The following is a 52,438-nucleotide window of genomic DNA, read 5'->3' as shown; positions in this document are numbered from 1 at the left end:
GTGCCGATCCCGGCACCCCGCTCCCGCGCGCCGGGATCTCGTTACCCGGATGTCGGTCCGGGCTGGCATGCTCGTACGCATGAACGACGACGCCTTCTGGGCTCTCATCGACGAGTTGGGCCGCCGCCCGGGTGACCGGGACGAGCGCCTCGAATGGCTGCGGACGGAGCTGGTACGGCGTCCGGCGGCCGAGAGCGTGGAGTTCCAGGTGCGCCTGGAGAGGGCGACCGAGCGCGCCGACACGCGCGCGGTGTGGGCGGCCGCCGACCGGATCGAGGGCGGCCACTGCACGGACGACGGCTTCCACTACTTCACGCTCTGGCTGGTGGGCCAGGGACGCAAGGTGTACGAGTCGGTCCTCGCCGACCCGGACGCGCTGGCCGACCTGCCCGGGGTGCGGGCCCTGGTGGGCCGGCACCACGACGAGTGGGACGACGACGAGTGGCCCGAGTGGGAGGAGCTCGACTACGTAGCCCAGGACGCCTGGGACGAGCTGACGGGCCAGGAGGGCGACGACGGCGAGGAGTTCCTCGACGCCGTCGAGGAGGCGGAGGACGCCGCGGAGGCGGCGGGGGAGTGGGAAGAGGACGAGGAGTCCCGGGAGCCTCGGCCGGAGGGGTCGGCGATCCCCCGGCTCACCGCCCTCTTCCCGTCCGCCGCCTCAGCCGCCTCCGCCGGCGCCTAGGCGGTGCCGCCCAGGGCCTGTCCGACCGTTCCCGCCGGGTCCGGCCTGTCCGGCGGATCGGGCCGGACAGGCCGCAGGACGCGGAGGAGTTGCGGCGACGGGGCCTGTCCGGCCGGTCGGGCCCGGACAGGCCCGGACGGGTCCTAGGAGGCGGAGGAGTTGCGGCGGCGGCCGAGCAGCAGGCTGCCCGCGGCGAAGACGGCGAGGGCGCCCGCGCCCGTGAGGGCCGCCGGGAGCGGCGAGGAGGGGGCCTCGGCGCTCTCGGCGGAGAGGGCCGGGGGCTGCTCGTCGCCGCCGTGGCCCGCGTGGCTCACGGTGGAGAGCGAGGCGCCCGCCGCGATCTTCGCCTCGGTCGGGGCCTGCGGCTGCGTCTGGGCGCTCGCCGTCGTCGCGGTGCCGCCGAAGGTGACGTCCGAGCAGCTGTAGAAGGCCTCGGGGCTGTCGTTGCGCTGCCAGATCTTGTAGACGATGTGGCGGCCGGTGCGGGCCGGCAGGTTGCCGGTGAAGTGGTAGAAGCCGTCGGTGGCGGTGCGGGTGGTGTTGTGGACGGCGACGGGGGTCGGGTCCAGGTCCGACCACTTCAGGGGCTGGGTCGGGTCGAAGCCCGCCTTGGTGATGTAGATCGTCATCGTGCCCGAGTGCGGGGCCGTCACCCGGACCTTGAAGTCGAAGGAGCCGGCGGCGACGGCGGTCGAGGGCCAGTCGGTGCGCGCCCAGTCGAGGGCCCGGTACTTCTCGCGGTTGGCCGAGCAGAGCTTGCCGTCCGGGATGAGGGCCTGGTGCTGCCCCGCGGCGTTGGCGATGTTGACCTCGTTCCAGTCGTAGAGCGGCTGGGTGCCGGAGTCGGCGACGAGGTCCTTGCACACCTGCGACTTGGGCGTCTCGGGACCCTCGGCGTAACAGGCCGCCACCCGGCTCACGGGGTTGAAGACGGCCCCGTGGGCACCGGCCGTGGCGGGGGTGAGGCCGACGAGGGCGGCGGCCGACAGGGCGGAGGCGGCGACGGCGGTGGTGCGGCGGGAGGACGGCATGCGGGGGCTCTCTCTCGTGCGTGGGGGAGTACGGAACGAGCAACGCGCGTGGGACGCACGGGAGTTGCTACCCGGGCGACCGCCGTAGAGCCTCGCATTGGTCCATACCAATGGGCAAGGGGGTGGGTGGAAAAAGCCGGAGCGGCCCCCCGGGGTGCCGCACACCCGGGAGGCCGCCGTGAGGGAGAGCGCGCCGGTCAGCCGTTCGCGAGGGCCTGTACGCGCGAGTAGTCCCCGTTGAAGTGGTTGTGGTCGCCGACCGTCGGGCCGGAGGACGTGTACTGCCAGATCGTGTAGTACGGCCAGCCGGCCGGGAGTTCGCCGACCTCGGAGGCGTACCGCGCGATCCACAGCGGGTTGGTGGAGGAGAAGGCCGCGGAGTTGCCGGTGCACTGCTTCCACCAGCTCGTCGCCGTGTAGATCACCGGGTCGCGGCCCGTCCGGTACTTGTACCGGTTCACGAAGTCCTGGATCCAGGCGACCATGCCGGACGCCGTCTTGCCGTAGCAGGTCGCGCCGTACGGGTTCCACTCGATGTCGAGCACGCCCGGCAGCGTCTTGCCGTCCCGGGACCAGCCGCCTCCGTTGTTGACGAAGTAGTCGGCCTGGGCGGCTCCGCTCGTCGTGTCCGGGGTGGCGAAGTGGTAGGTGCCGCGGATCATGCCGACGTTGTAGGAGCCGGTGTACTGCTGGGTGAAGTAGGTGTTCTTGTAGTAGGTGCCTTCCGTCGCCTTCACGTAGGCCCACTTGACTCCGCTGTTCCACAGCGTGGACCAGGCCACGTTGCCGTTGTGGCTGGAGACGTCCACGCCTTCCGTCCACGTGGCCAGGGTCGAGAAGCCGCCGGGCTTGGCGCCCTGGCCGTCGTGCGCGATCACGCCCATGCCCATGTAGGCGGAGCCGCGCGGGGGGACCGCCTGCCGGGCGCCGGGGTCCTGGGCCGCGGTGGCGGTGCCGGAGAGGCCGAGGGGGAGGAGGAGGGCCAGGGTCGCGAGGGCGGCGCCGGCGAGGGTCGTTCCGGATCTGTGCACACGCATTGCGTGCCTCCGAAAGGCTCGGTGGGGAGCGGTGGCGGCAGGCATGGCGACGAGTCCTGGAATGGACATGTCATTCAGAGCTGCCGGAGAAGACGCTACGCACGTAGACCCGTCCGGCGGAAGGGGGCCTGGTTGCCGCCGTTGGTCTACGCCTGCGAAATACTGAAGGAGCTGCGGCGATGGACGCTGCGGGAAGAAACTTTCAGCGACCGGAAAGCGCGCGGGAGGTGCTGACGTGCACGGAAGCAGTACGGGAAATGAAGGCCGGGTCACCGCAGGAGGTGGTGTGGACCAGGAATTCCTCGCGCTCGAACGGGAACTGGCGGTCTTCCTCCGCCGCGCCCGCGCCCAGTCCGGCGAGATGGCCCGCGAGGTCCACCCCGAACTGGAGCCCGCCGCCTACGGCCTCTTCGTACGCCTCGACGACGCCGGACCCCAGCGGGCCACCGAACTCGCCGGGTACTTCGGCGTCGGCAAGGCAACCATGAGCCGGCAGCTCCGCGCCCTGGAGGACCTCGGGCTCGTCGCCCGCGACCCCGACCCCGCCGACGGCCGCGCCTCGCTCGTCCGCCTCACCGAGGAGGGCCGCAGCCGCTTCCGCAGCGTCCGCGACGCCCGGCGCGAACGCTACGTCCGCAAACTCGCCGACTGGGACCGCGCCGAGGTCGCCGAACTCGCCCGCCTCCTGAACCACTTCAACGTCCGCTCGGAGGGCTGAGACCCGGGCGGATCAGCGGTCCGACAGCTCCGCGTACACCGCCGTCGCGTCGTCGTGGAGCTTCCAGCGGCGCGCCCCGCCGGCCCGCGCGTCCTCCCCCGGACTTCGTCCGGGGGCACCCCGATCGCTTCGCTCCTCCAGGGCCCGCACCCGGCGCAGCAGGCCCGCCGGGCCCTCCTTGCGCAGGACGTCGAAGCAGTCCGCCCAGTCGCCCTCGCCGAACAGCTCCACCCAGCGGCTCGCCCCGTCGGTGAGCGCCGCCAGGGCCCGTACCTCCGCCCGCGGGCTCGTACCGGCCACCGCCCGCTCCGCGACCGCCGGGTCCGCCGCGGCGGTGAAGAAGCCGCCCTCCCGGTTCCGCAGCCGGTCCGTGGCGGCCAGGGACCGCCGCACCTCGTCCGGCACCCGGTCGAGGCGGTCGTCGAGCACGGCCCGCACCGCCCCGTCCGGGGTCTCCAGGAGGAGGACGGAGTCGGAGAGGACGAGGTGCTCGACCGACTCCTCGTCCCAGCGGGCGAGCACCACGGTCGCCTGAGGCGTTCGCACGTGAGAAAGGTCACAGGTGTCGCGGTGGGCGTCCGCGGTGCGCCGGATTGCCAGCGAAAGGATCTCGGACAGGGGCATGTCCCGTCGGGAACCGGACAGTTCGGTCAAAGCCCCGCCCAGTCGCGCGGTGAACCACGGGACCGTGTGCACACAACCGTCATCACCGGCGGGCGGCGTGACGCCGTCGAGCAGCACGACCGTCCCCCCGCTCCCCGACGCGGGCAGAACTGCGGCCACCCAGTCCTCGTTGGGGCGTTCGGGGCTGCCGGGGAGGGAGGCGACTTCGCTGCGCATGCCCTCCAGTGTGCCCGCGACGGCGCAATTCCCGGGGAACTCCTTCACGGGACCTGCAAATGACCGGAAATGGCCTGTACCAACCCCGCAGAAGCGTCGAGAAAGGCGGAACGGCCACCTCCGGCGAGCTGCGGGCGGGCATCCTGCCAAAGCCCGCCCGGAAGATCCAACCGGCGCCCCGCGCGGGCCCCCGGCGGCCGCTGCCGGAAGTTGTTCGCCAACTACTGAGTGTTGTTCACTCGTTCGGGTGGCGGAGCGGCCGATGCCCGTCCCCTTGCCGTAAGCGCTGGAATGGTCGGAAGCCGTACCAGGGGTGGGGGCGCTCCATGTGACCGGCCGTCACCTCTGCTTCATCGGCGGACGAATCAAGAATGCGAGCACCGGTGCAGAAGAAGCGGCCTCGGAGCAAGAACGGCACGCAGAGCCAGACCCCCGGTGAGCCGCAGGCCCCCGCCGGCCGGCCCAAGCGCGTCCGCAACCGGCTGGTCGCCGGCGTCGCCCTCGTCGGCGTCACCGTCCTCGCCGCCGGAGCCCCCGCGATCCTCGCCGCCTCGACCGAGCTCACCGAGTCCCAGCGCCTCGTCACCCTCGCCGAACTCGACCGGCAGGCCGTCACCCTCGCGCACTCCCTCGCCGACGAGCGCGACGAGGTCGTCGCGTACATCGCCGCCGGACGCGAGACCCAGACCGGCGACGCCAAGCACAAGCGGCAGATCACCGACGCGCGTGCCACCCGGGTCGACCGCCAGATCGACGAGATCCGGCCCGCCGCCCCCACCGAACTCCGCCGCGACCTCGCCGGCGTCCCCTCCGTCCGCCGCGCCGCCCTGACCGGCAAGGGCACGGCCCTGGAGGCCCACAAGGCGTACTCGGACATCATCGGCAAACTCCAGGCCCTCGCCGACGAACTCGCCGACAAGACCCCGGCCCGCGCCTCCGACGCCGCCCTGACCGAGGCCACCCGCGCCCCCGCCGCCCTCGGCCGCGCCGTCGAACAGGCCTCCGCCACCCGCGGCCTGCTCCTCGCCGCGCTCTCCGTGCCGCAACCCGAACCCAGCGGGGACGTCCACTACGACGAACGGACCGGCACCTACGTCGCCGACGAACCCGCGGGCGCCGCCGAGGCGGAGCGGGCCCGCGACGGCCTGAGCTCCGCCGCCCAGCAGGCCCGCGTCCGCGAGCTCGCCGCCCTCGGCGACTTCGACCAGGCCGCCGGTGCCACCGCCCGCGACTCCCTCGCGGCCACCGTCACCGGCCCCGACGTCAAGACGGCCGAGCTCGCCCTCGGCTCGCTCACCGACCAGCCCAAGCTGACCGAGGCCGAGCGCGGCACCGACCCGAACGCCCTGGAGGCCGCCCTCTCCGCCCGCATCGAGCAGATGCGCGGCGTCGAGTCCGCCCTCGCCACCGAGCGCGTCGAACGCCTCGCCGCGCTCCGCGACGACGACGTCGAAGCCCTCGAACTCCGCATCGCCTTCCTCGGCGGCTGCCTCCTCGTCGCGATCGGCATCTCCACCTACGTCGCCCGCACCCTCACCCGGCCGCTCGCCGTGCTCCGCCTCGGCGCCGCCCGGCTCGCCGCCGCGCCGGAGCCGCACGCCGAGGAAGCGATCCGCTTCACCGGCCGCAACGACGAGTTCGCGCAGGTCGTCCGCTCGCTCAACGCCCTCCAGGGCAAGCTCGCCGGCCTCGCCGCGCAGACCGAGCGGCTCACCGACGAGCGCGCCGACCTGGCCGCCGCGAAGGAGGCCGTCGGCGCCGAACTCGCCGCCCAGCGCGCCGAGCTCCAGGGCCGGGTCGCGCTCCTGACCGCCGACCTCGAACGGCTCAGGAACTCCGTCCACCACACCTTCGTGAACCTCTCGCTGCGCAGCCTCGGGCTCGTCGAGCGACAGCTCGGCGTCATCGAGAAGCTGGAGGAGCGCGAGCAGGACCCGGACCGCCTCGCGACCCTCTTCAAGCTCGACCACATGGCGACCGTGATGCGCCGCCACAGCGAGAACCTCCTCGTCCTCGCCGGCCACGAGCACGTCCACGGCCACGCCGGACCCGTCCCGCTCGTCGACGTGCTGCGCGCCGCCGTCAGCGAGATCGAGCGGTACGAGCGGGTCACCATCCAGTCCCTGCCGCCGCACGCCCAGGTCGCCGGCTTCGCCGCGGACGACCTGAGCCACCTGGTCGCGGAACTCCTGGAGAACGCCACCTCCTTCTCGCCGCCCGACGCCGAGGTCCAGCTCGCCGGCTGGCTCCTGGAGAGCGGCGAGGTGATGCTCTCCGTGCAGGACTCGGGCATCGGCATGGCCCCCGCCCGGGCCGCCGAGCTCAACGCGCGCCTCGCCGAGGCCGACCCGGAGGCCTTCGAGGGCGAGGGCCTCGGCATGCGGGTCGTCGCCCTGCTCGCCGCCCGCCACGGGGTGCGCGTCGAACTGCGCGAGCAGAAGCCGGGCGGGACGGCGGCCGTCGTGGTCCTGCCGCTGCCCCTGCTGCCCACCACCCCGCCGTCGGCCGTGTCGGAGCCCGTACGGGTCGCGGGCGCCGCGCCCGTGCTCCAGCTGCCCGGCTCGGCCGCCGAGGCCAACTCCAACACCCTGCCGTCCCGGCACCGCGACCCGCTCGTGGAGGCGGCGGAGGCGGCGTTCCTGGCGGCGGAGTCGGAGCAGGAAGCGGCGGAGTCGGGCCCGGCGCAGGAGCCGGAGCCGGAACCGGCACAGGAGCAGGGCCCGGCGCAGGAGCAGGCTCCGGCACAGGAGCCCGCCCCCGAGCCGGTACTCGCAGCGGCCCCGCACGAGCCGGTACTCGCAGCGGCCCCGCACGAGCCCGCCCCCGAGTCCGAGCCCGCTGCGGCCCCGTACGAGTCCGTCTCCGAGACCACGCTCCAGGTCCGGCTGCCCGACCCGCCGCCGGAGCCGGACACCCACGAGCGCGCCGCCGACGGCGAGGAGACGGCTCACGCCGAGGCGCCCACCGCCGAAGTACCCGGACCGCGCCCCGCCCAGTCGGAGCGGGTCACCGACAAGGGCCTGCCCAAGCGGACCCCGCAGGTGGTCAAGCAGGCCGGCAGTCCCACCACGCCCCGCCGGGGCGCTGTGGACGCGGAGGCCCTGCGCCGTCGGCTCGGCGGCTTCCACCGGGGCGCCGAGGCCGGGCGCCGCGACGTGGAGGCGGAGCTGGACACGGCACGCATAGAAGCCGTGAGGACCGCACGTACAGAGGAGATGACGGGGGACACAGTCGAGGAGGCACGCAGTTGACCGCGACGGGAACGTTCGGACTGAGCACGGAAGCCCGCAACCTGCAATGGCTGCTGGGGAATCTGGTGGAGGAGGTCCCGGGTGTCCGCTCGGTGGCCGTCGTCTCCTCCGACGGCCTGATGCTGCTCTCGTCGGACCCTGCCACCCAGCAGGCCGCGACGGGCGCCGCCGAAGCCCCCAGGACCGGCGGACCGCGCGGCTCCAGCGCCGACTTGGCGACCATCGTCTCCGGCATCGGCAGCCTCACCGTCGGCGCCGCCCGGCTGATGGACGGCGGCGGGGTCAAGCAGACGATGGTGGCCATGGAGGAGGGCAGCGTCTTCGTCATGTCGATCAGCGACGGCTCGCTGCTCGGCGTGCACGCCACGCCCGACTGCGACATGAGCGTCGTGGCGTACCACATGGCGCTCTTCGTGGGCCGCGCCGGTCACGTCCTCACTCCCGAAGTCCGCAGTGAGCTGCGCAAGTCGATGGAGAGCACCCAGTGACGTCGATGTCATCGGCTCATCACGCCTTCAAGCTGCCGGTACGCGGAGAGGGACGCCGCCCCGCGCGCGTGCGCCCGTACTCGCTGACCGGCGGCCGCACCCGCTTCGGGCACATCCTGCTCGTCGAGACCTTCGTGGCCGCGCTCGAAGCGCCCGCCGCCCGCAAGGTCCTGACGGACGGCGGCCCGGCCGCCCGCGGGCTGATGCCGGAGATGCGGGCCATCGTCGAGATCTGCCGCCGGATGCGGACGGTCGCGGAGATCTCGGCGCTTCTCAAGATGCCGTTGGGGGTCGTCCGGGTGCTGCTCAGCGACCTGGCCGACCAGGGAAAGATCCGTGTGTACGGGACCGGTCACGGCACCGGGCAGCCCGACCGCGCGCTCCTCGAAAGGGTGCTGAGTGGACTCCGTCGTCTCTGACGCCACCGCCGTCTCCGAAACCCCGGCGGTCGCCGGCATCCCCGCCCAGCCGGGCCCCGAGGATCCCGTGCTCGACACCGAAGAGGGCGCGCAGGACTGGCAGCTCGACCACTCCCGCGCCCCGATCGCGACGAAGATCGTCGTCGCGGGCGGCTTCGGCGTCGGCAAGACCACCTTCGTCCGTGCCGTCTCGGAGATCACCCCGCTCCAGACCGAGGCGCTGATGACCCGGGCGAGCGAGGACACCGACGACCTCACCGCCACCCCGGACAAGCTCACCACCACGGTGGCGATGGACTTCGGCCGGATCACCCTCGACAACGACCTGGTGCTGTACGTCTTCGGCACGCCGGGGCAGCAGCGCTTCTGGTTCATGTGGGACGACCTGGTGCGCGGCGCGATCGGGGCGATCGTGCTCGCGGACACCCGCCGGCTCACCGACTGCTTCCCGGCGCTCGACTACTTCGAGAGCTGCGGGCTGCCGTACATCGTGGCGGTCAACCACTTCGAGGGCACGGAGCTGTTCGAGGCGGACGACGTCAGGGAGGCCCTGACCGTGCCGGCGCACGTACCCGTGGTGATCATGGACGCGCGCAAGCGGTACAGCGTCGTCGAGAGCCTGCTCGCGATGGTCGCGCACGCGCTCGAAGCCACCCCGGAATAGTTCCCACCGTCGCAACAGTCGCAGGAGCCCCGCCCATGCGGAAGATACTCATAGTCGGCGCCGGCCAGTCCGGCCTGCAGCTCGCCCTCGGCCTCCAGTCGCAGGGGTACGAGGTCACCCTCATGTCGAACCGGACCGCGGACGAGATCCGCAACGGCCGGGTCATGTCCACCCAGTGCATGTTCGACACCGCCCTGCAGCACGAGCGGGACCTCGGGCTCAACTTCTGGGAGTCCCAGGCCCCCCGCATCGAGGGCCTCGGCGTCTCCGTCGCCGGCCCCGACTCCGCCCGCCTGATCGACTGGGTCGGCCGGCTCGACGGGTACGCCCAGTCCGTGGACCAGCGCGTGAAGATGGCCGGCTGGATGGACACCTTCGCCCAGCGCGGCGGCCAGCTGGTGATACACGGCGCGGCCGTCGGCGACCTGGACTACTTCTCCCGCAGCTACGACCTGGTCCTTGTGGCGGCCGGGAAGGGCGAGCTGGTCTCCATGTTCGGCCGGGACGCGTCCCGTTCGCCGTACAGCGAGCCGCAGCGCGCCCTGGCCGTCGCGTACGTCCACGGCCTCGGCCCGCGCCCCGAGCACCCCGAGTTCGACGCGGTCCGCTGCAACATCGTCCCGGGCGTCGGCGAGCTCTTCGTCATGCCGACCCTCACCACCGGCGGCCGCGCCGACATCCTCTTCTGGGAGGGCGTCCCCGGAGGCCCCGTCGACGCGTTCCAGGGCGTCAAGGACCCCTCCGAGCACCTCGCCCTGACGCTGGAACTGATGGAGAAGTTCCTGCCCTGGGAGTACGCGCGGGCGACGAAGGTCGAGCTGACGGACGCGGGCGGCACCCTCGCCGGCCGGTACGCGCCGACCGTCCGCAACCCCATCGGCCGGCTCCCCGGCGGCGGCCTGGTCCTCGGCGTCGCCGACGTCGTCGTCGCCAACGACCCGATCACCGGCCAGGGCTCCAACTCGGCGTCCAAGTGCGCCGCCGCGTACCTCGACGCGATCGTCGAGCAGGGCGACAAGCCCTTCGACGAGGAGTGGATGCAGGGCGCCTTCGACCGCTACTGGCGGACGGCCGAGCCCGTCACCAAGTGGACGAACGCGATGCTGGCGCCCCCGCCGGAGCACATCCTGAACCTCCTCGGCGCGGCCGGTCAGCTCCAGCCGGTCGCCGACCGCTTCGCGAACGGCTTCAACGACCCGTCCGACTTCGAGAACTTCTTCTTCGACCCCGAGAAGACGTCCGCCTACCTGGCCGAGGTCGCGGGCGCCTGATCGAGGCCTCCGTTCGGCGGCCGGCGCGCGCGTGAGGCGGGCCGGCCGTCGAAATTCGGTCGTTGTGGCGCGTTCTCGTGCCTGATCATGGGGGCATGCCCCAGCAGAACACCCTCGACCGCGTGGACGCGGACCTGGCCGCCGGCCGTGTGCCGATGGCGCGCCAGCGCCTGCGCGGACTCGTCTCCTCCTTCCCGTACGACCTGACGCTCCGCCGCCGGCTGGCCGAGGTGTACCGGCTGTACGGCGACGCGGCGGAGGCCGGGCGGTGGTCCTACCTCGAAGAGGACCGGCGTCCGGACGAGACCGCCGCCTTCGAGGAGCGGTACGGGTCTCCCGCCCGGCGGATGAGGGCCCTCGCCTGGCGCGGGCCCGAGGCGCAGGCCGCCACCGCGTTCGCCGAGGAGCAGCTGGTCGCGCTGCGCACCGCCCGCGCCGAGGAGCTCGGGCGGGCGGTCGACTGGGACGACCCGGCCGCCTACGAGGAGGACGCGGACGAGGAGTACGTGCCGGACGGCGACGGCTGGACGGTCGGCGGCGTCCTCATGGGCGTCGGCTGCCTGGCGGGCCTGGTCGCCTTCGGGTTCGTCTGGGTGCTCGGGGTCATCTCGCTCTTCAGCGACTGACGGCCCTCCTCCGCGCGGCGGACCGCGAGCGGGGTCAGGAGGCCCGTCAGGGCGAACAGGGCGCCCACGGCGAACCAGCCGGGACGCCCCCAGCCGATGCAGAGCGCGATGAGGAGCCCGGGGCCGAGGGCCTCGGAGAGCCCCGCGCCCAGGCCGAAGACGCCGAGGTACTGGCCGGTGGCGTGGGACGGCGCCAGCGCGTACGACACCTCGAAGCCGCCCGCCGCGTGCCACAGCTCGCCGACCGTGTGGATCACCACGGCGGTCAGGAGCAGGACGCCCGCCACCGCGACGGGCGTCCCGGCGGAGAGCGCGACGAGGGCGCAGGAGACGAGGAAGGCCGCTCCGGCGCGCCGGTAGGCGCGACCGCCCGCCCGGGGCGAGTCCACGCCGCGGCTCGCCCGCACCTGGAGGCCGACGACGAGGACCGTGTTGGCGAGCATGGTGCCGGAGACGAGCCAGTGCGGGGCGGTGGTGGATCCCACGAGCCAGAGCGGGATCGCGACCGTGAGCACCTTGAACTGGATCGCCATGACGCCGTCGAGCGCCGTGAGCGCCAGGTACGGCCGGTCCCGCAGCGCGATCCAGCGGGGGCCGCGGGCGGCGGGCGCGGGCGCGACGGGCGGCAGCAGGAACAGGACGGCGGCGGAGGCGGCGAACGCGCAGGCGTTCCCGGCGACGAGGACCTGGTAGGCGCCGAGCGTGCCCACCTGCACCGCCCAGCCCGCGAGGAGCGCGCCCAGGGAGATGCCCACGTTGGTCACGGCCCGCAGATAGGCGCGGAACTCCTGCGGCCGGTCGCCTCCGTGGTGCCGGATGAGCGGCGCCCGGGCGGCGAGACCGGCCGCCTTGGCGCCGGTGGCCGCGGAGACGGCGAGGACGAACGGCCAGAAGCTGTCGGCGAGCACGAAAGCCGCGGTGGCGACCGCCTGCACCGCCAGGGTGGTCACGTAGACCCCGCGCGCCCCGCGCCGGTCCGCGAGGTGGCCGACGGCGATGCCGACGGCGAGCGAGAGCAGCCCGGCGATGCCGAGCCCCAGCCCCACGGTGGCGGCGGGGAGGCGTACGGCCTGGGTGAAGTACAGAACGCCGGCGGTCAGGAAGAGCCCGCTGCCGACGGCGTTGACGAAGTTGGAGGCGGCGAGCGCGCGCTGGGGCCGGGTGTCCGGCAGCAGTCTGGGCATGACAGGGCTCCGTGTCCGGGACAGGCGATCGCCCATCGGCCATCGCCCATCGGCCATCGGTCAGCGGTAAGGACCCGTCAAGCTTGTTGCATATTACGTGCAAGAGCAAGAGGTATGCGGGAAGCGGGAGTTCAGGTCTTGGGGTGGGGTTCGGCGCTTGCGGTGGGGTTCAGCGCTTGGGCGGTGGTTCAGCTCTTGTCGTACCCCTCGTCCGCGCCGTCCTTCGCGCCCGCCGGCAGCGTGGGCGGCGTGTACGCCTCCAGCGCCTTCCCTCCCGGATCCGGCCGTACGGCTCCGATCAGCGGGTTCGCCGCGAGCGGCGAGACCTTCACCTTCGCGCCCGGGCGCGGCGCCTGCACCACCAGGCCCTCGCCCAGATAGAGGGCCACATGGGTCGCGCCCGGGAAGTAGGCCACCAGATCACCGGGGCGGAGCTCGGCGAGCGGCACCCGGGGCAGCGTCGCCCACTGCTCCTGGCTGGTCCTCGGCAGCTCCCGGCCCGCCGCCGCCCAGGCCTGCTGCGTGAGCCCCGAGCAGTCGTACGACTCCGGGCCCTCCGCCCCCCACTCGTACGGCTTGCCGATCTGCCCCACCGCGAAGCGCAGCGCCTCCGCGCCCGCCCGGGACGGGGTGCGCGCGCCGTCCAGGACCCCGGAGTCGAGCAGCTCGCGCTGCGCACCGGCCGTCTGGACCTGTTCGAGCGCGGTCAGCCGGGCCAGCTGCTCCGGCGTCAGGGCGGCGAGCAGCTTCTCGACCTCGGCCAGCTTGGCCCGCACCTCGTCGCGCCGCTTGCGCTGCGCGGCCGCGAGCCCCTGCTGCCGGTCCAGGGCCTTGCGGGAGGCGCTCGCGAGACTGCCCGCCTGCCGCTCGGCACTCGCCAGCCGGGTGACGGCCGTGGCCCGGTCGCGGGCCGCGCGGTCCATCAGATGCCCCTCGTCCAGGGCCGACTGGGGGTCCGCGGCGAAGAGCAGCCGCAGGTACGAGGGGTACGCGGAGAACACCGACCTGCCCTGGTACTGGTCCCGGGCGATCCGGCCGGCCGCTGCGCGGCCCTGCGCCAGGGCGGTCCGGGCGGCGGTGAGCCGGGCGGTGACCTTCTTGGTGTCGGCGGCCTGGAGCTTCAGCTTCTCCTCGGCGGCGTTGTACCGCTCGGTCGCCTCCTCGGCCTGCTGATAGAGCGTCCGCAGCCGCGTGAGCAGCGCGCCGACGGAGTCCCCGCCGGGAGGCGGGAGCGCGGCGGCGTCGTCGTCCTCGGCGGAGGGAGCGGACGGCGCCTTCGGGAGGGCGGGCTCGCCTGGGTCGGCGGGGTTGCCGGGGTCGGCGGCCGCCGGGGGGCCGGTGGGGTCGCCGGGGTCGGTGGCCGCCGGGGGGTCGGCGGGGTCGCCGGGGTCGGCGGCCACCGGCGGGTCGGCGGGCGGGGTCGGGGCGGCGCTCGCCGCCGGGAGCACCCCCGTGAGCGCCGTCGCCGCGGCGAGCGCCCCCGTGCAGACCGTGCGCAGCAGCCTTCGCGACACGTCATCACCTCCACGGGGATGATGACGGGTCACTTCATCCGATTACCGTACGAATCGGGGCGCGCCCCTTCGTGTCACTCGTTCGGCCCCGGTGAAGGCTCCTGCGGCGTCGGCTTCTGCGTCGGCTTCTACGTCGGCTCCTGAGTCGGCTTCTGTGTCGGCTTCTGTGTCGGCTTGGACCACGGCCACTTCAGCTCCCGCCGCTCCCGTCCCTCGGGGGCGTACACGTACACCCAGCCGCGCTGGAGCCCGAGCCGCTTCGTGTAGCCCGAGGGCTCGCGCCGGTACGTGTGCAGGGTCGGCGGGTGTCCGTCGTGCGCCGGGACCGGGATCTCGTACCACTTCGGAGGGTGGCCGGTGGGGCCGACGAGGATCGGCAGGGCCCGGCCGTCGAGGGGGCCGCCGCGGAAGGGGGTGTTCTCGCTTCTCACCCCCACAGTCTCTCCCGGCGCACCGCCTCACAGCAGGTGGGCCGCCTCGCCCACCACCGGGATCACCCGTCGGGCCAGCCTCGCCACCGGCCCCTCGGGGGTCTCCTGCGCGAGCAGTCGCCGCACGACCCCCGCCGTCTCCTCGTCGCGCGCCGCGCTCGCCGCGAGCAGGGCGACGAGATGGTCGACGAGCCACTCCCGCAGCTCCCGCGCCGGCGGCTGCTTCTCCTCGTCGAGCCAGATGACCGAGGCGGCCTCGACGGCGGCGATCCACGTCCGGACCAGCAGCCCGAGCCGCGGCCCCGGGCGCTCCGCCCCGAGGTGGACGAGGATCTGCTCGGCGGCGGCCCGCCGCACCTCGTCCACGATCGCCGAGGTCCGGGAGGTCTCGGCGACGCTGCCGCCCCGCAGCAGCGCGCTGAACCCGGCGTCGTGCTCGTCGACGAAGGCCAGATAGCGGTCGAGCACCCGGCCGAGCCGCTCGGTCGGCGGTCCGACCGGAGGCTCGGTGAAGCAGCGGTTCAGGGCGTCGGCGGAGGAGCGCAGGGCCGCCTCGTACAACTGCTGCTTGCCGCCGGGGAAGTAGCGGTAGACGAGGGGACGCGAGACGCCCGCCGCCTCGGCCACGTCGTCGAGCGAGACGTCCTCGGGTGCGCGGTGGGCGAAGAGCTCCTGGGCGGTCTTCAGGAGCTGCCCGCGCCGTTCCTCGACGCTGAGCCTGCGGTACGCGGGGGTGGCGGCGCTCGTCATGAACCGCAGCGTAACCGCGGAGCGGCTCCCTCGGGCCCGCAGCCCCGAGGACTCCAGGGGCCGGAGTCCGCAGTGGGCGGACAATCCCTCGCGTCCGACTTGTTGACGATCCGTCTACCAACGTGTGAGCCTGCTGGAAACGGACGGAAGGAGTCGTCAGTGTCGACGCACGACCTCTATGTTCACGCCCCCGCCGGACCCGTCTGGGAGGTCCCCGCCCACGGCGCCGCCCGCTTCTCCTGGGACTACGACGACGGCCGCGAACGCCTCCTCGCCCTCTACCAGAAGGGCAAGGACAAGCAGTGGGACGGCGCGACCCGGATCGACTGGGACATCGAGGTCGACCCGTACGACCCGCTCGGCACCCCCGACGAGGTCCTCACCCTCCACGGCACCCGCCACTGGGCGAAGATGACCGAGAAGGACAAGGGCGACCTGCGCCGGCACTACTCCTCCTGGCAGTTCAGCCAGTTCCTCCACGGCGAGCAGGGCGCCATGATCTGCGCCGCACGGATCGTCGAGTCCGTCCCCGACCTGGACGCCAAGTTCTACTCGGCCACCCAGACCATGGACGAGGCCCGGCACGCCGAGATCTACGGCCGCTTCCTGCACGAGAAGATCGGGATGCTGTATCCGATCAACGACAACCTCAAGGGCCTCCTCGACGACACCCTGCGCGACTCCCGCTGGGACATGCCCTACCTCGGCATGCAGGTGCTCATCGAAGGCCTCGCCCTCGCCGCCTTCGGCATGATCCGCGACACCACCGACAAGCCGCTGCCCAAGCAGATCCTCGCGTACGTCATGCAGGACGAGGCCCGGCACGTCGCCTTCGGCCGGATGGCGCTGCGCGACTACTACAAGCAGCTCACCGACGCCGAGCTCCGCGAACGCGAGGAGTTCGTCATCGAGGGCTGCTACCTCATGCGCGACCGGCTGCGCGGGGTCGAGGTCCTGGAGAACTTCGGCATCCCGAAGAAGGAGGCGGAGGAACTCAGCGAGCAGAGCGAGTTCCTGCACCTCTTCCGCAAGCTCCTCTTCAGCCGGATCGTCCCCTGCGTCAAGGACATCGGCCTGTGGGGCGAACGCCTCCAGAAGGCCTACCTGGACATGGGCGTCTTCGACCTCGGCGACTCCAACCTCGACCTCCTGATGACCCAGGACGAGGAGATCGCGGAGGCCCTGGACCGCGAGCGCTTCGCGGCGGAGGAAGCGGAGCGGGTCGCCGAGGTGGCGGCCGCGATCGAGGAGGGGGCGGCCGAGGTGTCGTAGGCGTGACGTAGCGTGCCCGTCATGACCATGCCGCCGCCCCCGCCGAGTCAGCCGCCCCACCACCCGTACGGCGGGCCCGTACCGCCCCCGCAGCAGCCGGGCCCGTTCGGCGCGCCGCAGGGGTATCCGCCGCAAGGCCCTGGGTACCCGCCGCAGGGACCTGCGCCGGGCGTCCCGCCGCAGTACCCCGGGCCGGGCGCGGGAGCGTGGGGGCAGCCGCCCATGGGGCCACCGCCGAAGAAGAAGCTGTCGGCCGGGGCGATCGTCGCCATCGTCCTCGGCGCCCTGGTCGTGGCCGGCGGCATCGGCTACGGGGTCAAGGCCGGGCTCGACGGCGTCACCGGTCCCTTCCCCGACGCGACGCACCGGCTGGTCGTCTCGCAGACCCTCCTCGACGGCGAGTTCACCCTCGTCTCCGACCTCTCCGACACCCAGGGCAAGGAGATCGAGGACACCCCCGACTTCACCGTGAAGGACGCTCAGGCGGCGGTCGGGCAGTACAGCGGCAAGGACGGCTCCGTCCTCGTGCTCTCCGGGCTGTACGGGCAGATCAAGAACCCCGGCACCACCCGCTCCTCCATCCTCAAGGGGGCCGCCACGGACAAGGGCTCCACGCTCGTCGTCAAGCCCCGGGACTTCACCCCGGCCGGGTACGACGTGACCGTCAGCTGCCAGGTCACCACGTCCAAGGACGGACTCAGCACGACGACGCTGCCCATGTGCGCCTGGGGCGACGAGAACACCGCCGCCGCCATCGCCCTCGTCAGCGCCGGTGACGCCACGGCAGACCCGAAGGACATCGACCTGGCCGCGCTCGCGGAGAAGACGGCCAAGATCCGCGCCGAGATCCGCAAGCCGATCGGCTGACGGCGGGGGCTGGGGGTCCAGAATCCCGGATCCCGGATCCGTAGGCGGGATATTGGATCCGGGATTCGCAGCCGGGATATTGGATCCGAGCCCCGGGATCCGTAGCCGCGATGTTGGATCCGAGCCTCGGGATCCGCAGCCGGGGTATTGGATCCGGGATCCGGGATCCGCAGCCGGGATATTGGATCCGAGACCCGGGATCCGTAGCCGCGATGTTGGATCCGAGATCCAGGATCCGTACCCGCGATGTTGGATCCGGGATCCGGGATCCGTATCCGGGATGTTGGATCCAGCATGCGGATCCAACATCCCGCCTACGGCCTCCGCGACTCCGCCTCCAACCGCAGCCCCTCCTCCATCACCGCCTTGGCGATCGGCGCCGCGCTGCCGCCGCCGCTGATGTCCGTACGGGAGGCCTCCGCGTCCTCGACGACGACTGCCACCGCGACCGCCGGCTGGGCCGCGTCGTCGGCCTGGGCCCAGGCGATGAACCAGGCGTACGGGGTGCCGGTGTTGCCGAAGCCGTGTTGGGCGGTGCCCGTCTTGCCGCCGACCTGGGCCCCGGGGATCGCCGCGTTCGTGCCCGTGCCCTCCTCCACGGCTCGCACCATCAGCCGCTGGAGCTGCATGGCCGTCGAGGGGTTCATCGCTTGCCGGTAGCTGCGGCGGCCCGTGCGGTCGATGGTCGTGCCGCCGGAGGTCGTGGTGCGGTCGACGAGGTACGGGTGGGCGATCTCCCCGTTGTTGGCGACGGCCGCCGCCACCATCGCCATCTGGAGCGGGGTCGCCGTCGTGTCGAACTGCCCGATGGACGACAGGGCCAGCTGGTCCGGGCTCATCCTCCGGTCGAAGTTGGACTTGGCGACCCAGGACGGCACCCGCAGCCCCGTGTCGTTGAAGCCGAAGCGTTCGACCGCGTCGACCATCCCCGGGAGCCCGACCTCCACCCCGAGCCCGGCCATGACCGTGTTGCAGGACCACTGGATCGCGTACGCGAGGGAGGCGTTGCCGCAGCCCGTCGCCTCGTTCGGCAGGACCTGCCGGGTGCCGGGCAGCACGAAGGGGTCAGGGGTGTTCGTCGGCGCCTCGGCGTCCCGTACCACCCCCGCGTCCAGGGCCGCCGCGGCCGTCACGATCTTGAAGGTGGAGCCCGGCGGGTAGGTCTGCCGCAGCGCCCGGTTCAGCATCGGCTGGTTCGGCGAGGTGTTCAGGCGCCGCCAGGCGTCCTTGACCTTCCGGCCCGTTCCGGAGAGGACCCCCGGGTCGTACGAGGGGGAGCTGACGAGCGCCAGGATCCGGCCGCTGGACGGCTCGACCGCCACGACCGCGCCCCGCTTCCCGTCGAGCCCCCGGAAGGCCGCCTCCTGCATGGACGCGCGGATCGTGGTCACCACGTCGCCGCCGGGCTGCCGGCCCCGGGTGAGGTCGTTCCACAGGGGCAGCGGCGCCAGCATCGGGTCGGTGCCGGAGAGGATGTCGTCCTCGGCGTGCTCGACGAGCGTGGTGCCGTACGTCTGGGAGGCGTAGCCGGTCACCGGCGCGTACAACGGCCCCTGCTTGTAGGTCCGTTCCCAGCGCAGCTGCTGACCGCTGTCCCGCGAGCCGGTCACCGGCTTCCCGTCGACGACGATCTCGCCGCGCGGCTTCGCGTAGCGGTCGATCGCGATGCGCCGGTTGGCCGGGTTGTCGTCGAGGGACTCGGCCTCGATGACCATCACGCGCGCGGCGTTCACGAGCAGCGCGACGAGCAGGATCAGGCAGAGGGCGGCGGCCCTCCGGATGTACCGGATCACCGCGGCCCCGCCTTCGCGAGCTCCCCGGTCTCCGCGCCGTCCGGCTGGGGCGCGCGGGCCGAGTCGCTGACCCGGATGAGGAGGGCGACGATCACCCAGTTGGTCACCACGGACGAACCTCCCTGCGCGAGGAACGGCATCGCCATGCCGGTCAGCGGGATCAGCCCCATCACCCCGCCCGCGATCACGAAGACCTGGAGCGCCACGATCGAGGCGAGGCCGATCGCGAGCAGCCGTCCGAAGGGGTCGCGCAGCGAGAGGCCGGCGCGGTAGCCGCGGGCGACGAGCAGCGCGTACAGCAGGAAGAGCGCGGTGAGGCCGACGAGCCCCAGCTCCTCGCCGGCCGTCGCCAGGATGAAGTCGGACTTGGTGGCGAAGCCGATGAGGACGGAATGGCCGAGACCGAGCCCGGTGCCGAGCATCCCGCCGGCGGCGAAGGAGAAGAGCGACTGGGCGAGCTGCCCGGGGCCCTCGCCCGCGCGGATCGAGGCGAAGGGGTCGAGCCAGTCCTGCACGCGGCTGTGGACGTGGGGTTCGAGGGAGCCGACGAGGAAGGCGCCGGCGGAGGCCAGGACGAGTCCGACCGCGATCCAGCCGGTGCGGCCGGTCGCCACGTACAGCATGATCACGAAGAGGCCGAAGAAGAGCAGCGAGGTGCCGAGGTCCCGTTCCAGGACGAGTACGCCGACGCTCAGCAGCCAGATCGCCACGATCGGCCCGAGGACCCGGCCCGTGGGGAACTGGAACTTCCAGATCCGGCGGCCGGTGTACGCGAGCGCGTTGCGGTTGGCGGCGAGGTACGCGGCGAAGAAGACCGCGAGCAGGATCTTGGCGAACTCCCCCGGCTGGAAGGAGAGACCGTCGATCCGGATCCAGATCTTGGCGCCGTTCACCGCAGGGAAGAAGATCGGCAGGATCATCAGGCCGAGCGCGGCGGCCACCGACACGTACGCGTACCCCTGCAGCGCCCGGTGGTCGCGGAGCAGCAGCACGACCACGATGAAGAGCGCCACCCCGAGCGTCGACCAGACCAGCTGGGTCGCCGCCGCCTGGTCCTTCGGTGTCTCCAGGTCGAGGCGGTAGATCAGCACCAGGCCGAGGCCGTTGAGGAGGACCGCGATCGGCAGCAGCAGCGGATCGGCGTACGGGGCGCGGAAACGGACCGCGAGGTGGGCGACGAGCGCGAGCAGCCCGAGCCCGGCCCCGTAGCGGGCGGCGTCGGGCGGCACGGCGCCGCTGCGGGCGAGGCCGACCTCCGCGTAGCCGAGGACGGAGATGAGGACCGCGCCGATCAGGAGCGACAGCTCCACGCCGCGCCGCTTCGGGACACGGATGCCGGGCGGGGGTGCGTCCGGGCTCCGTGGTGCGGTCATGGCCGCAACGTAGCAAGCGGTATGCCCTATGTCCCTTTTGTGTGACGGTGTGCCGTCACCCCTCCGTATCGGGCGGGGCGAGCCGTACGTACTCCGGCAGCCGCAGCCGGGCCTCGGCGCCCCCGTCCGGCGCGGCGGCGAAGACCAGCTCGGCGCCGATCACCCCCGCCTGCCCCACCGCGATCGTCAGCCCGAGCCCGTGCCCCTTGCCGCCGCTCTCGGTGCGGAAGCGCTGCGGCCCCGACTCCAGGAGGTACGCCGGATAGCCCGGCCCGTGGTCCCGCACGGACACCACCGGCCCGTCCACGGTCACCACCACCGGCGGCGCCCCGTGCTTGTGCGCGTTCGCCACCAGGTTGCCGAGCACCCGCTCCACCCGCCGCCGGTCCGTCTCCACCGTGGCGTCCCGGACGATCCGCACCTCCGTGTCGGTGCCCGAGGCGCGCACCACCCGCTCGGCGAGCGGCCCGAGCTCGTGCACCGCCAGGTCCACGGTCTCGGTGCGGGCGTCGAGCCGCGAGATCTCCAGGAGGTCCTCGGTGAGCCCGCGCATCGCCCGCACCCGGTCCCGTACGAGCTCCGAGGGCCGCCCCTCCGGCAGCAGCTCGGCCGCGGCCGAGAGGCCCGTCAGCGGGGTCCGCAGCTCGTGCGCAACATCGGCGGTGAACCGCTGCTCGGTCTGCAGCTTCCGCTGGAGCGAGGAGGCCATCGTGTCGAGCGCCCCCGAGACCGTGGCCACCTCGTCCTGCGGCCGCGAGGGGTCCTTCGTGCGGGGATCGTCCACGCGCGCGTCGAGGTCGCCTGCGCTGATCCGGCGGGCCACCTGGGCCGTCAGGTGCAGCCGGCGGGTGACCCGGGTGACGGCGAAGGCGCCGACGAGCAGGGTCGCGCCGATCGCCAGGACGGAGGAGCCGAGGATCGAGCGGTCGAGCGCGTCGATCGTCTCGGCGCTCTGGGTGTAGTCGAGGCGTACGGCCAGGGCGCGGCCGTCCGCGGGTCCCGCCGCCCACATCGTCGGCCGGCCCTGGTACTCCGCGACCATCGTCCCGCGCTCGCCGCGCACGGCGAGGGCCCGCAGGGAGGCCGGGAGCCCGGGGGGATCCACTCCGGCGAACCGGGGGAGCGGCTCGCCGGCCTCGTAGAGCCCGCTGACCTCGGTGAGCCGCGTCAGGGCCTTGTCCCGGGAGTCGTTCACGGTCTGGCCGGTCACCGAGGCGTGGACGAGGACGCCGAGCAGCGCGGCGAGGGCGCAGCACATCACGGCGATGAAGACCGCGGCCTTCCAGGTGAGCGTCGCGGTCCAGGCGGGCAGCCGGGGCGCCCTCACGGCGCGGCCTCCGCGGGGAGGGGTACGGGCCTCACGGCGTCGCCTCCGGGGCTACGGGCGCGGGGGTGTCGGTCGGTGCCGGCGTCGGGCTCACCAGGTGCGGCGCGGGCACCGTCGAGGGGCCCGTGCCGGGCGGCTTCAGGCGGACGATCTCGTCCCGGGTGGGCAGCATGCTGCGCTGCTGCTCGTCCCAGGTCCAGGCGGTGCGGTACTCGTACCCGGGGATGCCGGCCGAGCCGACCCGCAGGATCAGGGCCCGGCCCGCCAGCTCCACGCTGATGACCTGGTCGACGGTGGACATGATCCGGGTCAGGCCGCCGTTCTCTGCGAGGTAGACCCGCACGCCGACCTGTTGGTCCGGCATCCGGATCCCGACGATGAGCTCGTCCCGGCCGTTCCCGGTGAGGTCGCGGTAGTACGGCCGCAGGACCGGACAGGCGGCGGGCGCCGTGCCGCAGGCCTCGATCGCGCGGGCGGTCTGCTCGTAGAGGCCGTCCGCGCCGGTGTACGTGTCGGGGTGGGCACGCACCTCGGCGCGGACCACCGCCACCGGGTCGAGGGAGTGGACGTCGTTGTCGTCGACCGCGATGCCGGGGACGCGCTGGGTGTCGGACTCGCCGTAGTCGATCGGCGGGTTCGTGGCGGGCGGCAGATCGGGCCAGAGCCGGACGGGACCCACCGCGGTGGGCGTGGGCCCGGCGCTCTTGAGTCCGCCCTCGCGGCCGCCGCAGCCGGTGAGCGCGAGGACGAGCGTGAGGGCGAGCGCGCCCAGAACGCCCACTCCGTGCGGTCTCACGCTGCTTCTGCTCCTCGATCGGTGGGGGTCGGCTCCCTGTAGACCTTATGCGGAGTGAAGTCCTTTTTGTCTCATCATCGGATGATCTCGGAGGATGATGTGGGACGTCCGGGGCCGCTGACCGGCCCTGGAAGGCCCTGACCGGCCCTGGAAGGCTCTGACCGGGGCCGCTGACCGGCCTTAGAAGACCCTGACCGGGGCCTCTGACCGGACCTAGAAGACCCCCCGCTCCATCCGGGCCAGCGCCGCCCGGCACAGGGTCAGCAGCTTCTCGTCGAGGTGGATGTCATGGGAGCCGGAACCGTCCTCCCGGGCGTTGTGACGGCGTCTGCGGGTCAGCTCCGTGAGGATCACCAACTGCGCCCCCGAGGCGGCGGGGCCCATTTCCGCCAGGCACTCCGCGATGTCCACGCGCGCGTGCCGGTTCTCCTCCCAGGCCGCGAGCAGCACCGGCAGCGACTCCGCCGACTCGCCTGACACCCGCCACAGCGCCGCGGCGCTGCGGACGCGCACCCACAGGTCCCGCGCGACCAGACCCGGCCGGAGCGCGGGGGCCGCCTCGGCCGCCGCGGGGCCGATCTCGCCGAGGACCTGCGCGGCCGCGCACCAGTCCCCGCCCGGCGTGCCCGGCCGCAGCCACCGCTCCAGGGCCGGGAGCACGTCCCCCCGGTCGCCCTCGGCGGCCCACAGGGCCCGGGCCGCCGCCGTGGCCACCGCGGCCGACTCGGCGCCCAGGAGCTCCCGCATGTCCGGCACGGCCTCCCCGGCGGCGGGCCCGAAGGCCGCGAGCGTCCGCAGGGAGGCCTCCCGCACCCAGTCGCGTCGGTTCGCCGGCGCCCCGCGCAGCACCCGCAGCACCTCCGGCACGGCCTGGCCGCCCCGCACGGCCGCCAGGGCGTACAGCAGCGGCGCCGCCCGGTCGTACAGCCGCTCGTCGAGCTCGACCTCGGCGAGCCTGCGCCGGAGCAGCGGGGCGAGCATCGCCGCCGAGGGTCCGAGCCCGTCCATGGCGTACAGCAGCTCGCGCCGCACCTCCGGCTCCTCCAGGGCCCGCGCGAGCAGCGGCACCGCGCGCGTGTCCCCGGCGCGGGCCAGCGCGAGCAGCGCCCCGTCCCGCCCGGACCGCCCGACGAGGCCCTGACCCGAGGGGGCGGCGCCCGGCCCCGCGGCGAGGCGGGCCGCCAGCGCGTCGGCGGCGGGCGCGCCCAGCTCGAAGAGCCGCTCCAGGAAGGACGTGGCCGCTTCGCGGAGCCGGGGCTCGGGATCCTGGAGCTGCGCGCCGACGAGCCGGACGACCTCCTCGTACCGCCCCCGCCAGACCCGTATCAAACCGCCGCACAACCAGATCGCGTCCGAGCGCTGCCCCCAGTCCGGGCTGCGCAGCTGCGCGAGGATCAGCGCGATCCGGTCGTCGACCCGGTCGTCGAGCGCGGCGTGCAGGGTCCGCAGCAGCTCCTCGGTCCACGGCGCGGGCCGGCCGGCGGCGTGCTCCTCCAGGAGCTCGCGGACCTGCCCGATCAGCGTCGGCGTCGCGGCCCGCTCCGTGCCGGGGGAGGCCTGCCGCTGCGCCGAGGTCCTGATCTCCTCCAGGAGCCCCGTCACCCACGGCACCACGTCGTCCGGGATGTCGGCGGGCGCGCAGCGCGCCCGCTGGGCGAGCGCCGCGAGCCGCAGCCCGGGGTCGTGGGCGGCGCGGGCGAGCCAGCCGAGCCAGTCGACCGTCTCGGTGCGCAGCGAGGCGTGCCGCAGGGCGATCCGCCCGACTGCGGCCACCAGGGCGAGCCGCACCTCGGTGTCCCGCTCGACGGTGAGCCGCTCCCGCAGCAGGTTCAGCACCCGGGCGGGCTCGGGGTGCAGCGAGGCGAGCGCGCACGGGGCGGCGAGCCGCACCTCGGGGTCGGGATCGGAGACGAGCCCGAGGAAGACGTCGGCACCGGCGGCGATGGCGGCCGCGGCCATCGCGTAGTTGGCGGCGGGGATGAACTCCTCGTCGTCGGAGCCGAATGCGTCCAGTTCCTCGTCGTCGTCATCGAGCTCGATCCCGCCGATGCTGGTGAGCAGCTCGACGATGCAGCCCCGGTCCTGGACGCCGGGGTCGGCGACGAGTTCGAGCAGGAAGGGGATGCAGGCCAGCGTGGAGTCGTAGACGTCGCCCTGGTGGTGGACCGCGCCGTACATGCCGTCGAGCGCGGTCTCCCGCTCGGCGGGATCGGCGGAGGCGAGTCCGCGGAGCAGCTCCGGCACGTCGTCCGCGGGGCCGTACGCGTGCCCCAGCGAGGCCCAGTCGACCTCCTCGATCCCCGTCAGCATTGCCAGGCCGCCTTCCCCGTGAGCGCTGTGCCAGGCAGCAAGTGTGCACCACAGGACGGACAACAAGGCCGAACCGGCGACACCTGCCGCGCCCGGAGCGCCTGTTGCGGCCTCTTTGCGCCATGTACGGTACGGAGCAAGGCAGTTGCGTACGGTGTCCGAACGGGTGACACGCCGAGAGCTCACTCCCGCCCCCCGTACGGCGGACGCGGCCGCTACCCCTCCGACCGCACGCGGACGAACGCCGCCGTCTCGTGCCGCCCCGCGACCTGGCGCAGCTCGACCGGGAGCGGCGGGTCGACCCGCCGTACCGGCCCGTGCTCCGGGTCCTCCACGAGGGGCCCCGCGCGCTCGCCCGCCAGCTCGCCGACCTGGCGCGACTGGGCGGGGGTCAGCCGGGGCGAGGTGGTCAGGGTGCGGCCGTCGGCGAGCCGTACGACCAGGGCCCGGGGCCGGTCCGGCGGCCCGACGAGGCCGATCAGCAGGGCGTCGCTCGTGTCGGCGTGCCGGATCTTGCGCCACTCCCAGGTGGAGCCCGCCCGGTAGACCGAGCCGAGCCGCTTCGCGACGACCCCCTCGACGCCCGCCTCCCGCAGGTCACGGAACCAGCCCCGCGCGGTCTCCTCGTCCGAGGTCGCCAGGACCCGCTGGAGCGGCGGCTCGGCCTCCCGCAGGGCCGCGCCGAGCAGCTCCCACCGGTCGCGGAGCGGCAGCGCCCGCACGTCGCGGCCGGGGACGGCGAGCAGGTCGAAGGCGACGTACGAGACGGGCACCCCGGACCGGACCCGGTCGGCGTGCGTACGGAGCAGGTCGGTGAAGCTCAGCCGGCCGTCCCGGTACGCGCACAGCTCGCCGTCCAGGACGATCCCCGGCGGCAGCTGCTCCCGCAGGTGCGCGGCGATGTCGGGGAACTCCGGCGCGAGGTCCCGGCGGGAGCGGGACTGCAGGACGACCTTCCCGCCGTCGAGGACGAAGGCGAGCGCGCGGAACCCGTCGAGCTTGAGGGAGTACTGGAGCTCCCGGGGCGGCTCCGCCTGTGCGGGGATCTCGTCGGCGGCCCGGGGCCGCATGACGTCGACGGGCGGCGGCAGCACGACGGCTCCGGCCGCGGGGGCGGGGCTCACGGCAGGCCTCCGGCGCGCGGCGGGGGCCCGCTCGGGGCGCTTCGTGCGCGCTGCGGCGGGCTACTCGCGGCACGTCCCGCGCGCCGCCGGGCCCCGCTCACGGCACGGCTCCCGCGCGCTCGGGTGCGAAGAGGGGGGCCATGAGGTCCCCGTACCGCTCCAGACGTGGCGCGATGTCGCCCATGAGGAGGGCGAGCTCCGCGGGGTCCCCGGCGGGGGCGGCGCAGCCCTCGACCTCCTCCCAGGTGACGGGCGCCGAGACGGCGGGCCGGGGGCGGGCCCGCAGGGTGTAGGGGGTGGCGGTGGTCTTGGCGGCGGCGTTCTGGCTGTGGTCGACGAAGACCTTCCCGGGCCGCAGGGCCTTCGCCATCCGGTGTGTGACGAGCCCCGGCAGCTCCGCCTCCGCTTCGACGGCGAGCCGCTTCGCGTAGGCCGAGACGTCCGGGGACGGCGTGGGCTCGACGGGGACGAGCAGATGCAGCCCCTTGGAGCCGGAGGTCTTGGCGAAGGCCTCCAGGCCGTCGGCGGCGAGCCGCTCGCGCAGGTGCAGGGCGACCCGGCAGCAGGCGGCGACGCCGGCGGGCGGCCCGGGGTCGAGGTCGAACACGAGCCGGTCGGCGACGGCGGGGGAGGAGGCCCGCCACTGGGGCGTGTGGAACTCGACGACGAGGTTCGCGGCCCACATGAGGGAGGCCAGGTCCTCGATCACGACCTGCCGGGCGCGGGGGTCCTCGGAGCGGGGCACGGGGGTGGTCCTCACCCAGGAGGGTGTGCCGGGCGGCGGATTCTTGGTGAAGAAGAGCTGCCCGTCCGGACCGTCGGGGTAGCGCAGGAAGGACACCGGGCGGTCGCGCAGATGGGGCAGGATCACGGGCCCGACGGTCGCGTAGTAGTGGAGGAGCTCGCCCTTGGTGGTGCCGGTGAGCGGGTGGAGGACCTTGTCCAGGTTGCTGAGCGCCAGGCGCCGCCCCTCCACCTCTGTGATCGGCGTCATACGATGAGAATCCCACGTTTCCGGACTCCTCGGCCCGAAAGGGAAGAATCGTGCGATCCATCTGGAACGGCGCCATATCCTTCGGGCTCGTCAGCATCCCGATCAAGCTGGTGAACGCCACCGAGAGCCGGTCCGTCTCCTTCCGCCAGATCCACACCGAGGACGGCGGCCGGGTCCGCTACAAGAAGGTGTGCGAGCTCGACGGGGAGGAGGTGCCCCAGGCGGAGATCGGCAAGGCGTACGAGGACGCCGACGGGACCATGATCCCGGTCACCGACGAGGATCTGGCCGCGCTGCCGCTGCCCACCGCGAAGACGATCGAGATCGTCGCCTTCGTGCCGGCCGGTGAGATCGATCCGCTCCAGATGGACGCCGCGTACTACCTCTCGGCGAACGGCGTGCCGGCGGCCAAGCCGTACACCCTGCTCCGGGAGGCGCTCAAGCGCAGCGACAGGGTGGCGGTCGCGAAGTACGCCCTGCGGGGGCGGGAGCGGCTGGGCATGCTCCGGGTGGTGGACGACGTGATCGCCATGCACGGCCTGCTGTGGCCGGACGAGATCCGCGCCCCCGAGGGCGTGGCCCCCGAGACCCCGGTCACGGTCCGTGAGGCCGAACTGGACCTGGCGGACGCCCTGATGGCGACGCTGGGCGAGGTCGACATCACCTCTCTCCACGACGACTACCGGACGGCGGTCGAGGAGATGATCGCGGCGAAGGCGGCGGGCGGCGAGGGCGTCGCACCCCCGGCGCCGGGGGAGGAGGCGGGCGGCGGCCGGGTCATCGACCTGATGGCGGCCCTGGAGAGCAGCGTCCGGGCGGCGAGGGAGGCGCGCGGGGAGGACGCGGTGGTGACGGAGCTCAAGCCGAGGGGTGCGGCGAAGAAGGCCGCGGCGAAGAAGGCGCCGGCGAAGGAGACGGCGGCGAAGGAGACGGCGGCGAAGAAGACAACGGCGGCGGCCAAGAAGGCGACGACGGCCAAGAAGACGCCGGCGAAGAAGACCCCGGCGAAGAAGGCGAGCCCGCGCAAGCGCACGGCGTAACCCCAACTCCCGCAAAACGCCGCCACATCGCATAAAACAGACAAGCCCCCCGAGTGATCGCTCAGGGGGCTTCGTGTTGCCCGAAACCGGGCAGAGGGGGTCGTAACCCGACCCGAACTACCCGAATAGCGAACAGAGTTATCTGTCCTTCGGACAACACATGGTCAAATCCTTGTTGCAGACCTGTCAAACGGGCGACTTCGCTGGCACGCTCACACCCGCACCACCCACCCCCACAATCCCCACGCTTTTCAGCGAAGGAGCCCGCGTGACCCGCCAGCAGTCCTCGCACCGCCGCACCACCGTCCGCGCCGCCGCCCTCATCGCCTCGGCCGCCATGGTCGTCGTCGGCGTCCAGACCGGATCCGCCAACGCCGACGCCCAGCGCGAGGCCGGTGCCACGGCGGTCCAGCTGTCCGGCACCCAGCGCGCCGCCGCCATCCACGAGGCCCAGGGCGCGGCCGCGGCGACCGCCGAGGCCATCGGCCTGCAGGCCAAGGAGAAGCTGGTCGTCCGGGACGTCGTCAAGGACGCGGACGGCACCGTCCACACGCGCTACGAGCGCACCTACGAGGGCCTTCCGGTCATCGGCGGCGACCTGGTCGTCCACCAGAAGAAGTCGGGCGCCCGCTCCACCACCAAGGCGACCCAGGCCCGGATATCCGTGGCGAGCACGACGCCGGCCGTCGAGCGCGCCGCCGCCGGCAAGGCGGCCCTCGCCTCCGCCGCCAACGCGGACGAGGCCGTCTCCTCGGCCCGCAAGGTGATCTGGGCGGCCAGCGGCAAGCCCGTCCTCGCCTGGGAGACGACCGTCACCGGCGTGCAGCAGGACGGCACCCCGAGCCGCCGCCAGGTCATCACCGACGCCACCACCGGCAAGGAGCTCTTCTCCGTCGAGACGATCGAGACCGGCGTGGGCAACACCATGTACGCCGGCCAGGTCACCCTCGGCACCTCGGGCTCGTACACCCTCACCGACGCCACGCGCGGCGGCCACAAGACGTACGACCTGAACGGCGGCACGTCCGGCCAGGGCACCCTCTTCACCAACTCCACCGACACCTGGGGCAACGGCCTCGCGAGCAACCGCGAGACGGCGGCCGCGGACGCCCACTACGGCGCCGCTGTCACCTGGGACTTCTACAAGAACGAGCTCGGCCGCCTCGGCATCCGCGGCGACGGTGTCGGCGCGTACTCCCGCGTCCACTACGGCAGCGCCTACGTGAACGCCTTCTGGGACGACTCCTGCTTCTGCATGACGTACGGCGACGGCATCAACAACACCCACCCGCTGACGTCCCTCGACGTGGCCGGCCACGAGATGTCCCACGGCCTGACCTCCTCCACCGCCAACCTCCGCTACAGCGGCGAGTCGGGCGGCCTGAACGAGGCGACCTCCGACATCCTCGGCACCTCGGTCGAGTGGTACGCGGGCAACTCCGCCGACGCGGGCGACTACCTCATCGGCGAGAAGATCGACATCAACGGCAACGGCACGCCGCTCCGTTACATGGACAAGCCCAGCAAGGACGGCAAGTCCGCCGACTACTGGTCGAAGTCGGTCGGCCGCCTGAACGTCCACTACTCCTCGGGCCCGGCGAACCACTTCTTCTACCTGCTCTCCGAGGGCAGCGGCTCGAAGACGATCAACGGCGTCACCTACAACTCGCCGACCTACGACGGCTCCACCGTCACGGGCATCGGCCGCCAGGCCGCGTACAAGATCTGGTACAAGGCCCTCTCCACCTACATGACCTCCACCACGGGCTACTCCGGCGCCCGCACGGCCACCCTCTCGGCCGCCGCGGACCTGTACGGCACGGGCAGCACGCAGTACAACGCGGTCGCGGCCGCGTGGACGGCGATCAACGTCAAGTAACCCAGGCCCAGAAGAAAGACCCCGCCCCCAGCGATGCGCACAGGGGGCGGGGTCTTCCCCCTTCCTTCCCTGTCAGTACCCCGCCCTACGCTGCACCCTCACCGGCACAACCCACAGCGGAGGGGACAGACATGGGCGGCAACGCATGGACGCAGACGGGCCCGTACCGGCCCGACATGGAGGCAGCGTTCCGACAGGCCCGAGCGGAGGAGCTCGCGCGGGACGACCACGGCTTCGGGGGACGGTCGATCGAGGAGCTGTGGCGGGACGAGGCCTGGCACGAGTACGTCTTCACCGGCGGCACGGCCTCGGTGCTTGACTTCCCCTGCATGATCGACGCCACGGACACGGACGACGGCCCGTTCATGCGCCCCCTGACCGCCGCGGAGATCCACGCCTGGTCCCCCACCGGCCGCCCGACGTACGAAGAATGGGACGAGGCCCTGACCTCGGGCCACCTCCCCTTCCCCGACCGGGCCCAGGGCAACTGCACGATCCTGTACCGCGACAACGAGCCGACGCAGATCGGCTACTGGGGAGTGACGGCCGACTGATCGCCCCGCGACGCTCAAGTCGCCTGAGACCTGGGCCGAAGACAGCAGACAGCGGAGCCGGTATCGACATCTCGGCTCCGCAGCGGGCTTCTGATCCGTAGCTCTAGCGGGATCGGCCGCGGAGGTCATATCGGCCGCTGGGTGTTCCCGTGGGGACGCTACCGTGCGGGGGCGGTTACTAGGGTTGCGGTACCTGGCTGCTGTTACCGCATGAGCCAAACAGGGGTGACCATGGAACGGCATGTTCTGGAATCGCTGTTGGTCGGCGATGACGAGGCGTCCGCGATAGCGCTGGCCGCCCTACGCCGCGGCGCCCCCTACTCGGTGGAAGAGCGGGTACAACCCACTGGTGCGCATGCCGGAGTCTTCAGTCGCCGACTTCAGCGTATGCGGATGCGCGGATTCGAACCCCGCGGGCTGGAACGAGCAGTGCAGCTCATCAGAGAGTACGACCGGCCCGTGCGCACCGTACTGATCGATCCTGACAATCGGACACGATTCACCCTGCTCTTCCTCACCGAGGACGGCAGCGCGCTGGTGGCCTGCACGAGCTGGCCCCTGCCGCTAGTTGCAAGGAAGCCACCGCTCTAGGAGATCGGGAGGGCTGGGGCATGCCTGACCTGCACAGATGCTGCGGGAGCTGATCGACACCCCAGAGCCGGACTACGCCCCTCGTTCCCCGTAGCTCCCCGCTCGATGTGGCACCGATGTGGCACGGCCTTCGCCGACCGATGCCAACCCAGGCCATCAGGAGCCGGTTTGGAATGACGGAAAAGCGCTGCGCGGCAAGGTGTGTGATGCCATTCTGGTATCCGACTTCACCAGAGGGGCCGGACACCTTGGCAACATTCACCTCTAATTCAGAACTCTTCAGAGCGATAGGTCGGGTCGCGGTCGAGAGCGCGCAACTTGATGAAATGCTGCGCGAGATGATCTGTGACCTCCTATCGGCGAGCGAAAATGACGTATGGCTACTTTTCGAGGGTCAAACGAGCGAGTGGCTCAGCGACACCTTCAAAGCCATGCTGTCGCAGGTGGATGGCTACTACAGCACATGGTCTCGTGAAGATCACATCGAATTTCGCAGGATTCTGGTCGAACTGGGAAAGTTGCGAGTCATGCGCAACGCCGTAACCCACGGAACCTGGCGTGAGCAGCTGACACTCGGCAGGAGCGAGGGGGATGACTACCTTGAGCGCCCCTGGGGAGAGGACTCGACAGGCGAACAGAAATTTTGGTGCATTCGCAGTAGGCAGCGTAAGGGGCAGCAGGAGCGTGAATTCACCATATCTGACGTCGATCGAATTGCAGACGAGATTGCGGAGAACAGGCAGAGAATGGCTGACCTTTTCCGAAAGGAAACTGAAACCCACCCAGGGGCAGGGGACACGCTGAGGAGATGGCCAGTGACATCCGAAACTCGATGAACCCGAGTCGTAGTCGTTGATGAGGTTTTAGCGGACTGGCCGATCGTCTGGCCCCCTGGCTGGCCTCGGTTACGCCACCTTGGAACGCGACTCGGCGAGGCCGTCACGCCGCCGCCCACCCCAGCTCCATCCCGGAGCCTGAGCGCCCTCGCCGGCGGCATCGTCTTGAGCCGCACTCGCGTACCGCCTCGGCTCATCGTGGGTTCGTCGCCCATCAACCCGAGCTGGCAGGCGTGCGGACGGCGGCCGGGATCGGTCAGCCGGCGCCAGTCCGCTTCATGCACGCCAGGTCGTAGGCCGTCAGAGTGATCGCGCTCGTCTCCCCGTCCTCGGCGAGCCCATACTGCGCGGTCACCGACCAGCCGCGCTGCCCGAGAGTCGCGTGGGCATCGCTGATCACGCCGTCCAGGCTCTCGCGCTCCCTCAGCCCTCCAGACTGCTGCCAGTCGCGTTCACGCAGCTCGCCCACCATGGCCTTGAAACGTGCGAAATCAAGCGGGGCTTTCTTGTCGCCGATGCCCCTGAAAGCGACGGAGCACGATGGCGGGGAGCCGGCCGGAGCCTCCTCGAACGGACGCGCATACTCATGATCATTCGCCGGAACACCCGCGTCCGCGGCCGAGTCTTCGAGATCGGTGCGTACGACCTCTTTCGGGAGCGGGCCATTGCCCTTGGGTCGTGGCGACGCTGATGCAGGAGCTGTGGTCGCCTCGGCGCCGGTGTTGCTCTTGCCGCAGCCCGTGGCTCCAAGCGCGATGACAGCTAGCGCGACGACGGCCCGTCTCATCCTGCCCACAGTGGTCCCCTCCCAGGTCACAGGGTCATACACCCTCGTGATCAGAGGAGGAGTGTGCCATGGTGCGTCGATGAGGAGTCCATGGCTACCTGGCGGAACTCTCCGCTAGCAGGATGCCCCTCAAAGGGTGGGCTTGAGGGCCCTGCCGTCAGTGTCTCGCAGCAGGCGGCTCGTGCATTCGTCTCGGCAGAGGCGTTCGTGTGAGGTGATCACTTCGGCGGGCACCTTCTGGCTGATCATGAAACCCTGCTCCGGGCAGACGAGGAGGCGCTGTAGGGCTCCTACGAGCATGTCGATGCCAAAGCGGGCGTCTCCGATGGAGTCGACTTAGCCCCGGAGCGTCATCGGGCTTGAAGCGCTGACGATCTCGACATCCGGCCACAGCTAGGTCGACTGCGGTGTCGGCCACACCCAGGTCGCGGCTGCCGAGTCCGATTGCCACCGAGCATGGCCGGGGCGTCTGGCCCATCTGGTGGTAGTCCCATAGGCGTTGGGTGGCGGCCCAGTCCTGCGGGGAGATCACTGCTGAGCTGTCTTGTCCCTTGAGGAGTCGGGGACCTTGAAGAGGCGGCGGACCCTCGGCACCGCAGCCGACGGGCGGTTGTTCTTCAGTGAGAACCGGGGGGAGTGGTGTCCTCCTCCACCTACTACCAAGCCTGGCAGGAAGCCCGGCAGCTTGCGCTTCCGTCGGCCGTCGTCGCCTCGCCGCTCGCCTGCCGGCCGTACGACCTCCGGCACTCCGCGCTCTCCACCTGGCTCCACGCGGGCGGGGAAGTTCTGCTGACCCGGTACGCGAAGTGTCTCGACGGCCGCCAGTAGGTGGTGAACTGAACCGACGCATCGAGGAGCTGCTGCGCGAGTACGAGTGAGCTTCGCCTGGCACCCCAGATCCCATGACCTCTGGACCTGTCCGGGGACCTCTGGTTGTTCAGCCGCAGTACGACGCTGGGAACGGGGGAGTCCACCCCAGCGGCCAGTTCGTCGCGTATCCAGGCCGGGGCCAGACATCCGAGCCCTCGAAGGCGCGCCACTGACGGCCCAGCCACTCGCACTCCGGTACGGAACCCTCCCAGTCGTCGGTGCAGCGGTCGGCCCACTCGCGGCCCACCAGCACCGGCCGGGTCAGCACCCCGCCAGCGGTGTCCTGAACGCGCAGGGCCATGCCGATGTCGCCGATTCCGGGGTTACCCCTCGGCCCGTACGACACTCTGCGAACGGGCGACGAATAGAGGTCGAAGACCGTGTCTTCGAGTACGGCCGGAGCGCGGCCGGTCAGTTCCAGTCCCTCCAGGGAGTTGGAGGCCGTAGATGTCCGGGGCGAAGGGGTCGGCGGAGTAACGCTTGAGTTCGAAGGCTTCCGGGAGCGCAGCCCGGACCTCGTCGGGGGACATGCCGAAGTGCAGCGGGCCGACGCTCTCCAGCGGCTTCAGCACCCACACCGGCCGGCCCGGCTCCGTCGAGGTCTCCCCAGCTTCCGAAGCCATCCGCTGTTTCCCCCTCGTTCGTCGTCCCGAGCCCCGGACCTGAACTGCCTCGATGCCTGACGGCCCAGGCCGCGGACACATACAACAAAACCCCGCTCTCAGCGTTTCCGCTGATCACGGGGTCTGTCTGGCACTTCTTGCGAAGTGCCCCCGGCAGGATTCGAACCTGCGCACACGGCTCCGGAGGGCATGGCTAGTCGTTGGCCCTCAGTGTCCCTGAGCTGCGCTTTTGTGAGCGCATAGCCGACTGGCGCTCGATGTCACTCGCTGCTCACTCGGAGACGAGCCGATGCAGGGCCGCCGCGGCAGATTGCACAAGCTGGTGGTGCAGGTCTAGGGGGAGGCGTAGCGTCGCCGGCATGGTGGCAGGTGGGGTGCACAATCTTGCGGCGCTGGTTCTCTACATCGACACACACATTCTGGACGCGGTCGACGATGACGTCGCTGCGTTGAAGCGACTGTGGCAGGAAGGCTGGATCAGCCTGGTTCGTGCTGACGTCATGGACACAGAACTTGGCGATGCCAAGGACCCGGCGCTGCACGCCTCTCTCACGGAGGCAAGCGCGGTCTACCCGGAATCTTTTGGAGTGTTCGTCCTCGACCACTCTCGGCTCGACTCTGCAGTACTGGGTAGCTCTCAGGACGTGTCGAGCATGGACCTCCTGTGGTCCCTGCTGAAGCCGGGGGTGGATCGACAGGCTGCCCGGAAGAACCACACGCGTGACGTCATGCACGTACACACTGCGATCCGTTACGGCGGCCATGCCTTCGTCACGAACGACAGGCAGATGCGTAAGAAGAGCGACAGTGTTGCCGCGGAGTTCGCTGGTTTTCGGATCCTCAGCCCCGGCGAGGCCCTCCAGGAGGCTGTTGCCCGAGTGCGAGGAGTTCGTGCCTTGCACGCGGCCGAGCCCAGCCGGGGTGAGCTCCCACCCTGGCCTACTGTTGAGGAGCTGGGGAGCATGCAGTCTCCTCCGTGATTGATGCCAGGTCCGTTGCCTATGACTCCAGAGGGGTAGGTCACAAGCGTGCCAGCGCTGTGGTGAGACCTTCCTAGTCGCAGCGGTGTCCTCGGCATGGTGGGAGATCTTGCATCATCGCTGGTCAGGTACGTTCAGCGATCAGATGGCATGTCAGTCAGTGCGTCAACGAGTGCAACCTGGCGTTAGATCTCTTGGGTGAAAAGGTCGAGCATTGTACGCCTGCCACTGGATGCCAGCGTGCATCTCAGTTACTCTTAAGTGTCATCGCAAGAGCCCCTCAGGGGCTGCCGGGAGCAAGGCTTGAACCAGGGAACTGGATCCCTCCACCCTTAGAGGTGGTTGTAGCCCCCGGGAGTCCCCTTGGGGTTCTTTGCGTTTACCGCCCCTTCCAGTCGCCCCACCAGCAACGATTCGTCACGAACTCGGCGTTTCCGATGACCTTCACGCCGTAGCCCAGGAGCTTGCCCATAGGGCTTCGGCGAAGCTGGTGGCCGCAGAGCAGCAGGTTCTGGGCGCACCGAGAGTCTGTGGGGTCCCCGCTGAGTGCAGCGTTGAGGAGGCCGGCATGAATGTCGGCGAGCTGGATTCCGTCGCGCTGAGTCCCTTCCCATGTGGGTGGCCACGAGATGTGTTGCCAGGGAACCCCCCACATCGATGAGCTACTGTCCTGCCGCATGGCGTTCAGGGCCGCTTCGGCGGCTGCGTGGTCCATGTGCTTGACCAGGCCGAGACGGACGATGGCGAGCCGCGGGCCGCCAGGCCAGTGCTTCGCGGCGTAGGCCACTCGCTCCAGCAGAAGTCGCGCTGTGTAGTTGTAGAAGACGCCCTTGTCCTGTCGCATGCCGTCGTCGCTGTTGACGGTGTCCTTATGGGCGATGACATGGACAACCTTCGCGCTCGGCATCATCGCGAGGGTTCGTGCCGCGTGCTCCCGGCGCTCGGGTCGCTTGGGCTTGAAGTGCTCAACCCAGTGAATGGGTTTGAGGATCTGTTGCGGTTGAGCTCCGTGCACGTACGCCCTGAGACCCCCAGCAGTGATCTTGACGTTCCACTCGTCCTCCTGCGGGACGATCAGGGCGGTCATGGCGAAGAAGGGCGACTGGGCCCGGCTCGCGGCACTGAATCCGCGATCACCGGTCTCGTCGATGTAGACGTGCAGCTTGGGGAGCTGGCCGTAGTGGGAAAGGGGCAGCGGCGTGACGTGCTGCCCGTCGGCACTCACCGGCGTGAGCTGGGTGAAGGTCGGTTTGGGAGGCACCACTGGAGCGTGGACTCCTTCGGTCCTGCCTTGCCGTCATCGACGGATAGGCGTTCTGCAAGTCATGGTTACCGTCCGGTCAACACCCGTTACTCGTTCGGCCTAATGACGTTACACCGGACTCAAGGTTCGGTGGCTACGTCGATCCAGGGTGCTGGGACGTGCTGCTCAGGCGAGCGACCGTTATGCGCTGATGCCGGCGGTCTGTTCTCGGTGCCAGCGGAAGAACTCCGCTCGATGCGCACCGAAATCAGCGACTGTCCGGCCGACGAGAACGTCAGCTATCTGCTGGAGGTCACTTGTTGCTGAGCTGCTAGGACTTGCCGCAAGGGTGCCTTCGACGGTCACGTAGATGTAACCGTGCTCGAACAGCTCGTCGCAGCCCATCAGGCAGGCGGGCAGGATGTTGTTCAGGTTGAGACGTTCCTGCCGGCTGGCCTCGCTACGACGCTTGATATGTGCCGCGCGGATGAGACGACTGGGAAGTGTGCGGCCGCAGAAGGAGCATCTGGCGGTCGAGCGAGCTCCGATGAGGGCTTTGCGGATCTTCTGTTGCTCACGCCGCACAAGTACCTGAGCCACCGCGTTCGTGTCCCCGTCATGGGTCACATCGCCGAGCTCCGACCCGTCTCCCATTGAGGGGAGCTCGGCGGCGAGGTTAGCGATCGTCCCAGAGCCCTGAAAGACGACGGCGGCGCCCTGCTTGTTCGCGGAGAGGCGCAGGGCCTCCATGGCGTCGGCACCGAGACTCAGACCGGTGACGTTGTCCTCCTCGCTGAGGACATCGATTCCAATGCGCTCGGGGTATGTGTCGTCCGCCCATACTTGGTCCGTCGCCTCGAACAACGGTCGGGTGATCTGCGTGACGATCACGCGCTGGAGCGTGGCGTTGGCCCATCCGCCGGGAGCCACCCTGCTGTTGGGGCCCCGGTGTCCAAGCACTAGGAAGTCGCCCTCGACGAGGCCTTGGATGACATGCCTGGCGCCGGCTCGGTCGAGTGCGCTGCTGCGCCAACCCCACAGGCCTGCGTTGAGCCCGATCTCAAGGTTCTCCCTGGAGGGAGCAGGGACGTAGATGTACCCGGTCTGTGGCACTGCTCTTCTTTCACTCGGCCTCCCGAAGGGAGGGTGCAGTGGACCGCCCCTCAGCGAGTCTCATGACTGGAAGAGGTGCGAGCTCAACCGAAGTTGAGTGTCGAAGATCGTACCGCAGTAGACCTGACGCCTGGGTCCCTGTTCGAGTGAGCGGAAGCCGGAGCTGAAGGTGCTGGAAGTGGAGGTGTCTTCAACGGTTCTCACCCAATGGGTCGTGGCGGCCTGCTGCCCTGTCCCCGTCCTCTGCCGCCTGAGAGCGCAGTGCCCACCTGGACTGCGGCCACGTGCGATTCTGGCAGTACCCGAGACCTTAGGAAGGAGGCGCCGTGTCGGAGCCGAGCCCACGCGGGACCTATCTGCTCATTGCCGATGGATTGCGGCAGGAGATTGCGCAGGGGGCTTACGAGGATGGCTCCTTGCCTTCTGAGGCATCCCTTGCGGATAAATACGGAGTTTCGCGGAATACCGTGCGAAGGGCGCTGAAGAGGCTTGAGTCTGACAGATTGATCAGCTCGGTTCCTGGGGCGGGATGGCGAGTGTCGTCGGCTCCTGTTCGCCCCCTTGCTGAACGCCTCGCCGAGGTCATCGGTGACGATTCCCTCTCCGTGGGTGATCGGTTTCCGTCCGAGTCGCAACTCTGTGAGCGCTTTGCTGCCTCCCGAACCGCTGTCCGACGTGCGCTGGCGCAGATGGAGGGTGCTGGTCTTCTTCTCGCCATCCACGGCAAGGGGCGCATCGTGCAAGCCCTCCCGACTTCGCCGAGCCACCCGTAGCCTGGCGTCTATGGGGCTTACTGAGTGGGCGTACTCGCTCTCCGAATCGATGTTGTCCGAGCCGCTGCCGCGTCGTTGGGCGCACTCTCTCGGCGTTGCCAAACGGGCTCGGTCCCTGAGCCCGATCCTCGGTGGTGACGCCGAGCTGCTGGAGGCCGCGGCCGTTCTGCACGACGTCGGGTATTCGCCGGCCATCGCGACCACCGGCTTCCACCCACTCGACGGTGCTCGGTTCCTTCGAGAGCAAGAGGGTGCCGACGAGCGGGTGGTGCGGCTCGTGGCGCATCACTCCTGTGCACTCCTGGAGGCCGAGGAACGAGGGCTTCGGCATGAGCTTGAGACGGAGTTCGAGCTTGAGCGGCCCGAGCTTGTGGACGCGCTGATCGTCTCCGACATGACGACGACGCCTGACGGCGGGCACACCACCCCGGTCGCCCGGCTGGATGAGATCGTGCAGCGGTACGGGCCGGACACGATCGTGGGACGGTTCATTCAGCGCGCGGCGCCCGAGATCTACGCCGCCAACGAGCGGGTGGAGTGCCGTATGGCCGCTGCCGCGGCCGGCGCTCAGCCGAGGTAGGGCTCCCGTCGTGACTCGTCCAGGCCGTGCCGGATGCGCAGCCTCATGGACGGGTGGATGTCCAGATCATCGAGGTCCGCTGGGTTCACCCAGCGGACCTCCTTCGATTCGCTGCTCGTGCGCAGGGAACCGCCGACCGGGTGAGCCCGGAAGCAGATGGAGAACTGCTGCCGGACCTCTCCGTCGTCGTACGCCAAGACATGGTCCGGGTCCGTGTAGAGGCCGACGATGTTGTTCACCTCCACCTCGATTCCTGTCTCCTCCCGGACCTCGCGGACCGCGGTGTCGCCGATTCGCTCGCCGATGTCGTGGCCCCCGCCCGGAAGAGCCCACAGGTCGTTGTCGGTCTTGTGGATGAGGAGGAGCCGTCCCTCGCCGTCGCGTACGACGACCGTCACGGACGGCACCACCGAGTTGGCCTTTGGAGCGGCGGGGTCGCGGAAGTAGTCGATACGGCTCATGAGTCCGAGCCTCCCAGGCCAGTGGGCGAGGTGATGGGGCGGGCGCTCTCCCAGACCCGTTCGATGCTCTCGGCGTAAGCGTCGAAGAGCTCGCCGCCGGCCACCCGCTGGATGTGCAACACCGGCGCCATGTACGCGCCGACGCCGTACAGGTGCCCGTTCGCGAGCATCTGGTCATCCGCGCGATAGAGGGAGTTGTAGAGCGTGGTGGAGTGGAGGCGGAACTCCACGCCGGGGAGTCCGAAGAGTGGCGCATAGTTGACCAGGGCATTTCGGATCTTGCCTGCCATGGCCCCGCCGATCCCCTCGTCGGCTCCGCGCACTGCCACCGCAGCTGAGTCGGGGTCGCCGAGCATGAACCGGACCGGGATGCCGGCGGCCGACTTCTCCTTGACGACCTGGTGGAAGGCCGCGTCCTCGGTGAGCCAGAACCCCGAGTAGACCAAGACGTCGAAGGACCGCTGAGCGCTGGCGTAGAGCTGCGTCCAGAGCCGATTCGGCACGACCGAGCGGTGGGGGTAGAGCTTGATCAGCTCGGCGTTGCCCGCCTCGGTGACCTCTGCGGACGTCCGCTCCTCAGGCCATAAGTAAGACATCTCGCGCTGAAGGAGCGAGGCCGTCGCGTACTTGAATCGGCGGTACGGCTGGCGCTTGGGGTCGTTTATCCAGCGCTCAACTGTCTTCGCCGACACCCCGAGCCGCTCGGCGACCTGATCGAGCGTCATGCCGCTCTCGATGATGGCGCCGCGCAGTCGTTCGTTGGCCATGCCGCACTCTCCCACCCGCGGGACGACTTGGGACGACTTCACCGTAGCCAAGTCGTCCCGCAGCCGTACATGTGTGGAGTTCAGCGTCTGCCCTGATCAGGCCAAGCTTGAGGCACCGAGCGGGGCGGGTTCACGAACTCCTTGAAAACCAAGGGACTTGACGACCCCAACCCGTCTCTCCATGATGAGGAACAGGTAATACATGTACCTGATCGGGCTTCGGTCCGAAGAGAGGTGCTGTCTGCAAGCACAGGGCGGGGACGCTGCAATCCCGCTAAAGGCCAGGTGGAACAGGGTTTCGGCCCGTACTGGCGAGGTGGCCCGGCGACCGCGAGCAACGGCCGGAGGGTGGGGACACAGGTCCCCCTTGCAGTGCTTCATCCGATCCAACCGACCGAGGGGGTCTCCATGCATCGACGAAGACTCTGGGCGTCGCCCGTGCTCGACCGGCACGGCGACCATGCCCGCCGCGTCCCCTGATCCGCTGCTTCGACGCACCGGGATAGCCGGTGACTCGCGGACGTCAGGTCACCTGCGCAGCGGTTGCTGCGGCCGGTTGCCTCCCTCGCCCGTCCGGGCCCCGCACGGAGTGCCGTACGGGCGAGGCAGGGGGAGCCGGAGAGATTCCGACCCCGCCGCGCTGGGGTGGCTGCCTCTCACCACGGACCGAGGCCACCCAGCGCCCCTTCGACAAGTTCAGGAGCGATCAGCCATGCGTACATTCATCGGCGGCCATCAGGCCGTCAGCGCCAACGACTTCGTGGAACTCGCCCTCGGCACCCCGGTGGAACTGTGGCTCGGGGTGGAGGGCGAGAGCGAGGAGGAGCGCGCGGCCCGTCTGGACGCGGCGCGGGACATCCTCGCGGACAACCCGAACCTGCCGGACGAGGTGAGCCGAGTCGCCGCCGAGGCGATCGATGCGTTCGCGCCGGAGCTGTTCAACGTCATCTCGCTGGTACGGCCGACGGCCCGCCGCTCCCGTTCCAGGAAGGGAGCGGCGGCATGAGCGCCCGGGTGCCCTGGGGCCTGGAGCTGGTTCTCGTCTGGCTCGGCTCGCTGATCGCGTTGGGCAGTGCCGCGGGCGCTGTTGTGGTCCATCAGGCGTGGCTGTTCGCCGCGGCGGTTCTCGGGTTCCTCGTCCAGCACATCGGCTGGGCGGTTCGGAACCGGAAGCTCTTCGGCGGTGCGCGATGACGACCGTGCTCACCAACGAGCGGTCGGCGGTGCCGCCGCTGACGCGTCCTGAGATGGGCCTCGCCGGTATCGGCGCGCTCGCCGCGGCCGGCGTCGGAGCCCTCGGGCTCATCTCCTCCTTCGACGCCGTGTCGGCCGCCGCGCTGCGGTGGGGATTCGGTGAGCCGTGGATGCTGCCGGTCGGCATCGACGTGGCCATTCCGGTGTTCACGGTGGCCAACCTGCTGCTGATCCGGATGGACATGGCCCTTGCGTGGGTGCGGTTCGTGCCCTGGGTCCTCACCCTGATCACCTGCGGCCTGAACGTGGCCGCCGGGCACGGGATGTGGGCCAAGCTCGCCCACGGCACGATGCCGCTGCTGTGGGTGGTGTTCTCCGAGATTGGCGCCCATATCTACGCCGTACGGATCGGGGCCGCGACCGGCCGCCGGATGGACAAGATCCGGGCCTCGCGGTGGCTGCTTGCCTTCCCGTCCACGTTCTCGCTGTGGCGTCGGATGACCCTGTGGGAGATCACCTCCTACGCCGACGCGCTCTCCCGTGAGAAGGAGCGGCAGCTCGCCCGCGCCGACCTGCGCGAGACCTACGGCTGGCGGTGGCGGTCGAAGACCCCGCGCCGTGAGCGCGTCCTCCTGCGGCTCGGGGAGCTTGCCCCCGACGGGGCTGCGGAGGAGCCGGAGCAGGAGCCCGCTGTGCCGCCGCCGGACAAGGAGCAGGACGAGCGGAAGTCGCGCAAGCGCACCACCCGCCAGAAGCCCAAGGGGGCGAAACCGCCCCGCTCGGCGGCGGAGCTGCTGGCCGAGGCCCGCGAGCTGACCGCCGACTGGCCGCTGGCGGGGATCAACGCCGAGGCGATCCGGACCGCACTGCACTGCTCGGCAGCCAACTCCCGCGTTCTGCGTGACGAGTTGCTCGCCGAACGGGCCAGCCGCCCGGACCTCCACTCCGTCGACAAGAACGACAGCAGCGACACGGACGAGTCCGCCGAGACGGCCGAGGAGGTCGCCGCATGAACACCCTCGCCACGATCCTCGCCGCGACCGGCCCGCTCGCGGCCGGATGGTCCGGCCACGTGCTGTGGCTGCGCCGTCGGCTCCGCACCGCCCGCCGCGACCCGCTGACCGGGCTGCGGACCCGTGAGGGCTTCACCCGCCGGGCCGCCGCGCTCCTGCGTGACGACAGGGCGGTGGTCGTCCTCGCGGACGTCGACCACTTCAAGCAGATCAACGACCGCCACGGCCACGCGGCCGGCGACGCCCTCTTGAAGGCCACCGCCGACCGGCTCGCCCACTACGTCGGCCCGAACGGTGTCACCGGGCGCCTCGGCGGCGACGAGTTCGCCGCCGTCGTCCTGGACACCGAAGGCACCGTCGCGGACCTGCTCGCCGTCCTCCACGGGGTACTGGCTCGTCCCGCCGACAAGGCCAACCCGCACGTGGCCACCACGGTGTCCCTCGGCTGGGTCCGCGCTGCAGACTTCCCCGGCGAGGACCTCTCCGCGCTCCTCGGCCGGGCCGATGAGGCCATGTACGCGGCCAAGCAGGCACGTGCTGGGGTCCGGCGGGCGGGGCTGAGGCGGCTGTTCGCCACCGTGGCCGGCCGCCGCTCCGGACGACGCGGCGCCCGGACCGACGGTCCCGCGATCGTGGCGGCGACATGAGCGGGCCGCTGATCGGTTCGCTGTGCACTGGTTACGGCGGGCTGGACATGGCAGTCCAGGCCGTCTTCGGCGGGACGCTCGCGTGGGTGGCGGACAACGACCCCGGCGCGTCCCGCATCCTGGCCCACCACCACCCCGACGTGCCGAACCTTGGTGACCTTACGGCCGTGGACTGGCGCGGCCTGGAGCCGGTCGACGTCGTCGTCGGCGGCTATCCGTGCCAGCCGTTCAGCACTGCGGGCAAGCGGAAAGGAGTGCACGATGCCCGGCACCTCTGGCCCCACATCGCCCGTGCCCTTGGCGTTCTTCGACCCCGACTCGCGGTCTTTGAGAACGTCGCAGGGCACCTTTCTCTCGGATTCGACACCGTCCTCGCCGACCTTGCCCGCCTCGGGTTCGATGCGGAGTGGTGCACTCTTCGCGCGTCGGATGTCGGTGCCGCTCACCAGCGCAACCGCCTGTTCTTCTACGCCTGGCCTGCCGACACCAGCCGCGAGGGACTGGCGGGGCGGCGGGCAGGCGGGGCAGCTTCCGACGGCCGTCACCTCGCTGTTGCCGACGCCGTCGACGTCGGAGAGCACCGGAGCGGGACACGCGGCTCAGGGCGGGATGAACCTGCGGCACGTCGTCTCCTTGCTGCCCACACCGGTGGTGGGCGACTCCAAGGGAGCCCGGCAGGCGACGGCACCCAACCCGCGCAGCAGTTCGCCCACCCTGTCGGATCTGTCGTACGCGAAGCTGTTGCCGACGCCGCGGGCGACGGACGGCAGCAAGGGCGGCCCGAATCAGCGCGGCTCGAAGGGGGACCTGATGCTCCCCTCGGCGGCCTACCGGATTGGGGCCGGTACGCACCGGCGATCGCCCGGTGGGAAGCGGTCATCGGTCGGCCCGCCCCCGGGCCAGTTGACGCTCTGGGACGGCTGAACCCGACCCTGGTCGAGTGGCTGATGGGCCTGCCCACTGGCCACGTAACAGACGTGCCGGGGCTGTCCCGCACGGCGCAGCTCAAGGCCCTGGGCAACGGGGTCGTCCCCCAACAGGCCACGGTTGCCATCCGGGCTCTCCTGCACCGCTTGGAGCCCGCACAGCCAACGGGGAGGGCCGCATGATGCCCGAGCCGATCGCTGCCGCACGGCTGTTCCGCACGGTGATGGTGACCGCTGGCTACCGCTGCCAGTGCGCCGGCGCATGCGGACAGCCCCACACGAAGGGCGAGGGGCGCTGCACCCGCGAGCATGGCCGCCACGCGGGCAAGCACAGTGGCCCGATCCGTCTCATGGCCGCGGCGGCGGACCCGCTCACCACCGAGCTCGCCGCCGCGGCTCTGCCCGCGAGCGAGCTGCGCGCCTGGTGCCCGCCTTGCTTCACCGCCGCCCGCCGGGCCGCCCAGCGCTCCGCCGCGGCGCCCGACGACGACCAGGGCGGCCTGTTCGACCTGTGAGCCACGGGGTCCGGTCACAACCGACCAAAGCAGCGGCCGGACCCCACACTCTCTCCCAAGAGAAGGAAGAGTCTCAGTGAAGCACCCCGACGACGAGAACGACTTCTTCGACCGACTCGAAGCCGACATGGCCACCACCGGGTCGCCCGACTCCGGGGCCGACGTGGTCGACCTCGACAAGGCCCGATCCGCCCGCACCGAGTCGGCCAACTCCACCGCCGACGCGTCACCCGACTCCCACACGGACGAGTCGGCCGACGAGTCGGGCGACCCGTCGGCCCGCCGGTTGGTTGACGGTCCGGCGCTTGCCGGGCCCGGATACCTCGGCCGACTCGCGGGCGCGAAGCGGCGACAGATCGTCCCCGCGTGGCTGCGGTCGACGGCCGAACTCAAGACCGCCGCCCGCTGGGTCGCCAGCCACTACACCCACCTCGCCGGGTACCACGCGCTCCGCTCCCCGGTCTACGCCGGGCGCCTCGCGCTCCAGGCCCCGCGGGGCGCGGCGAAGTTCGTCGGCGGCACGATGCGCTGGGTCGCGGACCGCGAGGGTGAGCCCGTCCGACTCGCCGCCGTCCGGCGCGAGGACGCGGCGGAGTACCTGAAGCTGTCCCGGCAGCGCGACGGCCGGGTCCGGCTGCGGACCCTGGTCGCCACCCTCGCCGCACTCGTCGGCATGGGCACCGCGCTTGCCCTCTACGTCCTCGCCCCCGGCTGGCTCCAGGTGGTCTCGGTCGGCGCGCTGCTGCTCGCCCTCGGGTCGGCCGGCGGCCAGGCCGACGCCCCGGTCATCAACCGGGCCGTGGAGGTCACCAAGGCGCCCAAGCTCACCAGCGACATCGTCCTGCGCGCGCTGGGGGCGCTCGGCATCCCGGCGATCAACCAGGCACAGGGCAAGGGCCGCGACGGCTTCACGTTCACCGCCCCGATCACCCGCGACGGGCCCGGCTGGCGCGCGGAGGGCGACCTCCCGTACGGCGTGACCGTCACGGACGTGATCGAGCGCCGCGACAAGCTCGCGTCCGGTCTGCGCCGCCCGCTGGGATGCGTCTGGCCCGAGGCCGTACCGGAGGAGCACACCGGGCACCTGGTGCTGTGGGTCGGTGACCAGGACATGTCGACCGCGCGGAAGCCCGTGTGGCCGCTGCTCAAGAGCGGGGCCACGGACCTGTTCAAGCCGGTCGCCTTCGGCACCGACCAGCGCGGACGCTGGGTGGAGATGACGCTCATGTACATCGCGGCCGTCATCGGCGCGATCCCCCGCATGGGCAAGACGTTCCTGCTGCGCCTGCTGCTCCTGATCGCCGCTCTCGACCCGCGCGCCGAGCTGCACACCTACGACCTCAAGGGCACCGGCGACCTCGACCCGGTCGGCGAGCGCGTCTCGCACCGCCACCGTGCCGGAGACGACGACGAGGACATCGAGTACGCCCTCGCCGACCTGCGGGAACTGAGGGACGAGCTGCGGCGCCGCGCGAAGATGATCCGCTCCCTGCCCCGGGACATCTGCCCGGAGTCGAAGGTCACCAGCGAGCTGGCGAACATGAAGAACCTGGGGCTCCACCCGATCGTCGTCGGCGTGGACGAGTGCCAGGTGTGGTTCGAACACCCCAAGCACGGCGCGGAGTTCGAGGAGATCTGCACCGACCTGGTCAAGCGCGGCCCTGCCACCGGCATCGTGCTGCTGCTTGCCACCCAGCGCCCCGACGCCAAGGCCTTGCCGACCGGCATCAGCGCGAACGCGTCGGCCCGGTTCTGCCTGAAGGTCATGGGCCAGCTGGAGAACGACATGGTCCTGGGCACGTCCTCGTACAAGCGAGGCGTGCGGGCCACGATGTTCTCCTGGAAGGACAAGGGCATCCACTACTTCGTCGGCGAAGGAGCGGACGCCCGGATCGTCTCCTCGGTCTACGTCGACGCCCCCACCGCCGAGACCATCGGCCTGCGGGCCCGCAAGCTCCGCGAACAGGCCGGCACTCTCTCCGGCCACGCGCTGGGCGAGTCGTTCGAGACCGCCGAGACCAGCGCGTACGACCTGCTGCGCGACATCCTCGCCGTCGTCCCCGCCGAGGAGCCCAAGCTCTGGTCCGAAGTCGTCGTGGCCCGGCTCGCCGAGCTGCGTCCCGACGTCTACGGCGGCTGGGACCCCGAGGGACTGGCCGCCGCCCTCAAGCCGCACGGCATCTCCACCACCCAGGTGTGGGGCAAGACCGAGAGCGGCAAGGGCGCCAACCGGCGCGGCATCGAGCGCTCCCGCATCTCCACCGCAATCACGGAACGTGATGGAAACCGGGACGCGAGCTGACGCGGACCGCCGCTAGATCTAGCAGCAAGCCCCGCTAGGTCTAGCGGCACCGCTAGCACCCCATACCGCATCTGGTCAGCACGCTAGTTCCTAGCGGGCTGACCTGCGCATACCCCGAAAACCGCCAGAGAGGCCCCCGATGACCCCCTTCCTCGCCGCTAGCGCACTCCTGCTTGCCGTCACACTCGGTTACATCGCCCTGTGTGCGGCCTCGCCGTTCGGCAACTGCCGCAAGTGCAACGGACTCGGCTTCGCCCTCAAGACGGACCGCAAGGGCAAGCCCAAGCGCGGCAAGCCCTGCCGCCGCTGCAAGGGCCACGGCATCCGCATCCGCGTCGGCCGCCACCTGTTCAACATCGCCGCCCGCCTCCACCGCGACGGCACCCGCTGACCCCGCAACGACAGGAGCCTGACATGAACTTCGAGATCTCCGCCGTCCTGCTCTTCGGCGCCGCGTCCGTCTTCGCCGTGAAGAGCAAGTCCTCCGGGGCCGGCGCCGCCATCGTGCTCTTCCTCTTCGGGTTCTTCGCCGCCGGGACCGGTGCGTACGAGCCGATCGCCAACCTCGTCCAGTCCTCCGCCACGGCCCTTTCCGACCTCGCCAACTAGCCAAAGGAGCCCGCGATGAACGAGCCGATCACCGTCCCGCACTGGCTCACCACGGCCACGCCGAAGGTGGCCCCCGCCCTCGCCACGTCCACGGTCTTGGTCCTCGGTCGGATCTGGAACGCCAACGGCGCCGAACACTCCGTCGGCAATGCCGCCCTCATGGTCGTCCTCGCCGCCGGAGCCGCCACGGCCGGCGCCTTCGCCGCAGCCGGTCACTGCGGGGACAGCACCCTCGCCGGAACCGCGTTCGCGACCTCGGGCGGCCTCGCCTTCGTCGGGGTCGCCGGATACGCCGACGGACTGTCCCTCCCGCTCCTGCTGTGGGTGCTCGCCACCGCTGTCGCCTACGGCCTCGCCGCCCGCTACTGGCGCACCGCCCGCCGCGAGACCACCGCCTACGAGCGCCGCACCGTCGAGCGGCGCGAGGACCACGCCCACATCGAGCGCGTGGAAGCCCTGCGCGCCGGAGCCCAGATCGAAGTCGCCCGGACCGGTGCCGCGTATGCCGAGCAGCTCGCCACGGCGCTGCTCACGCGAGCCGCCCTGCCCGGCTTCAACCCCAAGACCCTCGCCGATGCGGGTCTGCCTGCACTCCCCAGTACCGACCACGAGACGGAGAGCTGATGCGCCGGACCAAAGGCCGCCGCCGGTACTCGCTGTGGGCTCGGATTGACGCCCACCTCTTGCGCTACAGCATCCGCATGGACGTCAAGCACGGGTTTGCCTGGGTTTGCTCCGGCTGTCGCGTCGCGCTGTACGCACACGTTGAGGTCTGTCGGACCTGCGGCATTCCCCGCCCCACCACCGTCAAGGAGTACTGACCCATGTTCGAGATCCGCGTCATCTGCGACCCCGACGACACCGACCGGGTGACCGCCGCGCTCGGCGGCACCTTTGCCACGGGCGCCGTACGCCAGTACGCGACCCGCGACGGCAAGCGCGAGCGTCTCTACCTCACCGCCGACCTGCGGGCCGAGGAGTGGCCGACGCCCGAGGAGGCCTACGCGCTCGCCCCGAGCATCATCAGCGAGATCGGCTGGACCGCCGGCACCGCGGCCGACAAGGCGTTTGGCAAGGGTCTCGGCCGCGAGTTCTGGCTCCGCAAGGCCGCGCTCTTGGACCGCATCGCGCTGGGCGACGAGAGCGAGCGCGTACGCAGCGACGCGGCGGAGATGGCCACCGAGGCGGCCCGCCGCCTCATGGACACCGACGACACCACGGTCATCTGCGACCCCCGCGCCTACGTCCGCCAGCAGTACGAGCAGTGGCTCAAGCAGAAGTAGCTGTGCCCGGGGCGGTCGCCTCTCACCACAAGACCGCGACCGCCCCGGCTCTCCGTCCCTTCGACAGAAACAGGAGAAACCCCAGCATGACACCTGAGCCCGCCCGTGGGCAGTACGCCCCCGTGGTGCCGCTGCACAGCGTGCCCGGCGGCGTGGAGCGGATGGCACCGCACGACCGGGAAGCCGAACAGGCCGTCGTCGGCGCGCTCATGCTCGCGCCCGGCGTCATCGGCGACGTGGACGGCTCGATGGACCCGGCCGACCACTACGTGCCCGCCCACGAGACGATCCACCGCGCGATCCTCGCCCTGCACGCCCAGGGCCAGCCCGTGGACCCGATCACCCTCGGGCACCACCTGGAGCAGACCGGCGAACTCGTCCGCGCGGGCGGTCGGCCCTACCTCCACACCCTCATCCAGGCCGTGCCCTCCACGGCCAACGCCACCTACTACGCCGAGATCGTCCACGACCTCGCCCGGCGCCGCCGGAGCATCGAGGCTGGCACCCGCATCGTCCAAGCCGGTATGTCTCCCGAGGCCACCGAGGACGACCTCCGCGAGGCCCTCGCGCTCGGCGCCGCGACCGTCCCGGTCGCGTGGCCGGAGCCGATCCCGCTGGACCGGCAGCCGAAGCTGCCGCCGTTCCCCGTCCACGCCCTCCCCGGCTGGGTCTCGGACTTCGTCGTCGCGCTCGCCGAGGAGACCCAGACCCCGGTGGACCTCGCGGGTGCACTCGCCCTCTCCGTCCTCGCGACCGCGGCCGGCGGCCGGGCCGTCGTCCAGGTGCGCGGGCGGTGGCGCGAGCCCACGAACCTTTTCGTCGTCGTCGCCCTCGGCCCGGCCAACCGCAAGTCCGCCGTCTTCGCCGCCATGACCGCCCCGCTCTACGAGGCGGAGAACACGCTCGTGGAGGGCTCCAACCTCACGATCGTGGAGGCCGAGGTCACCGCCCGCATGGCCCGCGAGGCCGCCGACAAGGCTGCCGCTCAAGCCGCCAAGGCGGAGGGCCCCGAGCGGGACAACCTGGTGGCCGAGGCGATCGGCCTCGCCCAGACCGCCGAGTCCCTGACTGTGCCGCCGCGCCCGCGGCTCCTCGCCGACGACGCCACCCCCGAGACCGTCACCACCCTGCTCGCCGAGCAGGGAGGCAGGCTCGCGGTCATGTCCGCCGAGGGCGGCATCTTCGACATCATCGCCGGGCGGTACTCCGGCGTCCCCAACATGGAGGTCTTCCTCAAGGGCCACGCCGGCGACCGGCTCCGCGTCGACCGCCGGACCCGCCAGGAGTTCATCGAGGCCCCCGCGCTCACCATGGGCCTCGCCGTCCAGCCCAGCGTCCTGGAGGACATCGGCAAGAACCGCGGCTTCGACGGACGCGGGCTGCTCGCGCGTTTCCTCTACTGCCTGCCGGAATCCCTGGTCGGCTACCGGAAGATCGACCCGGACCCCGTTCCGCCCGCCGTGGGTGCGACGTACGAGCGGAACGTTTTCGCCCTCACGCTCAAGCTCGCGGACTGGACCGATCCCCTCATGGTTCAGGTGGGCCCCGAGGCCGATGCCGCCCTCAAGGCGTACGGCGAGCACTTGGAGCCGCAACTCCGCACCAAGGGCGGACGGCTCGGGCACATCGGGAAGTGGGCAGGGAAGCTCGTGGGTGCTGCGGCCCGCATCGCCGGTCTGCTCCACCTCGCCGAGCACATCGACGGTGGCACCAACACCCTGATCAGTGCCACCACGATGGGTGCGGCGATCGAACTGGCCGACTACTTCGCTGCCCACGCCCTGACCGTCTTCGACCTCATGGGCGCCGACGCCACCCTGGCTCGCGCCCGGAGCTTGCTGTCCGTCCTGGAGGACAACGGCTGGGAGAGCGTCAGCCGCCGGGACCTCTTCGCCAAGCTCTCCCGTTCCGAGTTCCCCACCATCGCCGAACTGGAGCCAGCCGCCGCCGTCTTGGAGGAGCACGGTTACCTCCGCAGCGAGACCCCGCCCCGCACCGGCAAACGGGGGCGCCCGCCAGCGCCCCGGTACCTGATTCACCCGAGCGTCCGCGAGCCCAAGGCGTGAGCCCCCCCACCCGCCTTCGCAAGAGCCCCCCGCCGCACAAACCGCAGAATCCACAGAAGTCCCCGGGCGGCCGTGCTCACCTGCGGAAACGCCCCGTCGGCCCGGCAGCCGCAAAAATCTGCGAAACCGCCGCACAAATCCCGTCGCCGGTCACGCGACGCCCGGCCCTCGGTGCCGCCGTCCATTTCTGCGGCGATTCTCGCGATTTTTGCGGCAGCCACCCACGCACCCGCAACGCCGCAGGTCAGACCCCGGATTCGCAGGTTTCTGCGGTTTCTGCGGTTTCTGCGGCGCCCTGCCCTGTCTTCGGTAGCCAGTCGAGGAGGACCCGTGTCCGCGACGCGTGACGAGATGCTCACGATCCCTCAGGTCGTGAAGGAGATCGGAGTGCCCCGAGCCACCTTCTACCGGTGGCGTCAGCTCAAGAAGGGCCCGAAGGCCATCAAGCTCCCGAACGGCGCGGTCCGCATCCGTCGCTCGGACCTGGAGCGCTGGATCGAGACCCTGGAGGAAGCCGCGTGACCTACCGCAAGACCAGCACCACCCCGGGCGCCCGCAACAGCGGGCGCCCGCCCGTTTCCGGAGACCTGACCCTCTCCACGGACGTACGGGTCTGGAAGGTCAACCAGGTACGGAGCAAGAAGGCTCCGTACCAGATCCGCTGGACGGTCGCCGGAAAGGTGAAGGCCGCCAGCTTCGCCACCGTGGCCCTCGCGGAGAGCCGCCGCTCCGAGCTGTGGCAGGCGATGCGGAAGGGCGAGGCGTTCGACATGGCGTCCGGCTTACCAGAGTCGGAGCTCCGGGCGGCTGCCGCGAAGGAGAACGAGAAGCCCGATCCGTCGTGGTGGGACTTCAGCCGCGAGTACATGGCGAGCCGGTGGCGTACGGCGGCGGCGAAGACCCGTGAAGGGCTGGCCGACAGCCTGGCCACGGTGGCGCTCGCGATGGTGGAGGGCGGCAAGAAGGCGCCCACACCGGAGGAGACGCGGCTCGCGATGCGGTGGACGGTGGTACCGGCACACGAGGACGAGGAGCCGCCGCCGGAACTCGTGGCGGCGTGCACGTGGCTCCGGACCCGATCGTTGACGCTCTCGGCTCTCACCGACCCCAAGGTGGTGCGGGACGTCCAGTACCGGCTCTCGTTCAAGCTGGACGACACCCCGGCAGCGGGGGAGACCTACAAGCGCCGGCGCCGCGGCTTCAACACGGCCATGGAGTACGCCATCGAGTGCGGGTACCTGGAGGAGAACCCGCTCGCGGGAGTGAAGCGCGCGGGGTCCACCAAGGGTGACGTCGTGGACCCCCGGGTCCTGGTCAACGCCGTCCAGAGCGAGCAGCTCCTCACGGCCGTCTCCTACGTGGGGTCAGTCCACCGGAACCGCGGTCGCCGACTCGTCGCCTTCTTCGCCTGCCAGATGTACGCGGCGCTGCGGCCGGCCGAGGCGGTGGGGCTCAGGAAGAAGGACTGCTACCTCCCCGAGAAGGGGTGGGGGACGCTCACCCTCAAGGAGACCCGGCCGGTGTCCGGCAAGAGGTGGACGGATTCGGGGCAGCGCCACGACAGGCGCGGGCTCAAGTCCCGGGAGCCCAAGTCGGATCGCCCCGTCCCGATTCCTCCGACGCTGGTCGCCATGCTCCGCGCGCACATAGCGGAGTTCGGCACGGCGAAGGACGGCCGGCTCTTCGCCAACGAGCGCGGCGCCGTACTCGGGACGTCCAGCTACTGGAGGGTCTGGCAGGATGCCCGGCCGATCGCCCTACCGCCGGACAAGGTGGAATCCCCGCTCGCCCACCGACCGTACGACCTGCGGCATACGTGCATCACGAACTGGCTCAACGCGGGTGTTCCCGTCGCCGAGGTCGCCCGCCGGGCGGGGAACTCGCCTGAGGTCATCCACCGCCGCTACGAGGGCTGCATCGATGGCCACGAGGAGCTGAACAACAGGAAGATCGAAGCAGCCATGGGATGGGTAGGGGGCTCCTAGATCGAAATATGCTTAGTGCGCCGCAGCCTTGAGGCT

Annotated in this window: 51 protein-coding genes and 3 pseudogenes; 33 read left to right on the top strand and 21 right to left on the bottom strand. The window is 71.1% G+C overall.

All coding sequences use genetic code 11. The features are described from left to right. Positions 1 to 79: 79 nt before the first annotated feature. Positions 80 to 685, top strand: coding sequence for a DUF4240 domain-containing protein (locus ACWGN5_RS30760; protein ID WP_453521215.1), 606 nt, complete (start codon positions 80 to 82; stop codon positions 683 to 685). Between the two features lie 143 nt (positions 686 to 828). On the opposite strand, the gene ACWGN5_RS30755 is transcribed toward ACWGN5_RS30760, so the two are convergent. Both ACWGN5_RS30755 and ACWGN5_RS30750 read right to left on the bottom strand, forming a co-directional pair. Continuing rightward, positions 829 to 1,716, bottom strand: coding sequence for a lytic polysaccharide monooxygenase auxiliary activity family 9 protein (locus ACWGN5_RS30755; protein WP_453521214.1), 888 nt, complete (start codon positions 1,714 to 1,716; stop codon positions 829 to 831). Positions 1,717 to 1,913: 197 nt separating this feature from the next. Continuing rightward, positions 1,914 to 2,753: a lysozyme gene (locus ACWGN5_RS30750; protein ID WP_453521212.1), complete on the bottom strand. Its 840-nt coding sequence runs from the start codon at positions 2,751 to 2,753 to the stop codon at positions 1,914 to 1,916. Positions 2,754 to 2,988: 235 nt separating this feature from the next. Here ACWGN5_RS30750 and ACWGN5_RS30745 point away from each other — a divergent pair, with 235 nt between their 5' ends. Further along, positions 2,989 to 3,471: a MarR family winged helix-turn-helix transcriptional regulator gene (locus ACWGN5_RS30745; protein ID WP_453521209.1), complete on the top strand. Its 483-nt coding sequence runs from the start codon at positions 2,989 to 2,991 to the stop codon at positions 3,469 to 3,471. Between the two features lie 12 nt (positions 3,472 to 3,483). On the opposite strand, the gene ACWGN5_RS30740 is transcribed toward ACWGN5_RS30745, so the two are convergent. Then, positions 3,484 to 4,311 (bottom strand): hypothetical protein, encoded by an 828-nt coding sequence (locus ACWGN5_RS30740; protein ID WP_453521207.1) that lies wholly within the window; start codon positions 4,309 to 4,311, stop codon positions 3,484 to 3,486. Between the two features lie 371 nt (positions 4,312 to 4,682). Between ACWGN5_RS30740 and ACWGN5_RS30735 the strand changes: the two genes are divergently transcribed. From ACWGN5_RS30735 to ACWGN5_RS30710, 6 genes are all read left to right on the top strand, one after another. Next, a complete protein-coding gene (locus ACWGN5_RS30735; protein ID WP_453521205.1) occupies positions 4,683 to 7,562 on the top strand; it encodes a nitrate- and nitrite sensing domain-containing protein in 2,880 nt (959 codons plus the stop codon). Beyond that, a complete protein-coding gene (locus tag ACWGN5_RS30730; protein WP_453521202.1) occupies positions 7,559 to 8,050 on the top strand; it encodes a roadblock/LC7 domain-containing protein in 492 nt (163 codons plus the stop codon). The genes ACWGN5_RS30735 and ACWGN5_RS30730 overlap by 4 nt, the downstream gene beginning before the upstream one ends. Positions 8,051 to 8,055: 5 nt before the next feature. After that, a complete protein-coding gene (locus tag ACWGN5_RS30725) occupies positions 8,056 to 8,469 on the top strand; it encodes a DUF742 domain-containing protein (RefSeq protein WP_041134250.1) in 414 nt (137 codons plus the stop codon). Further along, a complete protein-coding gene (locus ACWGN5_RS30720; protein WP_369146499.1) occupies positions 8,450 to 9,133 on the top strand; it encodes a GTP-binding protein in 684 nt (227 codons plus the stop codon). The genes ACWGN5_RS30725 and ACWGN5_RS30720 overlap by 20 nt, the downstream gene beginning before the upstream one ends. 35 nt (positions 9,134 to 9,168) lie before the next feature. Then, a complete protein-coding gene (locus ACWGN5_RS30715; protein WP_453521198.1) occupies positions 9,169 to 10,404 on the top strand; it encodes a styrene monooxygenase/indole monooxygenase family protein in 1,236 nt (411 codons plus the stop codon). Positions 10,405 to 10,499: 95 nt separating this feature from the next. Beyond that, positions 10,500 to 11,030 carry a DUF6584 family protein gene (locus ACWGN5_RS30710; RefSeq protein ID WP_453521196.1) on the top strand — a complete coding sequence of 177 codons (531 nt, stop codon included), beginning with the start codon at positions 10,500 to 10,502 and terminating at the stop codon, positions 11,028 to 11,030. Positions 11,031 to 11,305: 275 nt separating this feature from the next. Here ACWGN5_RS30710 and ACWGN5_RS30705 read toward each other — a convergent pair. From ACWGN5_RS30705 to ACWGN5_RS30690, 4 genes and pseudogenes are all read right to left on the bottom strand, one after another. Beyond that, positions 11,306 to 12,214 (bottom strand): annotated as a pseudogene (locus ACWGN5_RS30705) (MFS transporter); the annotation flags it as partial. A gap of 188 nt (positions 12,215 to 12,402) precedes the next feature. Next, positions 12,403 to 13,728 carry an NlpC/P60 family protein gene (locus ACWGN5_RS30700; RefSeq protein ID WP_453521194.1) on the bottom strand — a complete coding sequence of 442 codons (1,326 nt, stop codon included), beginning with the start codon at positions 13,726 to 13,728 and terminating at the stop codon, positions 12,403 to 12,405. Between the two features lie 128 nt (positions 13,729 to 13,856). Beyond that, positions 13,857 to 14,159, bottom strand: a complete 303-nt coding sequence (locus ACWGN5_RS30695; protein ID WP_453521192.1) for a hypothetical protein — start codon at positions 14,157 to 14,159, stop codon at positions 13,857 to 13,859. A gap of 27 nt (positions 14,160 to 14,186) precedes the next feature. Beyond that, positions 14,187 to 14,909, bottom strand: a complete 723-nt coding sequence (locus ACWGN5_RS30690; RefSeq protein WP_453521190.1) for a TetR/AcrR family transcriptional regulator — start codon at positions 14,907 to 14,909, stop codon at positions 14,187 to 14,189. Between the two features lie 159 nt (positions 14,910 to 15,068). Between ACWGN5_RS30690 and ACWGN5_RS30685 the strand changes: the two genes are divergently transcribed. After that, positions 15,069 to 16,181, top strand: a complete 1,113-nt coding sequence (locus ACWGN5_RS30685) for a ferritin-like domain-containing protein (protein ID WP_453521187.1) — start codon at positions 15,069 to 15,071, stop codon at positions 16,179 to 16,181. A 222-nt stretch (positions 16,182 to 16,403) separates the two neighbouring features. After that, positions 16,404 to 17,048, top strand: a complete 645-nt coding sequence (locus ACWGN5_RS30680; RefSeq protein WP_453521186.1) for a hypothetical protein — start codon at positions 16,404 to 16,406, stop codon at positions 17,046 to 17,048. Between the two features lie 314 nt (positions 17,049 to 17,362). Here the strand turns inward: ACWGN5_RS30680 and ACWGN5_RS30675 are convergent, their stop codons facing one another. From ACWGN5_RS30675 to ligD, 7 genes are all read right to left on the bottom strand, one after another. Further along, the gene (locus ACWGN5_RS30675) at positions 17,363 to 18,841 is read right to left on the bottom strand and encodes a penicillin-binding transpeptidase domain-containing protein (RefSeq protein ID WP_453521183.1); all 1,479 of its coding nucleotides are present in this window, start codon (positions 18,839 to 18,841) and stop codon (positions 17,363 to 17,365) included. Continuing rightward, positions 18,838 to 20,214, bottom strand: coding sequence for an FtsW/RodA/SpoVE family cell cycle protein (locus ACWGN5_RS30670; protein ID WP_453521180.1), 1,377 nt, complete (start codon positions 20,212 to 20,214; stop codon positions 18,838 to 18,840). Before ACWGN5_RS30670 ends, ACWGN5_RS30675 begins: the two co-directional genes overlap by 4 nt. A gap of 55 nt (positions 20,215 to 20,269) precedes the next feature. Next, positions 20,270 to 21,541: an ATP-binding protein gene (locus ACWGN5_RS30665; RefSeq protein WP_453521178.1), complete on the bottom strand. Its 1,272-nt coding sequence runs from the start codon at positions 21,539 to 21,541 to the stop codon at positions 20,270 to 20,272. Between the two features lie 31 nt (positions 21,542 to 21,572). After that, positions 21,573 to 22,337: a hypothetical protein gene (locus tag ACWGN5_RS30660; RefSeq protein ID WP_453521177.1), complete on the bottom strand. Its 765-nt coding sequence runs from the start codon at positions 22,335 to 22,337 to the stop codon at positions 21,573 to 21,575. A gap of 213 nt (positions 22,338 to 22,550) precedes the next feature. Beyond that, the gene (locus tag ACWGN5_RS30655) at positions 22,551 to 24,647 is read right to left on the bottom strand and encodes a PBS lyase (RefSeq protein ID WP_453521174.1); all 2,097 of its coding nucleotides are present in this window, start codon (positions 24,645 to 24,647) and stop codon (positions 22,551 to 22,553) included. Between the two features lie 215 nt (positions 24,648 to 24,862). Next, positions 24,863 to 25,771 (bottom strand): ATP-dependent DNA ligase, encoded by a 909-nt coding sequence (locus ACWGN5_RS30650; protein ID WP_453521171.1) that lies wholly within the window; start codon positions 25,769 to 25,771, stop codon positions 24,863 to 24,865. Between the two features lie 97 nt (positions 25,772 to 25,868). Beyond that, positions 25,869 to 26,765 carry a non-homologous end-joining DNA ligase gene (gene ligD, locus ACWGN5_RS30645; RefSeq protein ID WP_453521169.1) on the bottom strand — a complete coding sequence of 299 codons (897 nt, stop codon included), beginning with the start codon at positions 26,763 to 26,765 and terminating at the stop codon, positions 25,869 to 25,871. Positions 26,766 to 26,815: 50 nt separating this feature from the next. Between ligD and ku the strand changes: the two genes are divergently transcribed. The 5 genes from ku to ACWGN5_RS30620 all read left to right on the top strand — a co-directional run bounded on the left by ku (position 26,816) and on the right by ACWGN5_RS30620 (position 31,665). After that, a complete protein-coding gene (gene ku / locus ACWGN5_RS30640; protein ID WP_453521167.1) occupies positions 26,816 to 27,805 on the top strand; it encodes a non-homologous end joining protein Ku in 990 nt (329 codons plus the stop codon). A gap of 268 nt (positions 27,806 to 28,073) precedes the next feature. Then, a complete protein-coding gene (locus ACWGN5_RS30635) occupies positions 28,074 to 29,684 on the top strand; it encodes a M4 family metallopeptidase (RefSeq protein WP_453521165.1) in 1,611 nt (536 codons plus the stop codon). 131 nt (positions 29,685 to 29,815) lie between these two features. Then, positions 29,816 to 30,238, top strand: a complete 423-nt coding sequence (locus ACWGN5_RS30630) for a hypothetical protein (protein WP_453521162.1) — start codon at positions 29,816 to 29,818, stop codon at positions 30,236 to 30,238. 210 nt (positions 30,239 to 30,448) lie between these two features. Continuing rightward, positions 30,449 to 30,829, top strand: a complete 381-nt coding sequence (locus ACWGN5_RS30625; RefSeq protein ID WP_453521160.1) for a hypothetical protein — start codon at positions 30,449 to 30,451, stop codon at positions 30,827 to 30,829. 173 nt (positions 30,830 to 31,002) lie between these two features. Continuing rightward, positions 31,003 to 31,665: a hypothetical protein gene (locus tag ACWGN5_RS30620; protein WP_453521158.1), complete on the top strand. Its 663-nt coding sequence runs from the start codon at positions 31,003 to 31,005 to the stop codon at positions 31,663 to 31,665. 256 nt (positions 31,666 to 31,921) lie between these two features. On the opposite strand, the gene ACWGN5_RS30615 is transcribed toward ACWGN5_RS30620, so the two are convergent. Together ACWGN5_RS30615 and ACWGN5_RS30610 are read right to left on the bottom strand one after the other, a co-directional pair. After that, positions 31,922 to 32,452, bottom strand: a complete 531-nt coding sequence (locus tag ACWGN5_RS30615) for a hypothetical protein (RefSeq protein WP_453521156.1) — start codon at positions 32,450 to 32,452, stop codon at positions 31,922 to 31,924. Between the two features lie 129 nt (positions 32,453 to 32,581). Continuing rightward, a pseudogene (locus ACWGN5_RS30610) lies at positions 32,582 to 32,984 on the bottom strand (hypothetical protein). Between the two features lie 51 nt (positions 32,985 to 33,035). Between ACWGN5_RS30610 and ACWGN5_RS30605 the strand changes: the two are divergent. Next, positions 33,036 to 33,330 (top strand): annotated as a pseudogene (locus tag ACWGN5_RS30605) (tyrosine-type recombinase/integrase); the annotation flags it as partial. A 59-nt stretch (positions 33,331 to 33,389) separates the two neighbouring features. On the opposite strand, the gene ACWGN5_RS30600 reads toward ACWGN5_RS30605, so the two are convergent. Beyond that, positions 33,390 to 33,623, bottom strand: a complete 234-nt coding sequence (locus ACWGN5_RS30600) for a hypothetical protein (RefSeq protein WP_453521154.1) — start codon at positions 33,621 to 33,623, stop codon at positions 33,390 to 33,392. A 681-nt stretch (positions 33,624 to 34,304) separates the two neighbouring features. Between ACWGN5_RS30600 and ACWGN5_RS30595 the strand changes: the two genes are divergently transcribed. After that, positions 34,305 to 34,925: a hypothetical protein gene (locus tag ACWGN5_RS30595; RefSeq protein WP_453521151.1), complete on the top strand. Its 621-nt coding sequence runs from the start codon at positions 34,305 to 34,307 to the stop codon at positions 34,923 to 34,925. A gap of 379 nt (positions 34,926 to 35,304) precedes the next feature. Here ACWGN5_RS30595 and ACWGN5_RS30590 read toward each other — a convergent pair whose 3' ends face one another. Both ACWGN5_RS30590 and ACWGN5_RS30585 read right to left on the bottom strand, forming a co-directional pair. Then, entirely contained in the window at positions 35,305 to 36,186 is an 882-nt protein-coding gene (locus ACWGN5_RS30590) for a DUF3800 domain-containing protein (protein ID WP_453521148.1), read from the bottom strand. A gap of 183 nt (positions 36,187 to 36,369) precedes the next feature. Next, positions 36,370 to 37,059, bottom strand: a complete 690-nt coding sequence (locus ACWGN5_RS30585; protein ID WP_453521146.1) for a hypothetical protein — start codon at positions 37,057 to 37,059, stop codon at positions 36,370 to 36,372. A 548-nt stretch (positions 37,060 to 37,607) separates the two neighbouring features. Here ACWGN5_RS30585 and ACWGN5_RS30580 point away from each other — a divergent pair. Next, positions 37,608 to 38,054, top strand: a complete 447-nt coding sequence (locus ACWGN5_RS30580; RefSeq protein WP_453521143.1) for a FadR/GntR family transcriptional regulator — start codon at positions 37,608 to 37,610, stop codon at positions 38,052 to 38,054. A gap of 10 nt (positions 38,055 to 38,064) precedes the next feature. After that, complete coding sequence (locus ACWGN5_RS30575) at positions 38,065 to 38,634, top strand: HD domain-containing protein (protein WP_453521141.1); 570 nt, start codon at positions 38,065 to 38,067, stop codon at positions 38,632 to 38,634. On the opposite strand, the gene ACWGN5_RS30570 is transcribed toward ACWGN5_RS30575, so the two are convergent. Continuing rightward, positions 38,622 to 39,095, bottom strand: coding sequence for an NUDIX hydrolase (locus ACWGN5_RS30570; RefSeq protein WP_453521139.1), 474 nt, complete (start codon positions 39,093 to 39,095; stop codon positions 38,622 to 38,624). The two genes, ACWGN5_RS30575 and ACWGN5_RS30570, sit on opposite strands and share 13 nt — an antisense overlap. Next, positions 39,092 to 39,862, bottom strand: a complete 771-nt coding sequence (locus tag ACWGN5_RS30565) for a helix-turn-helix domain-containing protein (protein ID WP_453521137.1) — start codon at positions 39,860 to 39,862, stop codon at positions 39,092 to 39,094. The genes ACWGN5_RS30570 and ACWGN5_RS30565 overlap by 4 nt, the downstream gene beginning before the upstream one ends. 712 nt (positions 39,863 to 40,574) lie before the next feature. On the opposite strand from ACWGN5_RS30565, the gene ACWGN5_RS30560 reads away from it, so the two are divergent. The 14 genes from ACWGN5_RS30560 to ACWGN5_RS30495 all read left to right on the top strand — a co-directional run bounded on the left by ACWGN5_RS30560 (position 40,575) and on the right by ACWGN5_RS30495 (position 52,402). Continuing rightward, entirely contained in the window at positions 40,575 to 40,868 is a 294-nt protein-coding gene (locus tag ACWGN5_RS30560) for a hypothetical protein (protein ID WP_453521135.1), read from the top strand. Then, positions 40,865 to 41,056, top strand: coding sequence for a hypothetical protein (locus tag ACWGN5_RS30555; RefSeq protein ID WP_453521133.1), 192 nt, complete (start codon positions 40,865 to 40,867; stop codon positions 41,054 to 41,056). Before ACWGN5_RS30560 ends, ACWGN5_RS30555 begins: the two co-directional genes overlap by 4 nt. Beyond that, the gene (locus tag ACWGN5_RS30550) at positions 41,053 to 42,069 is read left to right on the top strand and encodes a DUF2637 domain-containing protein (protein WP_453521131.1); all 1,017 of its coding nucleotides are present in this window, start codon (positions 41,053 to 41,055) and stop codon (positions 42,067 to 42,069) included. The genes ACWGN5_RS30555 and ACWGN5_RS30550 overlap by 4 nt, the downstream gene beginning before the upstream one ends. Continuing rightward, entirely contained in the window at positions 42,066 to 42,716 is a 651-nt protein-coding gene (locus ACWGN5_RS30545; RefSeq protein WP_453521129.1) for a GGDEF domain-containing protein, read from the top strand. The genes ACWGN5_RS30550 and ACWGN5_RS30545 overlap by 4 nt, the downstream gene beginning before the upstream one ends. Then, a complete protein-coding gene (locus ACWGN5_RS30540) occupies positions 42,713 to 43,825 on the top strand; it encodes a DNA cytosine methyltransferase (RefSeq protein ID WP_453521126.1) in 1,113 nt (370 codons plus the stop codon). Before ACWGN5_RS30545 ends, ACWGN5_RS30540 begins: the two co-directional genes overlap by 4 nt. Next, positions 43,822 to 44,157, top strand: a complete 336-nt coding sequence (locus ACWGN5_RS30535; protein ID WP_453521123.1) for a hypothetical protein — start codon at positions 43,822 to 43,824, stop codon at positions 44,155 to 44,157. Before ACWGN5_RS30540 ends, ACWGN5_RS30535 begins: the two co-directional genes overlap by 4 nt. A 76-nt stretch (positions 44,158 to 44,233) precedes the next feature. Further along, positions 44,234 to 46,459 (top strand): cell division protein FtsK, encoded by a 2,226-nt coding sequence (locus ACWGN5_RS30530; protein WP_453521121.1) that lies wholly within the window; start codon positions 44,234 to 44,236, stop codon positions 46,457 to 46,459. A 139-nt stretch (positions 46,460 to 46,598) separates the two neighbouring features. Next, the gene (locus ACWGN5_RS30525; RefSeq protein WP_453521119.1) at positions 46,599 to 46,850 is read left to right on the top strand and encodes a hypothetical protein; all 252 of its coding nucleotides are present in this window, start codon (positions 46,599 to 46,601) and stop codon (positions 46,848 to 46,850) included. 23 nt (positions 46,851 to 46,873) lie between these two features. Further along, positions 46,874 to 47,068, top strand: coding sequence for a hypothetical protein (locus ACWGN5_RS30520; RefSeq protein ID WP_328942541.1), 195 nt, complete (start codon positions 46,874 to 46,876; stop codon positions 47,066 to 47,068). Between the two features lie 15 nt (positions 47,069 to 47,083). Then, entirely contained in the window at positions 47,084 to 47,692 is a 609-nt protein-coding gene (locus tag ACWGN5_RS30515) for a hypothetical protein (protein WP_453521116.1), read from the top strand. A gap of 200 nt (positions 47,693 to 47,892) precedes the next feature. Then, positions 47,893 to 48,351: a hypothetical protein gene (locus tag ACWGN5_RS30510; RefSeq protein ID WP_453521113.1), complete on the top strand. Its 459-nt coding sequence runs from the start codon at positions 47,893 to 47,895 to the stop codon at positions 48,349 to 48,351. A gap of 86 nt (positions 48,352 to 48,437) precedes the next feature. Continuing rightward, positions 48,438 to 50,417 (top strand): DUF3987 domain-containing protein, encoded by a 1,980-nt coding sequence (locus tag ACWGN5_RS30505; RefSeq protein ID WP_453521111.1) that lies wholly within the window; start codon positions 48,438 to 48,440, stop codon positions 50,415 to 50,417. A gap of 330 nt (positions 50,418 to 50,747) precedes the next feature. Continuing rightward, positions 50,748 to 50,939 carry a helix-turn-helix transcriptional regulator gene (locus ACWGN5_RS30500; protein WP_033206761.1) on the top strand — a complete coding sequence of 64 codons (192 nt, stop codon included), beginning with the start codon at positions 50,748 to 50,750 and terminating at the stop codon, positions 50,937 to 50,939. Beyond that, positions 50,936 to 52,402, top strand: a complete 1,467-nt coding sequence (locus ACWGN5_RS30495; RefSeq protein ID WP_453521109.1) for a tyrosine-type recombinase/integrase — start codon at positions 50,936 to 50,938, stop codon at positions 52,400 to 52,402. The genes ACWGN5_RS30500 and ACWGN5_RS30495 overlap by 4 nt, the downstream gene beginning before the upstream one ends. The last annotated feature ends 36 nt before the right edge of the window (positions 52,403 to 52,438 follow it).

Source organism: Streptomyces sp. NPDC055815 (genome assembly GCF_053616475.1).
The sequence above is the reverse complement of the archived record's forward strand: the minus strand, read 5'-3'. Positions and strand labels throughout refer to the sequence as shown.

Bases quoted from the DNA above. Each gene is read 5' to 3' on its own strand.
- ACWGN5_RS30760 (WP_453521215.1), top strand. From the start codon at position 80: ATGAACGACGACGCCTTCTGGGCTCTCATCGACGAGTTGGGCCGCCGC.
- ACWGN5_RS30755 (WP_453521214.1), bottom strand. From the start codon at position 1,716: ATGCCGTCCTCCCGCCGCACCACCGCCGTCGCCGCCTCCGCCCTGTCG.
- ACWGN5_RS30750 (WP_453521212.1), bottom strand. From the start codon at position 2,753: ATGCGTGTGCACAGATCCGGAACGACCCTCGCCGGCGCCGCCCTCGCG.
- ACWGN5_RS30740 (WP_453521207.1), bottom strand. From the start codon at position 4,311: ATGCGCAGCGAAGTCGCCTCCCTCCCCGGCAGCCCCGAACGCCCCAAC.
- ACWGN5_RS30735 (WP_453521205.1), top strand. From the start codon at position 4,683: ATGCGAGCACCGGTGCAGAAGAAGCGGCCTCGGAGCAAGAACGGCACG.
- ACWGN5_RS30725 (WP_041134250.1), top strand. From the start codon at position 8,056: ATGTCATCGGCTCATCACGCCTTCAAGCTGCCGGTACGCGGAGAGGGA.
- ACWGN5_RS30715 (WP_453521198.1), top strand. From the start codon at position 9,169: ATGCGGAAGATACTCATAGTCGGCGCCGGCCAGTCCGGCCTGCAGCTC.
- ACWGN5_RS30710 (WP_453521196.1), top strand. From the start codon at position 10,500: ATGCCCCAGCAGAACACCCTCGACCGCGTGGACGCGGACCTGGCCGCC.
- ACWGN5_RS30690 (WP_453521190.1), bottom strand. From the start codon at position 14,909: ATGACGAGCGCCGCCACCCCCGCGTACCGCAGGCTCAGCGTCGAGGAA.
- ACWGN5_RS30680 (WP_453521186.1), top strand. From the start codon at position 16,404: ATGGGGCCACCGCCGAAGAAGAAGCTGTCGGCCGGGGCGATCGTCGCC.
- ACWGN5_RS30670 (WP_453521180.1), bottom strand. From the start codon at position 20,214: ATGACCGCACCACGGAGCCCGGACGCACCCCCGCCCGGCATCCGTGTC.
- ACWGN5_RS30655 (WP_453521174.1), bottom strand. From the start codon at position 24,647: ATGCTGACGGGGATCGAGGAGGTCGACTGGGCCTCGCTGGGGCACGCG.
- ligD (WP_453521169.1), bottom strand. From the start codon at position 26,765: ATGACGCCGATCACAGAGGTGGAGGGGCGGCGCCTGGCGCTCAGCAAC.
- ACWGN5_RS30630 (WP_453521162.1), top strand. From the start codon at position 29,816: ATGGGCGGCAACGCATGGACGCAGACGGGCCCGTACCGGCCCGACATG.
- ACWGN5_RS30625 (WP_453521160.1), top strand. From the start codon at position 30,449: ATGAGCCAAACAGGGGTGACCATGGAACGGCATGTTCTGGAATCGCTG.
- ACWGN5_RS30620 (WP_453521158.1), top strand. From the start codon at position 31,003: ATGACGGAAAAGCGCTGCGCGGCAAGGTGTGTGATGCCATTCTGGTAT.
- ACWGN5_RS30615 (WP_453521156.1), bottom strand. From the start codon at position 32,452: ATGAGACGGGCCGTCGTCGCGCTAGCTGTCATCGCGCTTGGAGCCACG.
- ACWGN5_RS30600 (WP_453521154.1), bottom strand. From the start codon at position 33,623: ATGGCCCTGCGCGTTCAGGACACCGCTGGCGGGGTGCTGACCCGGCCG.
- ACWGN5_RS30595 (WP_453521151.1), top strand. From the start codon at position 34,305: ATGGTGGCAGGTGGGGTGCACAATCTTGCGGCGCTGGTTCTCTACATC.
- ACWGN5_RS30575 (WP_453521141.1), top strand. From the start codon at position 38,065: ATGGGGCTTACTGAGTGGGCGTACTCGCTCTCCGAATCGATGTTGTCC.
- ACWGN5_RS30570 (WP_453521139.1), bottom strand. From the start codon at position 39,095: ATGAGCCGTATCGACTACTTCCGCGACCCCGCCGCTCCAAAGGCCAAC.
- ACWGN5_RS30565 (WP_453521137.1), bottom strand. From the start codon at position 39,862: ATGGCCAACGAACGACTGCGCGGCGCCATCATCGAGAGCGGCATGACG.
- ACWGN5_RS30560 (WP_453521135.1), top strand. From the start codon at position 40,575: ATGCGTACATTCATCGGCGGCCATCAGGCCGTCAGCGCCAACGACTTC.
- ACWGN5_RS30555 (WP_453521133.1), top strand. From the start codon at position 40,865: ATGAGCGCCCGGGTGCCCTGGGGCCTGGAGCTGGTTCTCGTCTGGCTC.
- ACWGN5_RS30550 (WP_453521131.1), top strand. From the start codon at position 41,053: ATGACGACCGTGCTCACCAACGAGCGGTCGGCGGTGCCGCCGCTGACG.
- ACWGN5_RS30545 (WP_453521129.1), top strand. From the start codon at position 42,066: ATGAACACCCTCGCCACGATCCTCGCCGCGACCGGCCCGCTCGCGGCC.
- ACWGN5_RS30540 (WP_453521126.1), top strand. From the start codon at position 42,713: ATGAGCGGGCCGCTGATCGGTTCGCTGTGCACTGGTTACGGCGGGCTG.
- ACWGN5_RS30535 (WP_453521123.1), top strand. From the start codon at position 43,822: ATGATGCCCGAGCCGATCGCTGCCGCACGGCTGTTCCGCACGGTGATG.
- ACWGN5_RS30525 (WP_453521119.1), top strand. From the start codon at position 46,599: ATGACCCCCTTCCTCGCCGCTAGCGCACTCCTGCTTGCCGTCACACTC.
- ACWGN5_RS30520 (WP_328942541.1), top strand. From the start codon at position 46,874: ATGAACTTCGAGATCTCCGCCGTCCTGCTCTTCGGCGCCGCGTCCGTC.
- ACWGN5_RS30515 (WP_453521116.1), top strand. From the start codon at position 47,084: ATGAACGAGCCGATCACCGTCCCGCACTGGCTCACCACGGCCACGCCG.
- ACWGN5_RS30510 (WP_453521113.1), top strand. From the start codon at position 47,893: ATGTTCGAGATCCGCGTCATCTGCGACCCCGACGACACCGACCGGGTG.
- ACWGN5_RS30505 (WP_453521111.1), top strand. From the start codon at position 48,438: ATGACACCTGAGCCCGCCCGTGGGCAGTACGCCCCCGTGGTGCCGCTG.